Origin of the sequence: Halorussus salinisoli, assembly GCA_005239435.1 — an archaeon.
Lineage (GTDB): Archaea > Halobacteriota > Halobacteria > Halobacteriales > Haladaptataceae > Halorussus > Halorussus salinisoli.
Genome location: SZNP01000007.1, coordinates 54,361 through 111,134 on the forward strand (window position 1 = coordinate 54,361; position 56,774 = coordinate 111,134).

53 protein-coding genes and 2 tRNA genes (2 of these 55 only partly in view) are annotated in these 56,774 nt (G+C 65.2%); 29 read left to right on the forward strand and 26 right to left on the reverse strand.

The annotated features are described in order from the left end of the window. A protein-coding gene (locus tag E2484_RS18950) for a GMC family oxidoreductase (protein ID WP_137286764.1) crosses the window boundary here: on the forward strand, positions 1–704 show its end. It extends 931 nt beyond the left edge of the window; 704 of the gene's 1,635 nt are visible here — the last part of the coding sequence; its start codon lies beyond the left edge, outside the window; the stop codon is at positions 702–704. A 282-nt stretch (positions 705–986) separates the two neighbouring features. Here the strand turns inward: E2484_RS18950 and E2484_RS18955 are convergent, their stop codons facing one another. From E2484_RS18955 to E2484_RS18965, 3 genes are all read right to left on the reverse strand, one after another. After that, entirely contained in the window at positions 987–1,940 is a 954-nt protein-coding gene (locus tag E2484_RS18955; RefSeq protein ID WP_137286765.1) for a DUF4349 domain-containing protein, read from the reverse strand. 156 nt (positions 1,941–2,096) lie between these two features. Further along, positions 2,097–3,062 carry a TIGR03557 family F420-dependent LLM class oxidoreductase gene (locus E2484_RS18960; protein ID WP_137286766.1) on the reverse strand — a complete coding sequence of 322 codons (966 nt, stop codon included), beginning with the start codon at positions 3,060–3,062 and terminating at the stop codon, positions 2,097–2,099. Positions 3,063–3,187: 125 nt separating this feature from the next. After that, complete coding sequence (locus E2484_RS18965) at positions 3,188–4,867, reverse strand: NADH-quinone oxidoreductase subunit D (RefSeq protein ID WP_137286767.1); 1,680 nt, start codon at positions 4,865–4,867, stop codon at positions 3,188–3,190. Between the two features lie 182 nt (positions 4,868–5,049). Here E2484_RS18965 and E2484_RS18970 point away from each other — a divergent pair, with 182 nt between their 5' ends. From E2484_RS18970 to E2484_RS19005, 8 genes are all read left to right on the forward strand, one after another. Then, positions 5,050–6,090 (forward strand): hypothetical protein, encoded by a 1,041-nt coding sequence (locus E2484_RS18970; protein ID WP_137286768.1) that lies wholly within the window; start codon positions 5,050–5,052, stop codon positions 6,088–6,090. A gap of 204 nt (positions 6,091–6,294) precedes the next feature. Further along, the gene (gene hisC, locus E2484_RS18975) at positions 6,295–7,368 is read left to right on the forward strand and encodes a histidinol-phosphate transaminase (protein ID WP_137286769.1); all 1,074 of its coding nucleotides are present in this window, start codon (positions 6,295–6,297) and stop codon (positions 7,366–7,368) included. Next, the gene (locus E2484_RS18980) at positions 7,365–7,871 is read left to right on the forward strand and encodes an adenylate kinase family protein (RefSeq protein WP_137286770.1); all 507 of its coding nucleotides are present in this window, start codon (positions 7,365–7,367) and stop codon (positions 7,869–7,871) included. Before hisC ends, E2484_RS18980 begins: the two co-directional genes overlap by 4 nt. Further along, a complete protein-coding gene (locus tag E2484_RS18985) occupies positions 7,868–8,476 on the forward strand; it encodes a CDP-alcohol phosphatidyltransferase family protein (RefSeq protein WP_137286771.1) in 609 nt (202 codons plus the stop codon). Before E2484_RS18980 ends, E2484_RS18985 begins: the two co-directional genes overlap by 4 nt. Positions 8,477–8,579: 103 nt before the next feature. Then, entirely contained in the window at positions 8,580–8,834 is a 255-nt protein-coding gene (locus E2484_RS18990) for a hypothetical protein (RefSeq protein WP_137286772.1), read from the forward strand. A gap of 85 nt (positions 8,835–8,919) precedes the next feature. Then, positions 8,920–9,441 carry a multiprotein bridging factor aMBF1 gene (locus E2484_RS18995; protein WP_137286773.1) on the forward strand — a complete coding sequence of 174 codons (522 nt, stop codon included), beginning with the start codon at positions 8,920–8,922 and terminating at the stop codon, positions 9,439–9,441. 237 nt (positions 9,442–9,678) lie between these two features. After that, the gene (gene tpiA / locus E2484_RS19000; protein WP_137286774.1) at positions 9,679–10,323 is read left to right on the forward strand and encodes a triose-phosphate isomerase; all 645 of its coding nucleotides are present in this window, start codon (positions 9,679–9,681) and stop codon (positions 10,321–10,323) included. Between the two features lie 351 nt (positions 10,324–10,674). Beyond that, positions 10,675–12,516, forward strand: a complete 1,842-nt coding sequence (locus tag E2484_RS19005; protein ID WP_137286775.1) for a S9 family peptidase — start codon at positions 10,675–10,677, stop codon at positions 12,514–12,516. Between the two features lie 183 nt (positions 12,517–12,699). On the opposite strand, the gene E2484_RS19010 is transcribed toward E2484_RS19005, so the two are convergent. Further along, the gene (locus E2484_RS19010; RefSeq protein WP_137286776.1) at positions 12,700–12,975 is read right to left on the reverse strand and encodes a hypothetical protein; all 276 of its coding nucleotides are present in this window, start codon (positions 12,973–12,975) and stop codon (positions 12,700–12,702) included. A 95-nt stretch (positions 12,976–13,070) separates the two neighbouring features. Further along, positions 13,071–14,675 carry an ATP-binding protein gene (locus E2484_RS19015; RefSeq protein WP_137286777.1) on the reverse strand — a complete coding sequence of 535 codons (1,605 nt, stop codon included), beginning with the start codon at positions 14,673–14,675 and terminating at the stop codon, positions 13,071–13,073. Between the two features lie 178 nt (positions 14,676–14,853). Here E2484_RS19015 and E2484_RS19020 point away from each other — a divergent pair, with 178 nt between their 5' ends. Continuing rightward, entirely contained in the window at positions 14,854–15,906 is a 1,053-nt protein-coding gene (locus tag E2484_RS19020) for a pentapeptide repeat-containing protein (RefSeq protein WP_170977423.1), read from the forward strand. Between the two features lie 157 nt (positions 15,907–16,063). Further along, on the forward strand, positions 16,064–16,522 hold the full coding sequence (locus tag E2484_RS19025; RefSeq protein WP_137286779.1) for a phosphate-starvation-inducible PsiE family protein: 459 nt from the start codon (positions 16,064–16,066) through the stop codon (positions 16,520–16,522). Between the two features lie 166 nt (positions 16,523–16,688). On the opposite strand, the gene E2484_RS25185 is transcribed toward E2484_RS19025, so the two are convergent. Together E2484_RS25185 and dinB are read right to left on the reverse strand one after the other, a co-directional pair. Further along, entirely contained in the window at positions 16,689–16,829 is a 141-nt protein-coding gene (locus E2484_RS25185; protein ID WP_170977424.1) for a hypothetical protein, read from the reverse strand. Positions 16,830–17,008: 179 nt separating this feature from the next. Next, positions 17,009–18,502 (reverse strand): DNA polymerase IV, encoded by a 1,494-nt coding sequence (dinB, locus tag E2484_RS19030; protein WP_137286780.1) that lies wholly within the window; start codon positions 18,500–18,502, stop codon positions 17,009–17,011. 159 nt (positions 18,503–18,661) lie between these two features. Between dinB and E2484_RS19035 the strand changes: the two genes are divergently transcribed. From E2484_RS19035 to E2484_RS19055, 5 genes are all read left to right on the forward strand, one after another. Further along, positions 18,662–20,347 (forward strand): ABC transporter substrate-binding protein, encoded by a 1,686-nt coding sequence (locus E2484_RS19035; RefSeq protein WP_170977425.1) that lies wholly within the window; start codon positions 18,662–18,664, stop codon positions 20,345–20,347. A gap of 62 nt (positions 20,348–20,409) precedes the next feature. After that, entirely contained in the window at positions 20,410–21,363 is a 954-nt protein-coding gene (locus E2484_RS19040; protein ID WP_137286782.1) for an ABC transporter permease, read from the forward strand. Between the two features lie 8 nt (positions 21,364–21,371). Further along, entirely contained in the window at positions 21,372–22,286 is a 915-nt protein-coding gene (locus E2484_RS19045) for an ABC transporter permease (protein WP_137286783.1), read from the forward strand. Next, positions 22,286–23,461: an ABC transporter ATP-binding protein gene (locus E2484_RS19050; RefSeq protein ID WP_321112739.1), complete on the forward strand. Its 1,176-nt coding sequence runs from the start codon at positions 22,286–22,288 to the stop codon at positions 23,459–23,461. The genes E2484_RS19045 and E2484_RS19050 overlap by 1 nt, the downstream gene beginning before the upstream one ends. Then, positions 23,458–24,513, forward strand: coding sequence for an ABC transporter ATP-binding protein (locus tag E2484_RS19055; RefSeq protein ID WP_137286785.1), 1,056 nt, complete (start codon positions 23,458–23,460; stop codon positions 24,511–24,513). Before E2484_RS19050 ends, E2484_RS19055 begins: the two co-directional genes overlap by 4 nt. 79 nt (positions 24,514–24,592) lie before the next feature. Here E2484_RS19055 and E2484_RS19060 read toward each other — a convergent pair whose 3' ends face one another. Together E2484_RS19060 and E2484_RS19065 are read right to left on the reverse strand one after the other, a co-directional pair. Then, positions 24,593–25,003, reverse strand: a complete 411-nt coding sequence (locus tag E2484_RS19060; protein ID WP_137286786.1) for a hypothetical protein — start codon at positions 25,001–25,003, stop codon at positions 24,593–24,595. A 26-nt stretch (positions 25,004–25,029) separates the two neighbouring features. After that, a complete protein-coding gene (locus E2484_RS19065) occupies positions 25,030–25,668 on the reverse strand; it encodes a hypothetical protein (protein ID WP_137286787.1) in 639 nt (212 codons plus the stop codon). 238 nt (positions 25,669–25,906) lie between these two features. On the opposite strand from E2484_RS19065, the gene E2484_RS19070 reads away from it, so the two are divergent. After that, complete coding sequence (locus tag E2484_RS19070; protein ID WP_137286788.1) at positions 25,907–27,259, forward strand: right-handed parallel beta-helix repeat-containing protein; 1,353 nt, start codon at positions 25,907–25,909, stop codon at positions 27,257–27,259. Between the two features lie 182 nt (positions 27,260–27,441). Here the strand turns inward: E2484_RS19070 and E2484_RS19075 are convergent. The 3 genes from E2484_RS19075 to E2484_RS19085 all read right to left on the reverse strand — a co-directional run bounded on the left by E2484_RS19075 (position 27,442) and on the right by E2484_RS19085 (position 28,959). After that, positions 27,442–27,621, reverse strand: a tRNA-Trp gene (locus tag E2484_RS19075). A gap of 45 nt (positions 27,622–27,666) precedes the next feature. Continuing rightward, complete coding sequence (locus tag E2484_RS19080; protein ID WP_137286789.1) at positions 27,667–27,894, reverse strand: DUF5795 family protein; 228 nt, start codon at positions 27,892–27,894, stop codon at positions 27,667–27,669. Positions 27,895–28,026: 132 nt separating this feature from the next. Then, a complete protein-coding gene (locus tag E2484_RS19085; protein ID WP_137286790.1) occupies positions 28,027–28,959 on the reverse strand; it encodes a DUF5794 domain-containing protein in 933 nt (310 codons plus the stop codon). Between the two features lie 464 nt (positions 28,960–29,423). Between E2484_RS19085 and guaB the strand changes: the two genes are divergently transcribed. From guaB to E2484_RS19100, 3 genes are all read left to right on the forward strand, one after another. Next, positions 29,424–30,917: an IMP dehydrogenase gene (gene guaB / locus E2484_RS19090; RefSeq protein ID WP_137286791.1), complete on the forward strand. Its 1,494-nt coding sequence runs from the start codon at positions 29,424–29,426 to the stop codon at positions 30,915–30,917. A 416-nt stretch (positions 30,918–31,333) separates the two neighbouring features. Then, positions 31,334–31,825, forward strand: a complete 492-nt coding sequence (locus tag E2484_RS19095; RefSeq protein ID WP_137286792.1) for a GNAT family N-acetyltransferase — start codon at positions 31,334–31,336, stop codon at positions 31,823–31,825. A 33-nt stretch (positions 31,826–31,858) separates the two neighbouring features. After that, positions 31,859–32,305, forward strand: a complete 447-nt coding sequence (locus tag E2484_RS19100; RefSeq protein ID WP_137286793.1) for an ATP-binding protein — start codon at positions 31,859–31,861, stop codon at positions 32,303–32,305. 442 nt (positions 32,306–32,747) lie between these two features. Here E2484_RS19100 and E2484_RS19105 read toward each other — a convergent pair whose 3' ends face one another. Continuing rightward, the gene (locus E2484_RS19105) at positions 32,748–33,599 is read right to left on the reverse strand and encodes a helix-turn-helix transcriptional regulator (protein WP_137286794.1); all 852 of its coding nucleotides are present in this window, start codon (positions 33,597–33,599) and stop codon (positions 32,748–32,750) included. 131 nt (positions 33,600–33,730) lie between these two features. On the opposite strand from E2484_RS19105, the gene E2484_RS19110 reads away from it, so the two are divergent. After that, on the forward strand, positions 33,731–35,128 hold the full coding sequence (locus E2484_RS19110) for an FAD-binding oxidoreductase (RefSeq protein WP_137286795.1): 1,398 nt from the start codon (positions 33,731–33,733) through the stop codon (positions 35,126–35,128). A 408-nt stretch (positions 35,129–35,536) separates the two neighbouring features. On the opposite strand, the gene E2484_RS19115 is transcribed toward E2484_RS19110, so the two are convergent. Then, positions 35,537–35,610: transfer RNA gene (locus E2484_RS19115), tRNA-Lys, on the reverse strand. 516 nt (positions 35,611–36,126) lie between these two features. Here E2484_RS19115 and E2484_RS19120 point away from each other — a divergent pair. After that, entirely contained in the window at positions 36,127–37,578 is a 1,452-nt protein-coding gene (locus tag E2484_RS19120) for a DHH family phosphoesterase (RefSeq protein ID WP_137286796.1), read from the forward strand. A 132-nt stretch (positions 37,579–37,710) separates the two neighbouring features. Here the strand turns inward: E2484_RS19120 and E2484_RS19125 are convergent, their stop codons facing one another. Beyond that, positions 37,711–38,004 (reverse strand): PRC-barrel domain-containing protein, encoded by a 294-nt coding sequence (locus E2484_RS19125; RefSeq protein WP_137286797.1) that lies wholly within the window; start codon positions 38,002–38,004, stop codon positions 37,711–37,713. 475 nt (positions 38,005–38,479) lie between these two features. Beyond that, positions 38,480–39,622, reverse strand: coding sequence for a pyridoxal phosphate-dependent aminotransferase (locus E2484_RS19130; protein ID WP_137286798.1), 1,143 nt, complete (start codon positions 39,620–39,622; stop codon positions 38,480–38,482). A 119-nt stretch (positions 39,623–39,741) separates the two neighbouring features. Between E2484_RS19130 and E2484_RS19135 the strand changes: the two genes are divergently transcribed. Beyond that, the gene (locus tag E2484_RS19135; protein WP_321112745.1) at positions 39,742–40,149 is read left to right on the forward strand and encodes a DUF7344 domain-containing protein; all 408 of its coding nucleotides are present in this window, start codon (positions 39,742–39,744) and stop codon (positions 40,147–40,149) included. 37 nt (positions 40,150–40,186) lie between these two features. Here E2484_RS19135 and E2484_RS19140 read toward each other — a convergent pair whose 3' ends face one another. Next, the gene (locus E2484_RS19140; protein WP_137286799.1) at positions 40,187–40,795 is read right to left on the reverse strand and encodes an anthranilate synthase component II; all 609 of its coding nucleotides are present in this window, start codon (positions 40,793–40,795) and stop codon (positions 40,187–40,189) included. A 206-nt stretch (positions 40,796–41,001) separates the two neighbouring features. Then, entirely contained in the window at positions 41,002–42,501 is a 1,500-nt protein-coding gene (pabB, locus tag E2484_RS19145; RefSeq protein WP_321112746.1) for an aminodeoxychorismate synthase, component I, read from the reverse strand. Positions 42,502–42,530: 29 nt separating this feature from the next. On the opposite strand from pabB, the gene E2484_RS25190 reads away from it, so the two are divergent. Further along, on the forward strand, positions 42,531–42,707 hold the full coding sequence (locus E2484_RS25190; RefSeq protein ID WP_170977414.1) for a hypothetical protein: 177 nt from the start codon (positions 42,531–42,533) through the stop codon (positions 42,705–42,707). 186 nt (positions 42,708–42,893) lie between these two features. Here the strand turns inward: E2484_RS25190 and E2484_RS19150 are convergent, their stop codons facing one another. Further along, positions 42,894–43,397 (reverse strand): type IV pilin domain-containing protein, encoded by a 504-nt coding sequence (locus E2484_RS19150; protein ID WP_137286801.1) that lies wholly within the window; start codon positions 43,395–43,397, stop codon positions 42,894–42,896. 2 nt (positions 43,398–43,399) lie between these two features. Then, complete coding sequence (locus tag E2484_RS19155; protein ID WP_137286802.1) at positions 43,400–43,903, reverse strand: type IV pilin domain-containing protein; 504 nt, start codon at positions 43,901–43,903, stop codon at positions 43,400–43,402. A gap of 307 nt (positions 43,904–44,210) precedes the next feature. On the opposite strand from E2484_RS19155, the gene E2484_RS19160 reads away from it, so the two are divergent. After that, positions 44,211–44,924, forward strand: a complete 714-nt coding sequence (locus E2484_RS19160; RefSeq protein WP_137286803.1) for a homing endonuclease associated repeat-containing protein — start codon at positions 44,211–44,213, stop codon at positions 44,922–44,924. 111 nt (positions 44,925–45,035) lie between these two features. On the opposite strand, the gene E2484_RS19165 is transcribed toward E2484_RS19160, so the two are convergent. Then, complete coding sequence (locus E2484_RS19165) at positions 45,036–45,650, reverse strand: plastocyanin/azurin family copper-binding protein (RefSeq protein ID WP_137286804.1); 615 nt, start codon at positions 45,648–45,650, stop codon at positions 45,036–45,038. Between the two features lie 141 nt (positions 45,651–45,791). Between E2484_RS19165 and E2484_RS19175 the strand changes: the two genes are divergently transcribed. Beyond that, a complete protein-coding gene (locus E2484_RS19175; protein ID WP_170977426.1) occupies positions 45,792–46,805 on the forward strand; it encodes a hypothetical protein in 1,014 nt (337 codons plus the stop codon). A gap of 9 nt (positions 46,806–46,814) precedes the next feature. Here the strand turns inward: E2484_RS19175 and E2484_RS19180 are convergent, their stop codons facing one another. Continuing rightward, entirely contained in the window at positions 46,815–47,762 is a 948-nt protein-coding gene (locus tag E2484_RS19180; protein ID WP_137286807.1) for a M48 family metallopeptidase, read from the reverse strand. A gap of 133 nt (positions 47,763–47,895) precedes the next feature. On the opposite strand from E2484_RS19180, the gene leuS reads away from it, so the two are divergent. The 3 genes from leuS (at position 47,896) to E2484_RS19195 (ending at position 52,099) form a co-directional block, all read left to right on the forward strand. Next, entirely contained in the window at positions 47,896–50,595 is a 2,700-nt protein-coding gene (gene leuS / locus E2484_RS19185) for a leucine--tRNA ligase (protein ID WP_137286808.1), read from the forward strand. Positions 50,596–50,709: 114 nt separating this feature from the next. Beyond that, the gene (locus E2484_RS19190; protein ID WP_137286809.1) at positions 50,710–51,669 is read left to right on the forward strand and encodes an AAA family ATPase; all 960 of its coding nucleotides are present in this window, start codon (positions 50,710–50,712) and stop codon (positions 51,667–51,669) included. A 121-nt stretch (positions 51,670–51,790) separates the two neighbouring features. Next, complete coding sequence (locus E2484_RS19195; protein WP_137286810.1) at positions 51,791–52,099, forward strand: Htur_1727 family rSAM-partnered candidate RiPP; 309 nt, start codon at positions 51,791–51,793, stop codon at positions 52,097–52,099. Between the two features lie 544 nt (positions 52,100–52,643). On the opposite strand, the gene E2484_RS19200 is transcribed toward E2484_RS19195, so the two are convergent. The 4 genes in view from E2484_RS19200 to E2484_RS19215 are tightly spaced (at most 3 nt apart) and all read right to left on the reverse strand, a layout consistent with a single transcriptional unit that may run on beyond the window. Continuing rightward, complete coding sequence (locus E2484_RS19200) at positions 52,644–54,287, reverse strand: DUF7519 family protein (RefSeq protein WP_137286811.1); 1,644 nt, start codon at positions 54,285–54,287, stop codon at positions 52,644–52,646. Between the two features lie 3 nt (positions 54,288–54,290). Further along, complete coding sequence (locus E2484_RS19205) at positions 54,291–55,685, reverse strand: DUF58 domain-containing protein (RefSeq protein WP_137286812.1); 1,395 nt, start codon at positions 55,683–55,685, stop codon at positions 54,291–54,293. After that, the gene (locus E2484_RS19210) at positions 55,682–56,389 is read right to left on the reverse strand and encodes a DUF7269 family protein (RefSeq protein WP_137286813.1); all 708 of its coding nucleotides are present in this window, start codon (positions 56,387–56,389) and stop codon (positions 55,682–55,684) included. Before E2484_RS19210 ends, E2484_RS19205 begins: the two co-directional genes overlap by 4 nt. Further along, positions 56,389–56,774, reverse strand: partial view of a transglutaminaseTgpA domain-containing protein gene (locus E2484_RS19215; protein ID WP_137286814.1) — the end only. It continues 2,620 nt past the right edge of the window; 386 of the gene's 3,006 nt are visible here — the last part of the coding sequence; its start codon lies beyond the right edge, outside the window — the gene reads right to left on this strand; it ends in the stop codon at positions 56,389–56,391. Before E2484_RS19215 ends, E2484_RS19210 begins: the two co-directional genes overlap by 1 nt.

Below are 56,774 nucleotides of genomic sequence, written 5' to 3' on the forward strand. Positions count from 1 at the left end.
CGGGCGTCGGCGGGACCATCGACCGCGAGACCCGCCAGAACCACGTCGGGTTCATCACCAGCGAGTGCCACCAGTTCTACGACGACCCGACCCGTGGAACCGAGGGGACCGCAGGTGGGATTCCCGAGTGGTCGAGCGAGGAGGGCGAACCGGTTCCCGACAGCATCAAACTGGAGTTCCTGAACTACGCCGGCCCCTCGCCGGTCGAGATGGCGCTCTCGGGTGAAGAGTTCGGAGACGACCTACTCGAGACCCTCCGGGAGGGCTACGGCAACTCGATCGCGATGGGCGGTCTCGTCGGCCAGCGACCTCGGAAGGAGAATCGCATCACGCTCGACCACTCCACGACCGACGACCACGGGAATCCGGTGCCGGAAATCCACTGGCGCGTAGACGCCCGGACGAAGGCCGGCCTCCGGCGCGCGAACGAAATCCAGCGCGCTATCTGCTCCGAACTCGGCGTCGACGTCTCGTGGACGGTCGGCCCGGAGAACACCGGCCCGGCGTTCCACCACATGGGCACGACCCGGATGGGAACCGACCCCGACGAGAGCGTAGTGAATCCCCGACTCCGAACTCACGACCTCGGGAACTTGTCCGTGGCGTCGAGTAGCGTTTTCGTGACGGGTGGCGCGCTGAATCCGACCCTGACGATTGCGGCGCTGGCGCTGAAGGCGGCCGACCACGTCGACGAACGATTGTGATTCCGAATCGGTTTCGGCTTCCGATTGGTGAAACGGGCAGGAAACTGTGGGAAAGGGGGACCGCTACTGGGTTGTGGTCCTCTCGAAGGAGAACTAGCTACTCCGTGAGCCACTCGTACCGCCCCCGCACAGCACCGCACGGCCCCGCACCACGACCGCAGACCTCACGCCTCCCCAACCTCGGCGGCCGCGGATGCGGCCGCCGTCCCTCGCGCGGTGGGCGCGACTGCGCGTCGCGCCCGCACACGCCGAGATATTAAATTAACGAGCCGAGTTCGCCAGTCAGTCGTTCTCTTCCGAGGAATCACCGACCTCCGGCGATTCGGGAGCGTCGGGGAGGTCCGCGCCCGCAGATCCGCCCGACCGTCGCCGCCTCCAGAGCGCGACCACGCCGCCGATGGGGACGCCGAACGCGAGGAAGTAGGGCATCGCGTAGGCCAGACCCACTGCGAGACCGCGCGCGACGACCGCGACGCCGTGGGCCGACGAGACGAAGGCCGAGACGAGACCGGTGTCGTACCAGGCGTCATGGTCGTCGTCGGGGTTCTCCGATTCGGGCGGGCGCTCGTGGAGTCGGACCGTCAACGTCGAGTAGGCCACTTTCCGTTCGAGGGACTGGCGCTGGGCTTCGAGTTGCTCGATTTCGGACTGGACCTCCGAGAGTCGCTCCTGGACTTCGAGGACGTTCTCGGTGTCGTTGGCCTCCTCGTAGAGGTCCCGAAGCTTCTCGCGCTGGGCCTTCAGGTTCTCCAGTCGGGCCTCGACGTCCACGAGTTTCTCCGTCACGTCCTCGGTGCTGGTACTGGCCTCCCGGACCTCGCCGGTTCGCTTGGCCTCCGAGACGAGCGCCGTGAAGTTCTCCTTCGGAACCCGGAGGACGACTTTCCCGGTCGTCCACGACTGATTCCCGCGCGCGTGGACCTGCTCGGAGGAGTCGCTGACGAACCCGCCGAGTCGCCGCGTCTCTCGCGCGAGATTTCGCCGGGCGTCGTCGTAGTCGTCTATCTCGACCGAGACCGTCCCAGTACGTATCAGTTCGCGCTGACTCGCCTGAAACTCCGCGTTCGACTCATCCGACGCCCCCGTCTCCTTCGCGGCCTCGTCGTTCGACAACCCCGCGTCGCTACCTGCGGTTGCTCGCTCCGCGGCGTCGCCACCACTGCCGGAACATCCCGCAAGCACGAGTAGCGCGGCGAGCCCTACCGCGAGTAGCAACCGTCGAGTGTCGCGTGCCATAGTCTCCCTGTCATATCGGGCTACCGTAAAACTACGGATGGGTGAAACGACCGTTTCACCTTCGAGGCGGGCCGGTACGTCTACGCCGGACTCCCGGTCGCTGGCGTCCCGAGCGTCCGGTCGAATCGGACGCGGGAGTGGACGGATGAATGCCGATTACCTGAACTCGGGCAGGACGTTTTCGTCGTAGAACTCGAAGAAGTCCTCCTGATTCGGGCCGATTTGGTGGACGTACACGTGGTCGTAGCCCGCGTCGACGAACTCCCGGACGTTCTCGACGTGGGCCTGCGGGTCGGGGTCGGTCACGATGCTGTCGGCCTCGCGCACGTCTTCCTTCTCGACCATCTGGCAGGCCTGCTCGAAGAACGTGTGCGTCTCCAGTTCGGTGGCCAACTGGCCCGGCAGGATGCTGTTGGGCCACCACTCGTAGGCGGTCTCGACCGCTTCGTCCTCGCTGTCGGCGTAGCAGACCGTGAGTTGGCTGAATTTCGGCCCCTCGCCGCCTTCGTTCTCGAAGGCTTCGACCACGTCCTGCGGGCCGACCGACCAGAACCCGTCGCCGAAGTCGGCGGCCTTCTTCGCGGTCTGGTCGCCGTAGGCCGAGACGCAGATGGGCGGGTCCTCCGCGGGAGTGGTGAACAGCTGGGCGTTCTCGACGGTGTAGTGGTCGCCGTGGTGGCTCACCATCTCACCGGTCCAGAGCTTCCGAATCACCGAGACGGCCTCTTCGAGCATGTCGAGTCGAACGTGGTGGGTCGGCCAGTGGTCGCCGAGGACGTGTTCGTTCAGGTTCTCGCCCGTGCCGACGCCGAAGTAGAACTGCTGGCCCGACTCCTCGAACATCGCTGCGACCGTGGCGCTGGCCTGAGCGAGGACGGCCGGGTGGATTCGGATGATGGGACAGGTCACGCCGACGCCCAAGTCGAGGTCGTCGGTCGCGGCCGCGATCCCGCCGAGCGTAGACCAGACGAACGGCGCGTTACCCTGCTGGCTGATCCACGGGTGGAAGTGGTCGGAAATCGAGGCGAAGTCGAAGCCGACCTCCTCCGCTCGGACGGCGTTGTTCACGAGGTCCATCGGGCCGTGCTCCTCACTCGAGAGCGCGTAACCGAGTTCGACCATGGAGGTGGCACGACAGGTGTCGGTAAGGGGGTTGTGGCCCCCGCGAAGAAACTAAGCACGTCCCGCGAACGAACTACTCCAGCAACCATCGAGACGGTCGGGTTTCGACGGGGGCTCCCCCTATCTCACCGGTCCACCGACCCCAGAACGATATCCAGGCTCCCGAGCGCCGCCACCAAGTCCGGCACGTACTCGCCCTCGGCCATCGCCTCCAGCGAGTGGAGGTTGTTGAAACACGGACTCCGAATCTTGAACCGGGCGGGTTGGTTGGTTCCGTCCGACCGGATGTAGATACCCATCTCGCCCTTCGCGGACTCCACCGCCCTGTATATCTCCGTGTCGGGATCGGGCTTGAGCGTCCGGGGGACGTTGCTCTGGATGTTCCGTTCGTCCTCGGGCCAGTCTTCGAGCAGGTCGACGCACTGGCCGATAATCTTGGCCGACTCCTCGACCTCTTGGAGACGGACCAGCACGCGCGAGTAGTTGTCGCCGTGCGGTTCGGTGACGACGTTCCAGTCGAGTTCGTCGTAGTAGCCGTAGGGGTCGTCGCGGCGCACGTCGTAATCGACGCCCGATCCGCGCGCGACCGGGCCCGTACAGCCGTACGCCTTGGCGGTCTCGGCGTCGATGACCCCGGTACCGACCGTCCGCTTCTGGAAGATCTCGTTGTCGGTGAGGAGGTCGTGGTACTCCGCGACGTGGCGGGGGAGCGTGTCGAGAAACTCCCGGATTTTGTCGAACCACTCCTCGCGGGGTTCGGGCAGGTCCCAGACCACGCCGCCGAGTCGGAAGTAGTTGAACATCATGCGCTGGCCCGTCAGGTCTTCGAGGATGTTCTGGATGATCTCACGGTCCCGGATGGAGTACATGAAGGTGGCCGTGAAGTCGCCGTACACGTCGAGTGCGAAGGTTCCGACCGCGAGCATGTGGCCCATGATGCGGGCGAACTCGACCGCCATCGTCCGGATAATCTGGGCGTACTCGGGCACCTCGATGTCGTTGAGATCCTCCGCCACCCGGGCGTACGCCCACTCGTTGGGCATGTTGGCGGTGTAGTCCCACCGGTCGGGGTACGGCATGATCTGGTACCGGTAGTTACAGCTCTGGCACATCTGCTCCTCGCAGCGGTGGAGGTAGCCGATGTCGGGTTCCACGTCCGCGACCTGTTCTCCGTCGAGGACCGTCTTGAGATGGAGGACGCCGTGGGTCGCGGGGTGATGTGGCCCGATGTTGAGGAACATCGTGTCCGACTCCGAGTCGGTGTCCTTCTGGCTCTCGGCGATGGGGTTGACGTGTTCCTGCAGGGCGACGACCTGGGGCTTGTCCTGGTCGTAGTCCCGACTCAGCGGGTGGCCCTGCCACGTCTGGGGCAGGAGGATGCGTTTGAGGTCCGGGTGGCCCTCGTACTCGATACCGACCAGATCGTAGGCCTCGCGCTCGTGCCACTCCGCCGTCTTGTACACCGGCGCGGCGCTCTCGTTCCACGGGTCGTCCTTGTGGGTCGGTACAATGACGCTGACCTCCTGAGTCCGGTCCTCGTACTTGGTCAGGTGATAGATGCTCTCGTAGCGGTCTTCGTACTCCTGGGCGGTCAGTAGCGAGAGGTGGTCGAAGCCCGCGTCCTCCTTGAGCGTCCGAAGGACCGCCTGTACCTCGTCCGGGCGAACGACGAACCCTTCGGCGTTGAGATGGGTCTCCCGCCCGATTACCCGGTCGCCGAGCAGGGCTTCGAGTTCGTCGTTATCGACGCCCCCACGTCGCTCCGGCATCTCCACGTCGGGGTCGGTCTCCGGTGCGTCACTCATCCTGTATCACCGCGAGACTGGACCCGACTGTCGGTAGTAAGTAGTACGAGCATTCCCATTCCCTCCGAATCTCGGCCCCGGACGCCAATAGTGCTAACGTCTCTCACCATTGCTGGTTACTCTGAAAGAATTCTATTTCGTGCGCTCCGACCCGTGCTGGTGCGCTACCGGCGTTCTTCGTCGTGGCGACCGCCACCGCGCCCGGACTCGCCACTTCGGCCCTGGGACGACTGACGACCGTGCTGCTCCTGACCGCGCATCATGGTCTGCTGGACCGGGCTGAACCCGCTCTCGGAGCTACCGCCGTACTGATTTTGGCCCTCTCGGCCCTGCTGGCCGCCGTGTTGGCCGGTCTGTTGGTGTTGCCCCGACTGCTGACCGGACTGCTGGCCGCTACCGAACCGTCGGGGCTGGCCGGTCTGACGCTGGCCCGACTGTTGGTGCTGGCCCGACTGTTGCTGGTCGTGACCGGTGTACTGGCCACCGCTTCCGTCGTGTTGGCTCAGTTCGTGGACGCCGTGGTTCTGTCGGGACTGACCGCGTCCCTGATTCTGACCGACTTCGTGGCGCTGGCTACTCTGATGGCGGCCGCCCTGTTGGCGACCACTCTGTTGGTGTCCGGACTGCTGGTGCCCGGATTGTTGGCCGCCGTGCTGGCCGGATTGCTGGTGTTGCTGGCCGGACTGTCGTCGGTCGCTCCCGTACCGTTGCTGTTGGCCACCCTGGTGCCGGCCGGACTGCTGCTGGCCGGATTGCTGATGTCCGGACTGGTGCTGGCCGGACTGACGTTGCTCGGACTGGTGCTGCCCTCCCGACTGATGGCGGCCAGTCTGTCGTCCGCCGGACTGCTGGTGGCCCGACTGGTGTTGACCAGTCTGCTGGCGACCGCTACCGTATCGGTTGCCCTGCTGTTGGCCAGTTCCATGATGCTGTCCGCCAGACTGTTGGCCCATCTGATGCTGGCCGGACTGTTGGTGCTGACCGGACTGTTGATGCTGGCCCGACTGATGACCGCGTCCCGTCTGGTGTTGACCGGGCACGTTCTGTTGGCCCGACTGCTGGTGACCCGACTGCCGATGGCCGGACTCCCCTCGTCGCTCTCGGCCACCCGCGGAGTATCGGCCGCTTCGGGTGTCACCCTCGCCCTGCCCGCTTCGCTGTTGGCGGTTCGATTCGTGACTCTCTCTCCCCCGACGGTTACGGTTCTCTCTTGCCATGATTGAATCCCCCATGGTGATAGTCCGCAGGATTTTCCTTATATGTACTGGGCGGATTCTGACAAAATGCGACCCGGCGTCGGGACGCTCCGATTTCGGCCGGAGCCTCGCCCCCGGCCGCCGAGTCGTGACCCTCGACGCGCACCTCCGAACGCCGCCGCGCTACCCGAGGTAAGCACTCTTAAGGCAGGTCGTCCACACCTCTCTCACATGGAACCACGGGACCTCTCCGCGCACACCGTATATCAGGCCGGACGGGGCATCGAGGAGGTCGCCCGCGACCTCGGGTTGGACCCCGACGACCTCGTGAAACTCGCATCGAACGAGAACCCCTTCGGCCCGAGTCCGGCCGCGGTCGAGGCCATCCGAGAGTCGGCAGCGTCGGCTAGCTCCTACCCTAAGGCCTCTCACGCCGACCTCACCGAGAAGTTGGCCGACCGCTGGAGCGTCGCGCCCGAACAGGTCTGGTTAGGAAACGGCGGCGACGGGGTTCTCGACTACCTCGCCCGCGCCACGCTCGAACCCGGCGACACCGTCCTCGTCCCAGAACCGGGGTTCGCCTACTACGGGATGAGCGCCAGATTCCACCACGGCGAGGTCGAGGAGTACCACCTCTCGAAGGCCGACGACTTCGCGCTGACTGCCGAAACCGTCCTGGCCGACTACGACGACGAGCGAATCGTCTACCTCACGAGTCCGCACAATCCGACCGGGAAGCGGTTCGACCTCGACGCGGTAGAGGCAATCGCCGACCGGACCGGCGACGACACCCTCGTCGTCGTGGACGAGGCCTACGCCGAGTTCGCCGACGGGCCGAGCGCGGTCGAACTCGTCGAGTCGCGTGACGACGTGGCGGTCCTCCGGACTTTCTCGAAGGTGTACGGACTCGCGGGCGTTCGCCTCGGTTACGGTATCGTCCCCGAGGAGTGGGCCGACGCCTACGCTCGGGTGAACACGCCCTTCGCCGCGAGCGAAATCGCCTGTCGGGCCGGACTCGCCGCGCTGGACGACGACGACCACGCCGAAAAGACGGTCGAGACCGCCGCGTGGGCGCGCGAGTACGTGTACGAACACCTGAACGCGCCCACGTGGGAGAGCCACGGAAACTTCGTCCTCGCGGAGGTCGGAGACGCCAGCGAGGCGGCCGACGAACTCCAGCGCAGAGGCGTCATCGTCCGGGACTGCACGAGTTTCGGCCTCCCCAAGTGCGTCCGCATCACCTGCGGCACCGAGGCGGAGACCGAGCGAGCGGTCGCCGAACTCAACGAGGTGCTGTCGTCGTGAGAGTAATCGTCACCGGGACGCCGGGCACGGGCAAGACCTCGGCGGTGGAGGCGCTCGATACGGACCGGGAAATCGTCCACCTCAACGACCTGATTCGGGACGAGGAGCTCTGGGAGGAGCGCGACGAGGAGCGCGACAGCCTCGTGGCCGACCTCGACGCGGTGGCCGAGCGACTGGCGGGCCGCGACGACCTCCTCGTGGAGTCGCACCTCGCCCACCACCTCGACGCCGAACGGGTGGTCGTCCTGCGATGTCAGCCCGAAGAACTGGAGCGACGGCTCACCGAGCGCGGCGAGTCGGAGACCAAGGCCCGGGAAAACGCCGAGAGCGAGGCCCTCGACGTGATTCTCTCGGAGGCCGTGAATCGCCACGGCGTCGAGAACGTCTACGAAATCGAGACGACCGACCGCGCGCCCGACGAGGTCGCCGCCGAAATCGCGGCGGTGGTCGCGGGCGACCGAGAACCGAGCGCCGGAGAGGTGTCGTACATCGACTACCTATGACGCTCGACCAGTTCCGACACGTCGCCGACCGGATGCTCGACCCCTTCGTCTCGCTATCGACCAGACTCGGTTTGACGCCCGACGCGGTCAGCGTCGTCGCCTTCGCGCTGGCTGGCGGCGCTGGCGGAGCCTTCTACCTGGGCGGACAGGCGTCCGTCTGGTATCTCGCAGGGGCCGTCCTCGTCTTCCTGAACGGGTGGCTCGACCTGCTCGACGGCGCACTGGCGCGAGAACTCGGCACCGACTCGAAGGCTGGCGACCTGTTGGACCACGTACTGGACCGCTACGCCGACGTCGTGATTATCACGGGAATGGCGGCCGGAGTCGGCCGGTACGCGCTCGGTCTCGCGGCCGTGACGGGCGTGCTGATGACCTCCTACCTCGGGACGCAGGCCCAAGCGGTCGGACTCGACCGGGTGTACGGCGGACTGCTCGGCCGGGCCGACCGACTCGCCCTCGTCGGCGTTACGGGCGTCGTCGCTGCCGTGGTGTCGGCGACGCCGGTGGGGTTGTCCGTCGTGGCGTGGTTGCTCGTCGTCTTCGCGGTCGTCGGCCACTTCACGGCGCTCCAGCGATTCTACTACGCGTGGCGAGCGTTGTCGTAGACGCGACCGCTGGCCCGGTCCGGACCGGTGACGGTGCGCGTCAGACGTTTAGTCACCTTTTTCAACCCCGGTAGCGTCGAAATCAACGAGGTAGAGAAGTGTCATGACGGATGAAAGACCGGGTGAAACGGGTATCAACGTCGACTTGGACGACATACTGCCGGCGAACAGTCACATCAGCATGGACGAGTTTCTCGACGTGGCCGAGGAGGTGGACTCGCTGTTCGAGTTGAGCCGTGAAACCCGACTCTCGCGGGAAACCTGCCGGCGCGTTCTGAAGTACTTCGAGCGAAGCGAAGAAGTCAAACAGGGGTTCGGGTATCTCCGCGACCAGCAGAACGACGACCGCCTGCCGTAATAGCGGTCCCGCTCGACGCCCGGCGTCGGGGTCCGGCGGTCCTCACGGCGTGTAATTTAAGAGCGGCGACAGACTACCCACCAGTATGGTTCAGTGTGAGATGTGCGGTGCCGAGACGAGTTCCCCGAAGACTGTCAAAGTCGAGGGGGCCGAGCTAGACGTCTGCGACAACTGCTCGGACTTCGGGACCGAAGTCAAGACCCAAGACGACTCCAGTTCTACCTCTACTAAATACTCGACTTCGTCGTCGGGGAGTTCCTCCTCGTCCTCGACGAGTACGTCTTCGAGTTCGTCTCAGTCGCGGCGCTCGGACATGTTCGACGACATGGACGAGATCGCTCAAGACTACGACGACCGCATCCGAAACGCCCGCGAGAGTACCGGCATGAGTCAGGAGGACCTCGCCGACGAACTCAACGAGAAGGCCAGCCTCATCCGAAAGTTGGAACGCGGCGACATGCTTCCGAGCGACGAAGTGAAAGAAAAGCTCGAAAACGAACTCGGCGTCCAGCTCACGTCCGGTGGCTCCGCCGACGACGAAGAGTGGAACGGCGGCAGTTCGTCCGGCGAGTACACGCTCGGCGACGTGGTCAAGCGGAAGGACTGAGACGACGCGACGACCGTTTCCGGCGACCGAGCGCGTCCGAGTCTGCGACTCGGACGCTTTCTCCCGTAATCTGCTCGCTCGCAGTACATCTGATGCGCTTCGTGGGGTGTCAGGTAGCGTGGGCTCCGGTCGCGGCTTTCGAAACCGCTACTGCGTCTCCGACTTCTGCGGTACGTAGTTCCGAAGTTCTGCTCCGTTCTCGCAACCTATTAGTCGCGCCCGGCAGTCGGTTCGCGTATGAAAGTCGTCGTCAACCTGAAAGCCTACCCCTGTGATCCAGTCGAAGTCGCCACCGCCGCCCGCGAGGTCAGCGACGAGTCGGGCGTGGACATCGCCGTCGCGCCGCAGGCCGCCCACCTCGAACGGGTCGCCGAAACCGGCGTCGAGACGTGGGCGCAGCACGTCAGCGCGGTCGAACACGGCAGTCACACCGGTTCGACGCTGGCCGAGGCCGCCGCGGAGGCGGGCGCGACCGGCACGCTCCTCAACCACTCCGAGCGACGACTGAAACTCGCCGACATCGACGCCGCGCTCGAGGCGGCCGAGCGCGCGGACCTCGAAACCTGCGTCTGTGCGAACAACCCCGACCAAATCGGGGCCGTCGCAGCGCTCGGCCCGGTCGCGGTAGCGGTCGAACCGCCGGAACTCATCGGCACCGGTACGCCCGTCAGCAAGGCCGACCCCGACATCGTCACCGACGCCGTGGCGGCCGCCGAGGCCGTGGACGACTCCGTGCCGGTCTACTGCGGTGCCGGGATTTCGACCGGCGAGGACCTGACCTCCGCACAGGACCTCGGTGCCGAGGGCGTCCTTCTGGCCAGCGGCGTGGCGAAGGCCGACGACCCGAAGGCGGCGCTGGAGGACCTGGTGGCCCCGTTGTAGTCCAGGTGGTTTTATCTGTCTTTCGGAATGTTGAATAGGTTCTTGAAGTGCATTTTCATTCTTTAAACGATTGTATATATTTGCGCGAGTGAGCGAGAGTGGTACGAGGGTCCTCCTCGCTACGCACCGCAGTCCATTCCGAAGACGCGAACGAGTGGAACGTCCGCGCCGCTCGCGCGACCGGGCGGCCGCTTTCAGTCTACCCAGACGGTGGTTCTGTCGGCCAGCCGTCACTCGTGGACTGATCGGCCTGCCATCGTTCGTGGACTGGTCGATGTGCCATCGCACCTGCAAACAGCGACCTGCTTCCGCGACCCGAACTTTCAACTGTCGTCCACGTGATTCGGTCCCATGAAACGGGACGTACGACGCTACTTCACGGCTCGAAAGACGGTCGCGCCGACGCTCGCGCCCGACGGGCGACTGGCGTTCCTCGCCGACACGACCGGCACGAAACAGGTCTGGACCACCGACGAACCCGGCGCGTGGCCCCGACAGCGTACCTTCTACGACGAGCGCGTCTCGTTCGCGTCGTGGTCGCCCGCGGGCGACGCGGTCGTCTTCGGCAAGGACACCGGGGCCGACGAACACGACCAGCTATTCCGTCTCGACCCCGAGGACGGGAGTATCGACCAGTTGACCGACGACCCCGACGCGATTCACCTCTGGGGCGGGTGGCACCCCGACGGCGAGAATATCGTGTTCGCCGCCAATCGACGCGACCGGTCGCGCTTCGACGTCTACGTGATGGACGCAGACGGCGGGGACCCCCGACTCACCAGCGAGAGCGACGAGGACGGCTTCCTGAGCGTCGAAGGGTGGAGTCCGTCGGGCGACTCCCTCGTCGTCCAGAAGTCCCGCGCGAGTTCCGACGACGACCTCTTCGTCGTGGACGCCGAAACCGGCGAGCGACGCCACGTCACGCCGCACTCGGGCCACGTTCGGTATCACCATCCGGCGTTCGGTCCCGACGGCGACGCCCTCTACTGCGTGAGTGACGCCAACGCAGACACGCCGGAACTGGTCCGAATCGACCTCGACGAACTGACGACCGAGACGGTCGCGTCCGGCGGAGACCGGAGCATCGACAGTCTGGCGTTCGACGCCGGATCGCGCCGTGTCGCGCTGACCCGGAACGTCGAGGGCTACTCGGAACTCCGCGTCGGACGACTGACCGGCCCGACGGACGTCGACCTCCACGAAGTGGACCTGTCCGAGGCCGGCCTCCGTGAGGGCGTGGTCCAAGACCTCGTCGTCGGACCGGACGGCGAGCGAGTCGCCGCGGCGGTGTCCGCACCCGACTGCAACCACTCGGTGTTCGTCGCGGACGCGACGAGCACCGAGACCGGCGAATCGCCCGAGGTCGAACGCTGGACGCGGCCCTCGCCCGGCGGCATCGAACTCGACGCCTACGACTCGCCCGACCTCGTCCGCTACGAGACGTTCGATGGCCGGCAGATTCCGGCGTACTTCGCGCTACCCGACGAAGCGGTCCGCGAATCGAAGACGGAGGGTGTTCCAGTCGTCGTCGACATCCACGGCGGCCCGCACCACCAGCGTCGGCCCTGGTTCCGACCAGTTCGCCAGTTCCTCCTCGACGCTGGCTACGCCGTCTTCGAACCGAACGTCCGGGGGTCGTCGGGCTACGGTCGGGAGTACGCCGCGCTCGACGATGTAGAGAACCGGATGGACTCGGTTCAGGACGTCGCCGAGGCCGTGGACTGGCTCTGCGACCGGCCCGAAATCGACTCGGAGGGCGTCGTCGCCTACGGCCGCTCGTACGGCGGGTTCATGGTGCTCGCGGCCATCACGGAGTATCCGGACCTCTGGACCGCGGCCGTGGAGTTCGTCGGCATCGCCAACTGGGTGACGTTCCTCGAAAACACGGGCGACTGGCGGCGTTCACACCGCGAGGCCGAGTACGGGTCGCTCGCCGACGACCGCGAGTTCCTCGAATCCATCAGTCCCATCCACTCGGTCGAGGAGATTCGGTGCCCGCTGTTCGTCCAGCACGGTGCGAACGACCCCCGCGTCCCGGTCGGTGAGGCCCGCCAAATCGCCGAGGAAGTCCAGTCGCAGGGCGTCCCCGTCGAATCGCTGGTCTTCGAGGACGAGGGCCACCACACCACGAAGTTGGACAATCGAATCGAGATGTTCGAGAGAATCGCGGCGTTTCTAGACGAACACGTCTGATTTCGACGGTTTCGGTATCTGTCGGCGGTTCTGGACCGTCGGTCGTCCCATGCTCGGTCACGCGGGACGTGAACGAAGTGAGCGTCCGAGAAGTGCAGTCAGTTGCGGAGGTCGTGACTATCGCGGTGCGGTTGCGGTTCTCGTTTGCGTCGGTAGTCGATAGCTTCGCCGAACCGCCTCGCGTCACTCCTCGCCGACGATGATCCAGTGGTCGTCGTCCTGCTTCTCCAGAATCGACTCCTCGCGCATCCGGACGACGTAGCCCGTGACGGTGTTCTCCAGTTCGTGGTCGGGCTTGACCCGGACGAGATTACCGAGCACCTGCGCAGAGGGCGGTTTCTGGGCCGCGCCGCAGTCGTAGATGGTCAGCAGTTCGGTCTCGCGCTCGTCGTAGACGACGACGTAGGCGTGCTGTGGGAGTTTCCACCTGTCCTCGCCCGCCTGCGCCAGCGTGTTCATGCGCGGGACTACTCGAAGGCGCTGTAAAAGTGAGTCGGTGATCGCCTGCGGGTCTCAAAGAGCGCCAGCAGAGTTGCAGCGCCAGCGACTCGCGTTCACTCCACGTCCGGCAGTTCCTCGGCGACCGTCGCCAACGCCTCGCTCCGCGTGTCGTCGTCCATCTCGCCGTCGGTCAGCGCCGCGAGCAGACTCGGCAGGGCGGCGACGTACTCGCCGCTTCCGGCGTGCTGGACGAACCCGCGCTGGCGGAGCGTCCGGTTGTGGTTGTACGCGAGTTCGCGGTCCTCGGGGCCACCTGCGGTGACGTGGGCCTCGACCGGAGTCGCCGGTCCCTCCCGGAGGTAGTAGGCGAGCATCGCGCGCTCGACCGGTTCGAGCGCGTCGAGTTCCCGACGGATGGCGTCGAGAGGGCCGCGGTCGTCCGTAGACTCCTCGTCTGTGGCGTCGTCGGTATCGTGCTCAGTTTCCGTCGCTTCGGTGCCCTCGCCTTCGGCAGTCTTCGTCTTTGCGTCCTTCGCCTCCGCTTGCTCGAAGCCACCGAGGTCGGCCTGCTGGGCCCGCTGGTCGCTCCCTACGACTCGTCCGCCCGAGGTCTGGCCGCCGACCGGCGTCGCCTGTCCGCCGGTATCGACGTAGGGGTTCGCGCGCTGGTTTCGGGAGGTGTCGAGCATCGCCTTGGCGAACTTGTCGGCGACCTCCTCCATCTCGCGGGCCTCCTCCAGTTGGCGTTCGAGGTCGGTGATGCGCTCGTCTTTCTTTTGAACCTCCCGTTGCAACTCCTCGATTCGGTCCTCCCTGCGACTCTCCTCCTCGCTTATCTCCCGGAGGTCGCTCACGAGGTCGTCGCTGACCGACTTGAGGTCCGGTCGCTCGAAGTCGTCGAGTCCGGGCGTGGCTCCGGCGTCGAACGTCTGCTTGCGGTGGAACTGGACCCGGCGGGTCTCCTCGGACCAGTCGGTCGTCATGAACGCCTCGCCGTCGCCCATGTCCTCGATGGCGTCGGCGTACTCGTTGCCGAGGATTCGACCGACGACCTTGGTGTCGTTGTTCCACGTCAGTCGGTGCCACACCAGCCAGTCGCATTGGGTGATGAAGTCCTTCTTCACGTCGGCCGGGCGTTGGCTGATACCCGCGATGCCGAGACCGTGCTTGCGGCCGCGTTTACCGATTTTGATGAGCATCCGTCCGCACTCGTCCATCCCGCCGCCTTCGGGGATGTACTCGTGGACCTCCTCCACCACCATCAGGAAGGGTTTCTTCAGCTTCTTCTCCTTCGCGAAGAGTTGGCGCGCGACCTCGGTGAGCAGTTCCTTGCCCTCCTCCTCGTTCAGGTATCCCGACACGTCGAGGATGATGGGCACGTTATCCTCCAGCGCCAGCGAGGCCAGTCGCTCGGCGTGCTCGGGGTTGACTTGGATGTCGCACTCCTCGTCGGCCCCGGCGTGTAACAGTTCGTACTCCTCCTTGAGACCGTAGTACTCCCCGTCTGTGTCCACCAGCATTACCGGGTAGCCGCCGTCTAAGAGTTTCTCGGCGACGACGCTCATGGTGTTCGACTTGCCTGACCCGGACTTGCCGGTGATGAACGCCCGGCCGGTCAGTACCTCCACGACGGGCAGTTCCACGGGGTCGCCGGGGTCGCCGTCCTCGCCGCCTTTCCCGGCACTCACCTCGGCCACGTCGATGGTCTCCTGCGACATCTCTTGACGGCTACCTCTCGCCCGTGCCTCATAAACGGTCGGGGGTCGCGCTCCGTGGCGGAACCCTGCCCTAGGAAGAGAATCACCCCGAAAAAGGCAACTTCGCCGTAAGATATATATGGATTCTGTCCTATTCACAGGCGAACGAGATTTGAAAAGCGAAGGCGAAGAAACGGGCATGGACGCCGAAGAGTCCGACCGGTGTGGATACCAGCTCGAAATCGGAGTGACCAAGGCGGACATCGCCACTGAACCGTGCGACCGGGCCGTGTGGGAGGATCACGACCGCTGCATCTGGCACGCCTCCGTCGACGGGAAGGGGAAAGACCAGCTCGAAGACGCCGATCCGGAGTCTGAGGACGCCATCGACGGGGCGTATCTCCAGGAAGCCTCGCTTAACAGCGTCGACTGGTTCGCCGGGACGTCCATGGTCGGGGCCGACTTCACCGGCGCTGACCTGACGGGGGCCGACCTCTCCGACGCAAACTTGACATTGGCCAAGCTGACGGACGCGACCGCCTTGGGTGCCAACTTTACCGGCGCGAACCTCGAAGGGGCGATTCTCACGAACGGGGATCTACGTCGGGCGACGCTCGAACACGCCCGACTTCACGAGACGGTACTCACCAACATGCACATCGGGGCCGGGACGAAGATGGGGGGCGTCTCCATCTACGACAGGGAGAACGCACCACCCGACCTGCTCGACGAGCGACCGCTGGAGGCAGCAGCCTGGGTGTACCGGCAACTCCAAGCACTGTATCAAGAGAACGCGCTGCCCGAGTTGGCGCGCCGGAGCTACTACATGGAACGGGACGCCCGGCGGCGGCACGCGTGGGAGCGTTCCAATTACAAGGACGCGATCAAGTGGGAACTGTCTCGATGGGTGATGCGGTACGGGGAAAGCCCCTATCGGGTACTACTCACGTCGCTCGTCGTGGTCGTCGTGGCTGCACTCGTGTATCCTCTCACGGGTGGAATCCAGGAGATTCAGGCAGGTCAGCCGGTCACGTACTCGATAGAGGATCCGGAGTCCGCTTCTCCGTGGTGGCTCGGGAGAGTGCTGTTCAAGAGCCTCTACTTCAGCGTCGTCACGTTCGCCACCCTCGGATTGGGTGACATTCAGCCGATTGGCTCGTTCGCGCGGTTAGTGGCTGGCGTCGAATCGGTTCTGGGGTCGCTTCTAGCGGCGCTACTGGTGTTCGTGCTCGCTCGGATCGTGACGTGGTGAAACTCCCCGGACCCAACTCCGACCGACTGCACGGACCAACGTAGCGGACCGCGTTGCGCGGTCCGAACCTCGGAGACGACCCCGGCGTTCGGGACGTAACGAACCGTTTCGGGGACAGAACGCACTTCAGTCAGGGCGACGAGGTATCTACACTACGATGGTTCGGATAGAGGCTACGTGGGTCACGGACTGGCTGGAGAAATCGGTAACCTTCCTTCAGACCGTCATCGCCGCGTTACTGGTCGTCTTGCTCTTGCTCGGCGTACTCAATCTCGGTCTCACTATCGTCACCTCGCTGATCGCGTTCGACCTGACCGAACCGACTAACATCGTCTCGCTCATCCGGTCGGCTATCGACATCGCGCTCTACCTGTTCGTCGTCGTGGAACTCTACAAGACCATCGTGGCCTACGTCGAGGCCAAGAGCGTAGTCATCGCGGTGATACACGCGGGTCTCATTGCGGTCGTCCGGCAGGTCATCATCTTCAAGCCCGACGACTACAGTCCTACGGAGGCTATCACCATCGCGGGCGTCTACGTTCTACTACTTGCGGTGTTGCTCCTCGGCTTCTACGTGGTGCACCGTGAGAGAAACGACGAAGCGGAACCCGAGTGAGTCCGTCATCGCCAACTACACTATCGGTATCCGCAGCACCGATTGCCCAGATTGCTGTCCGATTAGGAAGGTTCCGAAAGCGCCGGTCGTAGCGATACCCCGTCTCACAGGCCAAACCGCGAATCGGCCCGGAGCGCGTTTCGCGGACCGTCGCCGACCACCGGATTTACCGCGCTCGCGCCGAGGGCGCGAGCGCAGGCGAGGAGGCGCGTCGCTGTGCGGTCGCAATGCGGACGCGGTCCGCGGTGCAGTCGCCCGTCTCGACGTGGCCGGTGTCGCTCGGCCATCGTCTCCCGACGATAACCATATCTATCTATTCTTAAGAATTAGAAGTCCGTCTAAAATAATCACTCAGCCACCCCACACCGCCCCGAGCGGACACCGAATACCTTTCCGCGAATCCGACGTAACCGGGGAGCAGTCGCATCGTCGGCGCGATGACGCCAGCGTGCGCCGAGAGCAGCAGGTTCGGACGACTCGCGCGAGTCATCCGAAATCGCCGAGCGAGACCTGCCCTTCGAGGTCCGAATCGTCCGACCGGTCGTCTCGGCGGCCGTTGCCTGGGTCCGCGTCGTCGTCTTTCGCCTCCGTATCGTCGGATACGGTGGCCGTCACGTCCCACTCGGCTTCGAGCGAGAGTTGGCCCTCGGCGTCGGTGTCGGCGTCTGACCCCGCTGTTTCGCCCGAATCGACGGGACCGGACTTCGAGGAGTCCCATCGCTGGCCGAGCGAGAGCTGTCCGCCGTCGCTGCCGGAATCGCCCGTCCGGGGGTCGGCTTCGCCTTCGCTCCTGCCGGCCCCGGGTTCGCCCGTGCCCGACTCCCACCCGTCGCCGAGACTCGCCTGTTCGCCGTCCGCGAACGAGAGGTTCGAGACCCGGACGCCGACCTTCCGGACTTCTTCGCCGTCGAACTCTTCGGACAACTCCAACGCGACCTCCTCGACCAGTTCCGGTTCGTCCACCGGTCCGGGAAGCGACTTCGCGCGGGTGTTCACGTCGTATGGCGGCGTCACGGCCTTGATACCGATTGTCCGGTACATCGCGCCCTTCCGGCGGGCGCGGTCGGCCACCGCCTCCGCGAGGGTCCGAATCCGGTCGCGTTTCTTCTCGTCGTCGTCGGTCGCCTCGGTGAACGCCGACTCCCGCGAGAGACTCTTGGGTCGTCCGGTGGGCGTCACCTCGCGGGCGTCCTCGCCGCGCGCCCGGCGATGCATTTCCGCGCCGCGCTCGCCGAATCTCGCTTCGAGTTCTCCGCGGTCGGCCTCGGCGAGGTCGGCCGCCGTCTCGATACCCATCTCGCGCAGTTCGCGGGCCGTCACCGGGCCGACGCCGTGAATCTCGCCCACGTCGAGAGGTTCGAGGAAGCCCCGAACCTCGCCGGGTTCGACCACCACGAGACCGTCGGGCTTGTCGTGGTCGCTGGCGATTTTGGCCGCCGACATGTTCGGCGCGACCCCGACGCTCGCGGTGACGCCGACCTCGCGGTCGATGCGGTGCTTGACGTGGCGGGCGAACCCCTCCGCGACCTCCCATCCGGTCCGGTCGGTCACGTCGAGGTACGCCTCGTCGATGCTGACCTCCCGGACCACGTCGGCCGACTCGTGGAGGATTTCCTTGACCTCCGAACTCACCTGCTCGTAGTAGTCCATGTCCACCGGCCGGTAGTAGCCCGCCGCTTGTTCGTCGTCTGCTGTCTCGTCGTCTTCCGCCTCGGCTTTTCGGGGAAGTCGCTCCAGCGCGGTACTGATCGCCTGGGCGCTCTCGACGCCGTACTCCCGGGCTTCGTAGCTCGCGGTGGCGACCGCGCCGTGGGTCTGGCCGCCCTCGTAGCCCATCCCGACGACGACGGGTTCGCCCTCCAGTTTCGGCTCTCGCCGTCGCTCGCAGGCCGCGTAGAAGCAGTCCATGTCTACGTGGAGGACGATTGGGTCGTCGCTCTCCTCGTCGGGCGTCCCCGGCAGGCGCGACCCACCACTCATGGTCGAGGTTGGTTTCCGAGGTGGGTTAAAAGTTCAGTTCAGACTCCGACGGTCGGCAGATTTGGAACGTCCCTCGCGTATTTATAACAAACTTTTATGATTTTAGCACCCGTCGGGGGTAGCACCGACCGCCGTGAGGCGGATTTCGGGGTGGGAGAAATGGAATCAGACACACACGCAGAGAGTGGGGAATCGACTGCAGGGGGCGGACGGTCCCAGGGGGACCGAACAGAGAAGAACCGAGTCGAGAAGGACAGATCCGAGAAGGGCCAAATCGAGGGAGGTCGACCCGACGCCGGACGACGACAGTTTCTGAAGTTCGCCGGGGCGGCGGGCGTCGCCAGCGTGGTCCCGACGACGGGACGGGCGAGCGCCCGGCAGGCCGACCGAGGTGGGAGCCTACGGGTCGCTCAGCAGTCCGACGTTGGGAACCTCGACCCGCACAAGACCCAAGACGCACCGACCCTCCGGATTCTCAACAACGTCTACGAGACGCTGACGAGAATCGACGGCGATCTCAGGCCGGTCGGAAGACTCGCCAATGAGTGGCAGGTCGGCGACGACGGCACGACGTGGACGTTCACCCTGCGAGAGGGAGTCCGGTTCCACCCACCGGAGGACCGGGCGATGACCGCCAACGACGTGAAAGCCTCCATCGAGCGCGTTCTGGCGGACGAGACTAACTCTCCGTGGGCCTCGAACTTCGAACCGGTCGAAACCATCCGGGCCGAAGACGACCGGACCGTCGTCTTCGAGTTGAGTCAGCCTTTCGCGCCGTTCCTCGTGAAACTGAGCAACGGCTTCGTCGTTCCCGAGGGTGTGGACGACGCCGACTACGACATCGCCAATCAGCCGGTCGGAACCGGCCCCTTCGTCTTCGAAGAGACCGTGACGCAGACCCGGACCACGCTCTCGCGGTTCGGCGACTACTGGGGGACCGACGGCGACGGCGATCAGCTACCGTATCTCGACGAACTGGAGTTCCGTCCGATTCCGGAAGGACAGGCACGCGTGACGGCGCTCCAGACCGGCGAGGTCGATTACGTCACCGAGGTGCCACAGACGCAGGCCCAGAGCCTCCAGAATGCTTCGGGCATCACCTTCTCGGCGATTCCGGGCACGTTCTACGACTACATCGGACAGAACACCGAGGCCGCGCCCTTGGACGACGTGAATCTCCGACAGGCCATCTCGTGGGCCATCGACCGCGAGTCGATGGTGCAGGGTGCTCGCTTCGGCTTCGCCGAACCGACCCAGGACCCCATCTCTCCGGCCAGCGAGTGGGACGACCTGATTCAGGTCGACGAACCGTACTCGCAGGACCGAGAGCGAGCCCGCCAGTTGGTCGAGGAGTCGACGTACGACGGCGAGCAGTTGACGATTCAGGTCGGCCAAGAGTTCGAGGGGCAGGTCAACGAGGCCGAAATCGCGCAGGCCCAGTTGAGCGAGGTGGGTCTGAACGTAACCATCCAGCCCACCGAGTTCAGCACGCTCATCAACAACCTCAACGAGGGCAACTTCCAGTTGACCGTTCTCGGGTGGGCCACGCTCGTGGACCCCGACGACCTGTTCTTCCTTCAGTTCCACACGGGCGAGACGTTCAACCAGACGAATTACTCGAACGAGGAGGTCGATAGACTGCTCGAACAGGGCCGACAGGCAACCGGGTCGATAGAGGAGCGTGCACAGTTCTACGACGACGCTATCGACATCATCGCTCGCGAAGCGCCCTACACATTCCTCGTGTACAACGACGAAATAGACGCGTGGCGCGATTCCGTGCAGGGCGTCGAACACGTCCCCACGGGCGTCCCGTTCTTCGCGGACGTGTCTAAGCAAGGATGACTAGCAAGCGCGCGGAAGAACGACGATGACCAACGAGACTGCAGGAACCGAGGCGTAGCACGATGGGGTTCAAGGAGTACGTCCTCAAGCGCGTCCTCCTCATCGTACCCATCCTGCTCGGCGTGAGTCTCATCTCGTTCGGTCTCGTCCACTTACTGCCGGGCGGTCCCGTGGAAGCCGCTCTCGGAACGCGAGCCAACCCGGAACTCGTCCAGCGGTTGCGCGCCGAGTACGGCTTCGACCGGCCGATCTGGGTGCAGTACCTCGACTGGCTCTCGGACATCGTGTTGCGAGGCGACTTCGGTACCGCGGTAGGGACCGACCGCGACGTGACCGAACTCGTCCGAGCGACTCTCCCGCCGACCCTCTGGCTGGCGACCAGCGGTGCGGTGGTCTCCATCGCTATCGGCATCCCTGCTGGCATCGTGAGCGCGGTCAACCACTACTCGGCTCGGGACTACGTTGCGACCTTCTTCGCGTTCCTCGGCCTCTCCGTCCCGAACTTCTTCCTCGGCCTCGTCCTCATCCTCGCGTTCGGACTCTATCTCAGGTGGTTCCCGACCAGTGGGTTCGTCAGCCCCCTCGAAAATCCAATCGAGGGCCTGCGTCACCTCGTGCTTCCGGCTCTCACCATCGGCACAGCTATCAGCGCGGTCGTGATGCGGATGATGCGCTCGTCGCTGTTGGAGGTGTTCTCCGAGGAGTACATCCGGACCGCCCGCGCGAAGGGACTCACGAAGGCGCTGGTCACGAACAAGCACGCAGTGAAGAACGCGCTCATCCCGACCGTGACCGTCATCGGTCTCAACTTCGGCTACCTGCTCGGTGGGGTCGTCATCGTGGAGGAGGTGTTCGCCATGCCGGGGCTGGGTCGACTGACGCTCATCGCCATCACGCGCCGGGAGTACGCGGTTCTGCAGGCTTCGCTGCTCATCATCGCGTTCCTGTTCTCGGTGGTCAACCTCGCCACCGACCTGCTGTACGCTTACCTCGACCCGCGAATCAAGTACGACTGACCGAATCCATGACCGACGGAACCACCCAAGTCGCCGAAAGCGAGCGAGACCGCGACAGACCCTCGAAGCTACGCCGAACGGTGCGCGAGATATTCGCTCAGAACCGACTCGCACTGGTCGGACTCTTCATCACGGTCGGGGTCGTCGTCGCCGCGATTCTCGCGCCGGTGGTCGCGCCCTACGACCCGAGCGCCCAGAACATCGCCGAGGCGCAGTTGGAAGCGCCGAGTGCCGCCCATCCCTTCGGGACCGACCAGTTCGGCAGGGACGTGTTCTCGCGGGTTCTGTTCGGTGCGCAGTTGAGTTTGCAGGTCGGCATCATCGCGGTCGGCGTGGCGATGGCGGTCGGGGTGCCGCTGGGCCTACTCGCAGGGTACTACCGGGGGTACGTCGACGAGTTCGTCATGCGCTCGATGGACGTGCTGTTCTCGTTCCCGGCCATCCTGCTCGCCATCGGGATGATAGCCGTCTTGGGCCAGTCGCTGATCAACGTCATGCTCGCCATCGGCATCGTCTACACGCCCATCTTCGCCCGGGTCACGCGCTCGGGCGTCCTCTCGGTCCGCGAGGAGGCCTACGTCACTGCCGCGAAGGCCATTGGCGACACCGACCGGTCCATCATCCTCCGGGACGTGTTGCCCAACGTGGTCGCACCAATCATCGTGCAGGCTACCGTGAGCCTCGCGTTCGCCATCCTCGCCGAGAGCGCACTCTCCTTTCTGGGGCTCGGAACCCCGCCACCAGACCCCTCGTGGGGCCGGATGCTGTCGGACTCCCGGAGTTTCATGCAGACCGCGCCGTGGACCGTCGTCTTTCCGGGCGGAGCCATCATGGTGACGATTCTGGGATTCAACTTTCTCGGCGACGGACTCCGGGACGCGCTGGACCCTAAGCACGACACCGAGACGGGAGGTGGATTTTAGTGGCGCTTCTCGAAGTCGAGGACCTTCACACCGAGTTCAGAACCGACGAGGGCGTCGTGGAAGCGGTCAACGGTGTGGACCTCGAGGTCGCTGCGGGCGAGACCGTGGGTCTCGTCGGGGAGTCGGGGTCAGGCAAGAGCGTGACCGCCCTCTCGATACTGGGACTGGTGGACCGCCCGGGACGAATCACGGAGGGACGCGTCGAGTTCCACGGCGAAGACCTCCGGGCGGCCTCCGAGCGCCGTCTCCGAGAGTTGCGAGGCGACGAACTGAGCATGATATTTCAGGACCCGATGGAGAGTCTGAACCCGGTCCTCCGAATCGGCGACCAGATAGCCGAGACCCTGCGCGCCCATCGGAAAGTGCCGGGCGAGGACGTCGGGTGGCTCGAATCGAACCTACTCGGCAACTTCGTGCCCCGCCGGAGCGCGAGGGCGCGCTACCCGGAGTCGTGGACGCAAGCGGTCGAACTCATGGATCGGGTCGGGATTCCCGAACCGGAACAACGCGCGACCGAGTACCCCCACCAGTTCTCGGGCGGCATGGCCCAGCGCGCGATGATTGCGATGGCACTCTCCTGTGAACCCGACCTACTGATCGCGGACGAACCCACGACCGCACTCGACGTGACCATCGAGGCCCAGATTCTCGACACGCTCGGGCAGTTGCAGGACGACTACGGGATGGGCGTCCTGCTAATCACCCACGACCTCGGTGTCGTGATGGAGACTTGCGACCGCGTAGCAGTGATGTATGCGGGCGAAATCGTCGAGACCGGGAGCGTCGAGAGCGTGTTCGCCGACCCGGCCCACCCCTATACTCGCGCCCTGCTCGACTCGATTCCTCGCGGACGAAAGGGCGAGGAGAATCTCGAGGCGATTCCGGGGCAGGTCCCGGACCTCGTGGACCCGCCGGAAGCCTGCTTCTTCGAACCCCGATGTCCCTACGCTCACGAATCGTGTCGAACCGGTCGACCCGTCATGTACGAGGTCGGACCGAACCACGAGGCTCGGTGCGTTCTCTACGACTCTACCGACCCCTACGGCCCGGGCGTGCTGGAGTCCGAGGGATTGTCCGTCGGCGGAGACACCGAGGCCACCGACGCCACGACCGACGGCGGGGAGCGCGACCAGACGACCGACGGGCACGACCCACCTGAAGGAGGCGGCTCGTGAACGAACCCTTGGTCGAACTTCGGGGCCTGAAACAGCACTTTCCGGTCGAGACGGGCCTGTTGGAGCGACTGCTCGCCAGCGAGACTCAAACGGTCAAAGCGGTGGACGGCGTGGACCTGACCATCGACCGTGGGGAGACCCTCGGACTGGTCGGCGAGTCTGGATGCGGGAAGTCCACGCTCGGCAAGACCGTCCTCCAACTGCTCCGACCGACCGCGGGCGAGGTCTGGTTCGACGGCGGTCGCATCGATACCCTCTCCGACGACGACCTCCGGCCCCTCCGCGAGCGGATGCAGTTCGTCTTCCAGGACCCTGCGGGCAGTCTCAACCCGCGGCGACGGGTTCGCGCCATCGTGCGACGTCCCCTCGAGGTCCATGGCATCGGCGACTCCCGGCGGGAGCGCGACGAGCGCACCGCCGACCTCGTGGAGCGCGTCGGTCTGAGCAGGAATCACCTCGACAGATACCCTCACGAGTTCTCCGGCGGTCAGCAACAGCGCATCGCCATCGCGCGGGCCTTGTCGGTGAACCCGGAGTTCGTCGTCCTCGACGAACCGACGAGCGCACTCGACGTGTCCGTGCAGGCCAACATCATCTCGCTGCTGGAGGACCTCCAGCGCGACTTCGAGTTGACGTACCTGTTCATCACTCACGACCTCTCCGTCGTTCGCCACATCTCCGACCGCGTGGCGGTGATGTACCTCGGGGAACTCATGGAGCGCGGAACGGTCGAAGAGGTGTTCGGGGCCTACCAGCACCCATACACCTACTCCCTGCTGGAGTCGATCCCGGCGACAGACCTCGAAGACCGGGGCCAACGCGTCGTCCTCCGCGGGGAGGTTCCCTCGCCAATCGATCCGCCCTCGGGGTGCAAGTTCCGGACGCGCTGTCCCATCGCCATCGAGGAGTGCGCCGAAGCCTTCGAGGACCGGAAGTTCTCCGAGACACACACGGTCCACTGCATCAGACGCTCGCCCGAGGAACACGGCGGGAGCGCCACGCCAGTCGAGGAGCCACCGGTCGAAGCCGAGAGCGAAGGCATTTCGGACTGAGCATGGCCTTCGCAGGCGCTCAGAGTGTCACTGGATATCCCGCCATTCGAATCGCTTTCCGGCCAGAGCCGGCCGGAAATCAGGCGATTTTGCCGTCCCGAACGAGGTCGGCGACGACGTGGACGTAGAGAACGCCCGCGGTGAAGAGCGCGTAGACCGAAGAGAACAGCGCGAGCGCCGCGACCAGTAGGCCGCCGCCGAGCAAGTGAGTGAGCAAGCGATGGGTCTCGAGCGTCCGGGTGTCGACGCCCTCGAAGACCTGTTCCTGCTCGGTGAACGCGAACACGGGGTCGGTCACGCACCGCCGGAGGTGTGACCAGTCGCCCGCGTGGTACCGAGCGAGGACGAAGTGGTCGAGGTCTACGAACACCGAAAGGAGGACGCCGTAGCCGAACAGAACGCCGGCTTCGAGGGGGACGGAAACCGGGAGCACCGTGACGAGGATACCAGACGCTATCGCGCCGAGCGTGGCGTGTTCGGGGGACTTCATCGGACGAGAGTTCGGAGGCGGGGTAATTAGTTCGTCGGGGTCCGGTCGTCCTCGCCCACTCCACTCCGTCGACCGCCGTCACGAACCGGAATCTCGACGGCTTCGGATTCCTCGGTGGCGTCCGCGTCGGAACCGAGGGTCGGCGTGGGTACGGCGTCTTTCGTCTCGGCGACCGTTCCTTTCGCCTTGGCCACTGCTCCTCTCACGTCGGTTACGGCCCCCTTCGCGTCGGTCACTGCTCCCCGCGCGTCGGTCATCGTTCCCCTGATGCCAGTCAGAAATCCGCTCTGGTCCGCGAGGTCCGGCGTATCGCGGTCCACCGCCCGGAGTCGCCGGTAGAACTCGGCGAAGGTCGTCGCCTCCTCCTCGCTCCCCTCGAACGCCTCGTCGAGCGCCTCGACGTTCTCCCCGAGGTACTCGGTCAGCGGGTGGTCGTCGCCGTATCGCTCGGACGATTTGTTGTGCAGGAACTGCCCGGCGTGGACGCCGCCCCTGTCGGCGTACTTGACGATCGTCTCCTGATTCTCGTAGACGAGTTGCCCCGCGAACAGCGCCGCGCCGAGGTGGTTGGTCGAGACGCCGATTTTGGTGGCGACGGGCTTGAGGACGGTCAGTGGCACGTCGCTCTGTTTCGACAGCCAAGAGGCGATGTGGTGGGTGGTCATTCTACGTTGGATAGTGGGTTCGGACGGGTGACTGTTGTGGCGGGTGGGTCGGGGTGCCGTATCTGATTCCGGACTCCGCTACCAACTCCGACCGGAGGAGTCAGAAATCGACGATGCAGAGGAGTCAGTCGATTTATAGCCCTATTTAACCTGTATTTCTTCGTTTCGTAAATTTCATATATATTTATACACCGAATAGCAATGTTTCTAATGTTTGTCGTCCTTCTTGTAGTTCATCATGAAACTGACTACAACGTACGCGATAGCGATTGCGGGACTGGTCGTCGCCGCAGGTATCGTCGGAGCTGCTGGCCCCGCGCTTGGGGCCGAGGACGCGAACACCATCGACGCCTGTCGGACGATTAGCGAACCGGGCGTGTACGAACTCCAGACCAATCTCACAGACGACGTGGATTCCCCCGATGCCTGCATCGACGTCGAATCGGACGACGTCGCCATTGACGGTAACGGGCATCGCATCACGATGGCTGAGCCCGAGGGTTACTTGGACGACGGCTCGCCGACTCCGTACGCAGTCCAAGCCGACGGCGTCGAGAACGTGACCGTCACGACCCTGACTGCCGACGACTGGGGCTTCCGAGGCAACGCGGGCGCTGCAGGGTTACTGTTCGAGAACGCGAGTGACGTCACTGTTACAGACATCACGGCAGTGTCCTCCCGGGACGGCATCGTTGTGAAGAACAGCAGTGACGTAACCGTGCGCGACGTCGACCTGAATGGCGGGGGAATCTCCCCGATGTACCAGCAGAGCGGAAGTGGTGTTCTCCTGTCGAACGTCGACAACGCTGCCGTCCGCGGCGGCGTCGTCGAGGAGTGGAATATCGGTATCGCCGTCGAGGAATCTGCGAACGTGGCTATCGCGGACCTGATCGTCGGCAAGCCGGGCGACACCGGTTCCCCGGATACGCGGACCGGCGTGGACGTGCGGACGACCGACAACGCGACGATTCGAAACAGTACGATCAGTAGCGCGAAAAGGACAGGTATCAGCCTCGCCCGTGGTGTCAGCGACGTAGTCGTGGCTGACAACCGTATCTCGCGACATCCGGGCGCAGCCATCGATGTCGCCGTCTTCGACGCCGACGGCGGCGCGAACGTGATACGGAACAACACCATCACGAAGAGCGAGGACGGCATCGAGGTGCGGTCCACGACGAGCGAACTCCGTATCGAAGGCAACCGTCTCACCGACAACGGCGACGGCGTCGGCGTGGAATCGCCGAACGTCTGTAAGCCGAGCCGCGCTGACAGCGAGTTCGTCGTCGTCCACGAGAACGTCATCGAGAACAACGACGTCGGCATCAGAAACGAGGGCGGTGACGCCGTCAACGCGACACGTAACTACTGGGGCGCGGCCGACGGCCCGTCGAGCGTCGCCGACTCCGACGCGCCGTTCGGTGAGACAGACCCCGAGGTTCCGCTCGAAGACCCGGTGACGGGGACTCTCGCCGACGGTTCGGGTGATTCCGTCTCGGAGTTCCCGGACGAGAACGAGTCGGGCATCGCCAACGTGCGCTTCGACCCGTGGCTGGAGATGCCACCGACTGGAACGACGAACGAGACGGCCTGAACGGTCGAACGACGCCGACTTCCGAAGTCGGTTCGGTAGGCCACGGAGAGACTGTGAACTCCGTCAGGAGGCAACCTCGTCGAAGGCGAGGTTGCCTCTTGCCTCGTTCAAATCCACGTCTCGGATGGGATTCGTGCGGCGCAGACTCCTCGCTTCGCTCGTCGTCGTTGCGCCGCGAAAAGTGGGGTCGGAGGGATTTGAACCCCCGATCGACTGATATCTCCGGTGTGTGCGCCTCGGAACTCCAGAGGGTCGTCAACGCGAACCGATGATCAGTCGGCCGCTCGGTATATCAGCTGGAGTTTCGTCCCGGGCGCGTAGCCTCTGGAGTCAGTCGCCATCCCTGACTTGGCCACGACCCCGCAGGATTTCGTTGGTCCATACGCCGTAAAGGGGTTTCGATTTTCTTATTCGCGATCGGTGTCTGACCAATCGCACTCCTGGCACTTCCAGCCAGTGACGAACTCGGTCACGCTCGGCATGTAGCCCACTTCGAGTACGTCACCACCGCACTCAGGACACTCGCGGTCGGCGTCCTCGATGGATTCGGCGTCCATCACGCCCTCGCCCTCTATCATCTCGGCGAGACTCTCGGCCGTTACCATGCGACCCTGCACGACGCGATTGGCGGTCATGTCCGAACGATGCAGGTCGGGGCGGGTAAGCCTTCCCGTCGCTGTTCGGCTTCCCGTCACCGTTCGATTTCGAGAAGAATCTCGAAGCCGTTACCGAGCGCAGTCACCGAGCGACCGGTTCCGTGCGTGGGATTACAGCCACGGTTCGCGCTCGTCGTCGTCTTCCTCGCCGGGGTAGCCGTAGCCCGCGTCGTCGGAATCCGACCCGCCCGAGCCATCGGTGGCGACCGCCTGCGAATCGGCGAGGTCCGAGGAACCCCGATTCGCCGTAGGCGACGTCTCGGCGTTCATCGCCTCCGTGGCCGCAGTCTCCTCGGTCGTCTCGTCGGTCTCGTCCTCGGCCGAACTGGGGTCGAACGCGAGCAGACTCGTGACCGCGAGGACCGCCAGCGGCGCGTTGCCGGGCGCGAGGCCGAGCAGGCTCAGCGGGAGAACGCCCAGTGCGACCGCACTCCCGAACCGGAAGCGGTCGATGTCCACGACGCCGCGGAGCCACGGCGAGGTCAGTGCGACCGCCAGCGCGAACGCGACGCCCGTGCCCGCCGCCGCAGTCGCCTTCAAGATGAGTGCGTAGTCGGGCACCGTCACCAACTCGAAGCCACCGGGCTGGAAACTGGCGACCATGCCCAAGCCGACGATGACCGCCGGACGGGGCAGGTACTCGCCGACCCGCGAACTCGCGGTCTTGGCGGCGATGGCCAGCATGACGAGCGCGGCGAACCGCTCGAACGTCGCGGTATGAAGCACGCTCTTGATGGTCGGCGCGAACGCGGCCTCGACCGCGGCGAGCGTGACGATTCCGACGCCGACCGCCAGCACCGTTCCCGCCTGCTCGCGCGGCGTGCCGTCCATCTCGGCGAGGATGACCGCGACGGTCGCACTCCCGCCGAAGACGAGCAGTCCGACCTGTAGCACGCCGGTGAGGGTTTCGACTCCGCCTGCGAGGACCAGCGCCGGAAAGATACCGTCGACCAGCGGGAGGCCCATGACGGTGGCGAGCAACTTCGTCGCGCCACCTACCTGTCGCTCCAGGCGAAGGGCGATTGGGTGTTGTGAGCTACTCATGGCGCACTAACTGGCCTGGCCGTGTCCATCGGCCGAACGGTAGTGATAGTCGCGGTACCTGCGGTGACCGCCGAGGTCCCACCGTCGTCCCGCGAATGTATTCTCTACCAGTGTAAGAAATGCCAGCGCAAAAATCGGTTTGCAGGAGCTACCGGAAGCAACCTTCGTCTGACCTGCAGTACGCGCGGCAGTGGGACTGGTAGAGTCCATACTCGTAACAAATCGGGTTTTGAGTATAAATGTTGCGTGAGAGACAACCCCATTCAACAACTAATCGTAGATTTGGTACATAAAGGAACCTAAGTAAGAGGTAATAACGTCGATTTATTCCTACGATATTCTACCGGTTTGATAGCAGGGGGCTTCGACGTGTTCTTACACGACCATGCACATGAAAGTTCGATGCAGGGCCAAAACCTACAATATCTCGCAACGTTTTTGGTTGGGGAACGCATTCGGCTTACATGGATAAACGTTCTCAGCGGAAAGGTCAGTTCACCGATAAGCTCGACGTACCGGAGGCGTTGACGTTCGACGACGTACTTTTGCGACCGAAGGAGAGCCGCGTCGAACCCGACGAGGCCGACGTCTCGACTCGCGTCTCGACCAACGTCGACCTCAACGTTCCGATTCTGTCGGCCGCGATGGACACCGTGACCGAGAGCGACATGGCGATTGCGATGGCCCGACAGGGCGGTCTCGGCGTCCTCCACCGGAGTCTGGACGTGGAGGACGCCGTGGCGGAAGTCGAGCGCGTCAAGCGCGCCGACGAACTCGTCATCCGGGACGTCGTGACGGCCGCGCCCGACCAGACGGTCCGCGACGTGGACGCGATGATGGAGCGCGAAGGCGTCTCGGGTGCGCCCGTTACCGGCGACGACGGCGACGTGTTGGGCATCATCTCGGGTACCGACATCCGGCCGTACCTCGAAGTCGGCGAGAGCGACGAGGTGCGCGAGGCGATGACCGACGAGGTCGTCACCGCGGGCGAGGACGTAACCGCTCGGGAGGCGCTCGAACTCATGTACGAACACAAAATCGAGCGGGTCCCCATCGTCGACGAGGATGGCCATCTGACCGGTCTCGTGACGATGCAGGGCATCCTCCAGCGCCGCGAGTATCAAGACGCCGTCCGCGACGAGAACGACCATCTCCGGGTCGGCGTCGCCGTGGGTCCGTTCGAGGAAGAGCGTGCTGTCGCTACCGACGAAGCGGGCGCGGACGTTCTGTTCATCGACTGTGCGCACGCCCACAACATGAACGTGATCGAGGGCGCGCGTGCCATCAAAGCGCAGGTCGAGGCCGACGTGGTCGTCGGCAACGTCGGCACCCGCGAGGCCGCCGAGGACATCGTGGACTTCGCCGACGGCATCAAGGTCGGTATCGGCCCCGGTTCGATCTGCACGACGCGCGTGGTCAGCGGTGCGGGCATGCCTCAAATCACGGCCATCGCCGAAGTCGCAGACGTGGCGGCCGACCACGACGTGCCGGTCATCGCCGACGGTGGCATCCGGTACTCCGGCGACGCGATCAAGGCTATCGCGGCGGGCGCAGACGCCGTGATGCTCGGGTCCTACTTCGCGGGCACCGACGAAGCGCCGGGTCGAGTCATCACCGTGGACGGCAAGAAGTACAAGCAGTACCGCGGCATGGGGTCGGTCGGCGCGATGCAGTCGGGCGACGGCGACCGCTATCTCAAGGACGAACCCGAGGACGACGAGGAGTACGTCCCCGAGGGCGTCGAGGCCGCCGAACCATACAAGGGGAGCCTCGAAAGCGAACTCTTCCAACTCGTCGGCGGGATGCAGTCGGGCATGGGCTACGTCGGCGCGCCGACGATTCCGGAGTTCAAGCAGCGAAGCGAGTTCGTCCGGGTCTCCTCGGCGGGCCAGACCGAGGGCCACCCCCACGACGTGATGATCACCGACGAAGCGCCCAACTACAGCCCTACCGAGTAACGACTCGGTCGAAAATCGAGCGACGAAACCAGCGGCGGCGATTAGCTCGCCGCCGTCTCGCAGTTCGGACTACAGTACTCGGTTTCGGCAGCGTTCGAACTCTCGAGCGCTTCGAACTCGTCACCGCAGTTCTCGCAGGTGTAGGTCTCGAAGTCCGACATCGTTTGCAACGCCTCCAACGAGGGGTTTGGGCGTTGATTTCGTTATATCCTGTGATTTTCGGCGGTCCTCGGTTCGATGCCGGACGAGTGGCCGCGTTCCGGTTCCGGAGAGTCCCTCTACGCTCGAAACGCTCCTCGAAGAGGCTTCGACGCACTCGAAGCGGTACGTACCAGCACCGACCAAATCGACGCCGACCGGGTCGGTGGCCGTCCTCCTCCGAAACGTTCAGAACCGTAGAACTGGAACTCCCACCGATGACTGTCGGAGTCCGCGTGGCCGAGACCGAGTCCGAACGAGAGGACGCCCTCTCGGTCCGTTTCGAGGTGTTCGTCGAGGAACAGGGCGTCCCCGAAGACCTCGAAGTCGACGGCGAGGACGACGAGGCCATCCACTTCGTGGGTTACGAGTCGGCCGAATCGAACGCCGAAGCGACCGAGTCGAACGAGGAACCGGCCGACGTCAGCAGTCGTCGGCCGGTCGCCGCGGGTCGTCTCCGAGAAGTCGGCGACGACGCCGGCAAAGTCGAACGAATTGCAGTCGTGGAAGACCGCCGTGGCGAAGGGGTGGGTCGAGCGATTATGGACGAACTCGAAGCGACCGCCGCGGAACGCGGCCTGTCGACGCTCGTCATGCACGCCCAGAGACCGGTCGAGGAGTTCTACCGGAAACTCGGCTACGAGACCACCAGCGACGTGTTCGAGGAGGCGGGGATTCCCCACGTCGAGATGGAGAAGTCGCTCGACTGAACGCTTTTCACCGGTTCTCTCGTCGGTTCGGACGTGAAACTCGTCCTCTGTGGCCCGCCCGGCGTGGGCAAGACCACCGTCGCCCAGCGTCTCCAGAGCCGACTCGGTGCTGCGGGCCGCGATTTCCGACTCCTCCACTCCGACGACTTCTCCCGAAACACCTACCGGCAGATGTACGAGCACGTGATCGACGCCGACCCGGACACCGACTGGATTCTCGACGGAACGTTCTATCAGCGGGAGTGGCAGGACCGCTTCCGGGCGCTCCCCGACGCGCATCTCGTCTATCTGACCGCGAGTCTGGAGACCGCGCTGGAGCGAAATCGTGAACGAGAGGACGCCATCGAGGAACGAGGCGTCCGCGTCATGCACGGGAAGTTCGAGACGCCGACGAACCCGGACCTGACGCTCGACACCGAGCGGTCGTCGGTGGGCGAGACGGTGGATGCGCTGGAGCGATATGTGCAGACGTGGATTTAATAAATATATGATTTCAATAAGAATGTGAAGACGGTAAAGACACGTATTTTTATTTCTCTCGAAAGTAACAGTTCGTGTGTTCGTTTTGGTAATTACGGTCTCGGAATCTTAGTCGTCTGCTGGAGCGCGAGCAGCGGGGCCACTACCGACGGAGGTCGGTTGCGTCACGGTCTGTAGAACACGATTGGCACGGAGTGGGAGGGCAAATCCCCAGAGGAGGGCCCTGGGAAATAGGAAGGGTAAACTGGAGACCTTCTCCGAGCCAGACGACGCCCGGGATGCCCCCACCGACCGGCGATGAAGAGGACGGTCACTGCAGTACGGAGTGAGCCAGTCACGTCGAGCGCGGGCACGGCGAACCCCTACGATTGCAAGAATGAAGAGGACGCCGAGATGGGCGTGGCCGCCGATCATACAGCCGGGGACGCCTTGGCCACCGGAGTCAATGCGGATCCACTAATTCGTTTAGAGAAACCCGATCAAAATCACTAGCGCCTAGCGGCTTGGCGGCCCGCTTGTACTCCCGAATTACGTCCAAAGCCCACGACCGAACGGTCTCGTTCGTACTTTCGATTCCCACTAGCGGTTCACCGATGTCGGATTGGCTGTTAGCGATGATCAGGGTATCATCGAAGATAAACAGGTTACAGGGAACCGACCCGTCGTGGAGAAACACGTTCCCGCCGGCCTCGATGTACTCTCGCCAACGGGGCAACCGGTCAGTACGCTCGAGCAGATAGTAGTATTCCTCGGCCGAGATTACGTGTTCAGTTTCGAGGTCACCGTTCACGACGCTGTCGCGCATTACTCTCTCGAATGCTAATGGGGGCGCTACGCCCACGAGGCAGTGAAACGCGGAAGCATCACCGAGGAGTTCGGTCAGATACGACGTCGTCGATGTTGGTTCAGCAGGGGCTGGGCGTCTGATGGTTACGTCCTTGAAGTGAGCGAGGTCGATATCGACGACGTCCCTCGGGAGCCATGCGACTAGATCTCCGAGTTTTCTGATCGCTGCCATCGACTCGACGAACGGCCCTAGTTCGGCCATCACCTGTTCTCCCGTCGGAGTCGCTCTGTATCCCCCATCTGCTGACCGATGTACCCAACCCCGCTGCTCGAACTCCTTGATGATCCGATCGATGGACGTCCGAGCAATTTCCGTCGTTTCCTCCACCTCCTTACGCGTGTACGACTCACTGGTGAGGGTGTCCAGTATCCGAACTCGGCTCTCCGACCGGGCGAGATACGCGACGTCGTCTAACGCTCCCGTCGCAAATTGGTTTGAACCCCCCATCTCGTTAGCCACTACCTTGTTATCACTTAACAAGGTTTCTACAGTGGGGATGCACCCCACGCCTCGAGCAATTCCCCACGGGATAATGGATTATAGCTCCTCACCGAACGGTTCCCCGGAGGGGCAGTCCGATGGCGACCACAGATTCGCTCGAAGAAACGACAGTCGAAGTGTTCAACGAACAGATACACGGGGGAGTGACCCTGCCCGACGACGAGGGTTACGACGAGGCGCGAACGGTCTGGAACGCGATGATCGACCGCGAACCAGCGCTCATTGTCCGCTGTTCCGGAACTGCCGATGTCATCACGGCCATCAACTTCGCACGTGAATTCGATTTACGACTCGCAGTCAGAGGCGGAGGCCACAACGTCGCTGGGACGGCCGTCTGTGACGACGGACTGGTGATCGATCTTTCCCCCATGAACAGCGTGCGAGTCGATCCCGACAGTAAGACAGCATACGTGGAGGGTGGCGCTACTTGGGGGGACTTCGATCACGAAGCTCAGGCGTTCGGCCTCGCCACGACCGGCGGAATCGTCTCGACCACGGGCGTAGCCGGAGTCACGCTCGGCGGCGGGTTGGGTTATCTCGCTCGGACGTACGGCCTCGCACACGATAACCTTCGGTCGATGAACGTGGTCACTGCCGATGGGGAGTTGGTGAAGGCCAGTGAGAACGAGAACGCCGACCTATTCTGGGGAATGCGCGGTGGAGGCGGAAACTTCGGTGTCGCGACCTCCTTCGAGTTCGAACTCCACGAAGTCGGCCCTGAGGTGCTCGCGGGGCGGGTTCTTCATCCCTACGAGGCTGCCTCGGATTTCCTCCGGCAGTATCGCGACTTCATGCACGACGCCCCTGACGAGGTACAAGCGTACGCGGCGTTCGTTCGGGGCAATCCGGCGATGGGACTACCAGAACCACTACACGGGGAGACCCTCGTCGGGGCGGCCGTTCTCTATTCAGGGGACGTCGAAGCCGGAAAGGAGGCTCTCAGGCCGCTTCGAGAGTTTGGCGACCCGTTGGCCGATACGATACAGCCGGTTCCCTACACCGCCCATCAACAGAGTTCCGACGAACTCTATCAGGAGGGGCACCGGAACTATTGGAAGTCCCACTTTCTCGATGAACTCTCGGACAACGCCATCGACACGATAGTCGAGCACGCGGATCCCCTCCCGACGGCCTTCACGACCGTGTTCTTCGAGTGGATGGGCGGAGCGATTGCTCGAGCGGATCCGGACGCGACGGCCTTCCCACACCGGGACGCTACGGTATCGTTCACGGTCGCTCCGAAGTGGACTGATCCAGCCATGGACGAGGAACTCACCGACTGGGCTCGTGAGTTCTTCGAGGCCACAGCCCCCTACGCGACTGATGACGTGTACGTGAATTACCTCAGTGACGACGAACAGGAGCGAGCAAAGGCTGCGTACGGCGACCACTACGATCGGTTGATCGAACTCAAGAGGAAGTACGACCCCGAAAACGTATTCCGGACGAATCAAAATCTCGATCCGGGCGTCTGAGGTCGTCCGGCGAGTGCGGGGCCGAGGTTCGCTCGGCCATCGTGTCCGTGCCACCTGCGGACGCAATCCCCGACGCCGCCGTCGTAGAGGTCGAGGAGATCGCCTTCCGGCGGCGTTGGCAGACCTCCAAGCAACGCTCGTCGCCGATCTGCCGGGCTACGTCAGCGAGTACGGCGTTCACGAGTCCGACGACGACAACGTCGTGATCTACGCCGACGACTGTCCGGACGAACTGCAGGCCCGACCGTTGGCGGACCGCCTTTTAACTCCGAGGACGTCGACACTCGACTCGTTACGGGAGGGCGGACACCCCCGACCTTTGGAAGGTCGCATTCACGTCACTGATATCCGACATGATCTAAAAGGGATGCCACGCCGTCTCGAACACTGGAACGACCGCCAGAAGTACGGGCCGGAAGGGATTTGAACCCCTGACCGTCTGATTAAGAGTCAGACGCTCTCCCTAACTGAGCTACCGGCCCAACGCATTCCGAAGTAACCGGGTGCGACGTAAATACGTTTCCGTTTCGTCGGACTGTTACCCCTTTCGATATGGGTCGAAAACCAGACGACGGCCCGCCGATTTCCCATCGAATCCCGACTCGAACGCCACGGTTCGACCGCCTGATTTCGCCGTTTTCCCGCGATTTTCGCAACAGAGGCCGACAGTTCAGTCGTTTCGGCCGTACTCTACTCGTTCGAACTGTAGTTGGGCGCTTCGTCGGTGAGCATCACGTCGTGGGGGTGACTCTCCTGTTGGCCCGCCGAGGAGACCCGGACGAACTCGCTTCGCTGCTTGAACTCCGGAATCGTCGTCGTGGTCGTCGGTTACGTCACCCCTGAAATTCTGTTCGTATCGAGTACGTTGGATTATTTCTCTAACGCAGAATACATAGGGGAGTGAGCTTCCGTCGGGAGAAAACTCGCCGTTGGAGGGCCACGGACTACGAACTGCTCCCGGGAGTGTTAAGTGTAGTCCGAAGCTACGCCACAGTATCATGAGCGCCGGGATTACCATCTCCTCTATGTCCGACTACGCTATCCTGGGCTGTGGTAGCGTCGGCCACGCAGTCGCGGAGGAACTGGTGGAGCAGGGCAAAGACGTACTCATCATTGACCGGGACGCCGACCGAGTCGAAGCCCTGCGCGACCAGGACCTCAACGCCCAGACCGCCGACATCCGCGAAGACGACATTCACGAGACCATCGCGGACAACGAAGTCGTCCTCATCATGGCCTCGGACGTGGAAGCCAACAAGGAGGCCGTGCGGAACATCCGAGAGAACGGCGGCAACCAGTTCATCGTCGTGCGCGCGAGCGACCCCGTCTCCGAGGACGAACTGACCGAGTTGGGTGCGGACGTGGTCATCAACCCCTCGGAGGTCATCGCCGACTCGGCGCTTCGCGCGCTCGAAACCGGCGAACTGGAGTACAAGGCCCAACAGCTCGCGGAGGTCATCGAGTCGACGGACGACCGACTCGGCATCGTCACCCACGACAACCCCGACCCCGACTCCATCGCCAGTGCAGTCGCACTCCAGGCCATCGCCGACACGCTCGGCGTGGAGGCCGACATCCTCTACATCGGCGACATCGGCCACCAAGAGAACCGGGCGTTCGTCAACCTCCTCGGCATCGAACTCCTCCCCTACGCCGACGCCGACGAGGACGACTACGACACCATCGCGCTGGTGGACCACGCGAAGGCGACAGAGACGACGTTCGACCGACCGGTGGACATCTTCATCGACCACTTCGAACCCGACGAGGAGTACGAGGCCGACTTCGTGGACATCCGGCCGAGTGTGAGTTCGACCTCCACCATCATGACGAAGTACGTCCAGGAGTTCGACCTCAACGTCAGCGAAGAGGTCGCAACCGCGCTCCTCTACGGGATTCGTGCGGAGACGCTGGACTTCAAGCGCGACACCACTCCGGCGGACCTGACCGCCGCGGCGTACCTCTACCCCTTCGCCAACCACGACACCCTCGAACAGGTCGAGTCGCCGTCGATGTCGCCCGAGACGCTGGACGTGCTGGCGGAGGCCATCACCAACCGCGAGGTCCAGGGGAGCCACCTGGTGAGCAACGCGGGGTTCATCCGCGACCGTGACGCCCTGACGCAGGCCGCCTCCCACTTGCTGAATCTGGAAGGTATCACGACTACCGCCGTCTTCGGCATCGCCGAGGAGACCATCTATCTGGCGGCGCGCTCGAAGGACATCCGGATGAACATCGGCAAGATGCTACAGGACGCTTTCGGCGAAATCGGCGAGGCCGCGGGCCACTCGACGCAGGCCAGCGTCGAGATTCCGCTCGGCATCTTCACCGGTATCGAGACGACCGACGACAACCGCGACACCCTGCTCTCGCTGACCGAGGAAGCCGTCAAGCGAAAACTGTTCGACGCGATGGGCGTCGAGAGCGGCGAAGGGTCGAACGGGAGCTAACACCCGGACTCTGGCGTTCCGGCACGCTCGCCGCAAATACGTCTACGGTGCGACTCGGTGTTTCCGACCACGGACGGCTCCCGAGAAGTAGAGTGCCTCGAAAAATCCCCCGAACGAGGCCCGAACCGACGTTCAGACGGCGACTTCCTCGTCGTCGGCTTCGGGTTGCTGGAGTCGTTCGATGGTGTCGTTGATGAGAACCACGTCGCCGACGGAGCGTACCCACCGGTACGGAATCATCACGCCGTTCTCGTTGCCGACCACGTCCGAGAACAGTTCGCGGTTGAGTTCGCCGAGGGCGAGTCCCGTGACGGCGCACGCGTCCACGTTCAATCGCACGTCCTCGACTTCGCCGACGAAGACGCCGTTGTTGGAGTACACCTCCCGACCGACTAGATTCGTAATCTCCTGCGGTGTTCCGTCCATGTAGACAACGATTGTCTGGGTGGGTCTTAACTTTTGGCAGAAGACGCCGAAATCACCGCCATAGTCAGCGACTCGAAAGTATCCTCGCCGCCGAAGCTGAGAGCCGCCCTCAGACGCATTACCGGCCGCGAACCCGACCTTCTCGTTTCGTCTTCTTCCCCGATTCTCGACGTGTCCGACGCTATTGACAGCAGTCGAAGCAGTCGAGACGAGAACCCGACCCCGCTTCCTTCGAGCGAGTCGGAGGTCGCTTTCGAGGAGTCCCAAGTCGTCGCGCGAGTCGTGTCGTGATTACTGGAGAATAGATAACTGTTTCTGAGAATCTTCTTTCTTTCTCTTAGTATTCTATAGTCGTGTCTAGAAATCAGGTCTGATTCCGGTGACCAGTGTTGGCCGACCAGTGTTCGCCGACCACCGCCCGTCTCCCGCCGAACACGACACACCGATTACCACCCATCGACCACCGCGAGCGGCGTCACGCGGTGAGTGAGTCCAGCACGTCGGCGAAGCGGTCGAGACCTGTCCGGACCGTCGCGAGGTCCTGGCACGCGCTGATGCGGAACGAGTCGGAGTCGTCGAAGAACCGACCGGGGACGACCAGCACGCCGTTCTCCCACGCTGCATCGACGACGTCGTCGCCGTCGGCCGATTCGTGGCGGAGGAATGCGTAGGGGCAACCGGGTTCGACCCGGCCGGAGAGGTCCTCGCGCGAGGCGACGAACGTCGCGAGCGCTTCGTGGTTCGCCCGGATGCGCTCGCGGGACTCGTCGGCGAGTCGGTCCGCGTCCGCGAGAGCGCGCCGGGCCAGTCGCCTGCTCGGTTCTGCGACCGGAACGAAGTGGTGGTCTATCGACCGGGCGCGAGCCACGAACTCCGCGTCGGCGATCAGCCACCCGATTCGCAGGTCGCCGAAGCCGAGGAACTTGGTCAGCGAACTCGTGACGACCGTGTTCGGAAGTCCGACCGCGGAGGGGCCGCCGAAGGGTCCGTCTCCGGACTCCGTGTCGAACGGTGCGTACACCTCGTCCACGAGCAACTTCGCGCTCTCCTCGCCGACGTAACGAGCGACCGTGGCGAAGGTCTCACGACTGGTCCGGCGACCGCTCGGATTGTGGCGGTTCGTCACCGTGACGAGCGCGGAGTTTTCGACCGTCGCGCCCGAGACGCGCTCGGGGTCGAGCGAGTACTCCTCCTCGTCGGGTCGGCGGAACCGGTCGATGGTCGCGCCCATGCCCTCCGGCGTCGCCAGCAGCGGTTCGTACCCCGGTTTCTCGACCAGTACGCGGTTCGTCTCGGTCGCCTCGGACTCGTCGTCGGCCGTGGCGGAGTCGTCGGCGGTCGTCGCACGGTCCTCGGCCTGCGAGAGCGCAGTCGCGGCCGCGAGGAGGTTGGCGTGGGTCGCACCTGCGGTCACGAGCACGTTCTCGGGTTCGACGCCGTATATCGCCGCGAGTTGAACCTCCACGGTGGTCTCGGGCGTCCGCGTCGCAGTGAGCGCCTGCGGAATCACCGCACTGTTTTCGGGCGGCGCGCGACGGAGATCCGACGAACCGAGGTCGAACTCGGCTTTGGCGGGTCTCCCGGTAATCCAGTTGAGGTACGCGATGTCGGAGAACACGTCTCCGTGTTTGGGCACCGGGGAGTTAACGTTCGGGATACGATGACGACCATGACAATGCATGCAGTCGCCTTATCTACCGACGAACCCAGTCTGTTAGTACGACTCCTCCGAGAACTATGTCTGAAAACCCAAGCGAGGCCAAGTCCGAGACGGGAGGAAACGCGACCGGAGTCCCAACGCCGGAACCCGCACCGACCGCGGACCTGCACACCGGGGAGGAACCCTCGGAGAAGCTCGACGCCGCTTTCGAACTGCTCGCCGAACCGCTCCGTCGAGACGCGCTCTACCACCTCGCCGACGAGGAGAGCGTCGGACTCGACTCGCTCGCCGAGGACATCGCCGCGAAGTTGGACGACGAGACCGACGCCCAGTCGCTGACGGTCGAACTCCACCACGTTCACCTGCCGAAACTGGAGTCACACGGCGTCGTGGCCTACGACCCCGAGCGCGGTACTGTCCGCTATCGCAGTCGCGCGTGGCTGGACGAGTGGCTCGAACACGTCCGGCGCGAAGAGTCCGACTAACTGTTTCCCTCCTACGTTCGACCCCGTCGCGGACTCGCTACGTGTCACATGTCCTACCTATCCGGCAGAACTCGCAGAAGTTCTCGACCAGTCGCTTGCCCGCGTCGGTCAGGATGCTCTCGGGATGGAACTGCACCCCGACGTGCGGTCGCTCGCGGTGGCGAACCCCCATGACGACGCTTCGCCGGTCGGCGTCTCGGTCGCTGACCGTCCGGGCCGCGATTTCGAGGCTGTCGGGCACGTCCTCGCTCTCGACCGCCAGCGAGTGGTAGCGCCCCACCTCGAAGGTCTCGGGCAGGCCCGCGTAGATGCCCTCGCCGTCGTGAGTCACGACCGAGGGCTTGCCGTGGACCACCTCGGGCGCGTGGCCGACCGCCGCGCCCTCGGCGGCACAGAGGGCCTGATGGCCGAGACAGACGCCGAGGATGGGGTAGTCGGTGCGCTCGAACAGCGGGATGGAGATGCCCGCGTCCTCTGGAGTTCCCGGTCCTGGCGAGACGACGATGCCGTCGGGGTCGAGTTCTCGAACCTCGGAGACGGTGACGGCGTCGTTGCGCCGGACCGTCACCTCGGGGTCGAACTCGCCGACGTACTGGACGAGATTGTAGACGAACGAGTCGTAGTTGTCGATGACGAGAACGGACATTGCTTGGGAGTTCGGAAATTCGGGTTCGTGGTCGTTGGTTGGTCGTGAAGCGGCTAATCCCCTTCGGAACTCCGTGCCGGTCTTTGTCGGAGTGTTAGGTCGTGAGTTCGTGAAGCAGTCGCTCACGTCCGTTCCCGACGCCCAGGCGCAGTTGGCGCGGAACAAAGCCGCTCCAGTGCGCGCCGACGGCGTTCGGTTGCGAAAGTTCAGTCCTCGACTCGGAGTTCCGCCTCGTCGTCCAGCGCGTCGTCCATCGCGCGGACGAGCGCCCGGCCCTTGTCCAGCGTCTCCTCGTACTCGGCGTCGGGGTCCGAGTCGTGGACGATGCCCGCGCCGACCCGGAGGTAATAGCGCTCGCCCGCCCGGACCATCGTCCGGATGGTCATGTTCAAAGTCGCGCGCTGGTCGAAACCGACCACGCCGATAGCTCCGGTGTAGGGGCCGCGCCGGGTCGATTCGAGTTCGTCGATTATCTCCATCGTCCGGGGCTTGGGCGCGCCCGTGATGGTCCCGCCGGGGAACACCGCGGCGATGGCGTCAGCGAGGGAGGCGTCGGGTCGGCGTCGACCCTCGACTTTCGAGACGGTGTGCATCACCTCCGAATAGCGGTCGATGCGGCGATACTCCGAGACCTCGACCGACCCGAACTCGCAGACCTTCCCGAGGTCGTTGCGTTCGAGGTCCACCAGCATCGCGTGCTCGGCGTGTTCCTTCTCGCTGTCGAGGAGTTCGCGTTCGAGGGCGCGGTCCTCGGCCGGGGTCTCCCCTCGTGGGCGCGTTCCGGCGATGGGTTCGGTCACGAGTCGGTCGCCCTCGCAGTCTATCAGGAGTTCCGGACTCGCGCTGACCAAGTCCACGCCCGGAAACTCCACCAGCGCCGAGTAGGGCGCGGGGTTGACCCGCCGGAGGGCGGCGTAGGCCGAGACCGGGTGAACTCCCGCGGGCGCGACGAGTCGCTGGGAGACGTTGGCCTGAAACGTCTCGCCGTCCCGGACGTACGCCTTGACTCGGCGCACTCGGTCGGCGTACTCCTCGTGGCCGACCTCGTTGCGGAACGTCGCCGCCTCGGCGTCGGCCGGAGGGTCCCCTGCGGTCGGGTCGCCCTCGCGCGCTCGGCGGGCGAGTTCGCGGGCGCGGGAGAGCGCCCGGTCGTACGCGTCCGCGACGGCCGAATCCGCGGTGGCCGAGGCCGTGCCGGGTTCGACCCGCGGACAGCAGATGATTCGGAGTTCGGTCGGCCCGTCGTCGCGGGGTTCGCGCCACGCCGCCACGCGGTCGTAGACGCCCAACTGGAGGCGCGGGAGTCCCCGGTCGTCGTCGGTCGTATCCGGGAGGTCCTCCAACTCGCGGGCGAGGTCGTAGGAGAACCACCCGAACGCGCCGCAGGGGTACGGCACCTCGCAGTCGCCGCGGACGAGTCGCTCGTCGGCGAGCAGGCCGTCGAGCGCGTCGAAGCCTCCGGGCGTGTCCGGCGTGGCGTCGGTCCTCACCCACCGCTCGGGGTCGGTGGCGAAGTAGCCCCAACCGTCCTGCCCGCCCGTGGTTTCGAGGTACACCCCGCCCTCGTCGTCGCGCGCCCGCCGGTAGGCGTCGTACGGGTCCCCGACCTCTACCCGGAGTTCGACCGGGATTCGGGCCTGAGCGTCGAGTTCGGCCGCGAGTCGTTCGAACTCCCCGCGGGGCGTGACTGCTCGCGTCTCGCTCACACCGATACGTACTGAACCGGGAGTTATCTGTGAATCGGTTTTCGGGTCGGCGACGCTACACTGCCATCGACTCGGACGAATCGCTCGACCCATTTCGGCACCGTGTCGATGGCATGCGTCCCGTGCTGGCCGACAATCTCAGAGAGTTGGTCTCGACGCCGCGACGGACGCTGGAGTGGGTGCTGACGACCACCTGCTGTTCCTGAACGTGAGCAATATTTTAGTTTATTTAGAACATATAAGAGAGTTCTTAACTCGTATATGTAGATGTAGTAGAATAGAATATATTTCTCCATGCCCGCTGTCGAAATGCGTCACTCCGATTCGGAGTCGGGACTATCTGGAGACTGGTCGTCGGTATCGACGCGAAAAATCGGAAAGTCGCGCGGCGGTTAGAAGTTGACTTCGGACTCGCCGATGACCGCGGTCTTGTCGCTTCCGGATGCGCTCCAGATGACTTTGACAGTCATTCCATCCTTAATTTTGGAATCGTCGCTGTCCTCAGCGATGGAAACGCTATCACCAGCGGTGATTTTGTCGCTCCAACTACTTCCGCCACTTTTGAAGTTGTTGTCGCCATCTGCACCGGTTTCAGCGCCCCATGCGTTCGTACCGTCGATACTGACGTTCACCTGCGACGACTCTACACCGTCACCACCGTCGTGGGTGATGTTGACGGCATCGTTACTGCCGACTGCATCCTGAGAATACTTGAACGTGAACTGCGCGTTCGGACTTGCCTGACTTACTCGGTCGCCGAGACCGAGGACGAACGTCCCGATGACGGCAGCGAGGATGACCGTAATCGCCACCATCAGGATGACGCCGATGACGGGACTGACCGCTCGTTCTTCGTCACCGCCGACGAACGACTTGAGTGCGTTTTTCAGTTCCATCGTCAGAGCGAGACCTCGGATTCGCCGATGACTGCGGTCTTGTCGCTCCCTGAGGCCGTCCAGATGACCTTCACGGTGTCACCGTCTTCGATAGGGTCTCCGGAGGCTGAACTGCCTTCTGCAATGGAGAGTTCATCACCGGCAGTTATTTTATCGGTCCAACCGTTGCTGACATCCGCAAATAGAGCATTAGTGTACCCCGGTCCTGGCGTACTGTTGATACTGCTATCGTTGTACGCGTTCATGCCGTCAATAGTCACTGTCAACTGCTCTGCTTCGACACCGTCTCCACCATCGTGGGAGATATTCACGGCATCATCGCTACCGTGTTGGGTGTATTCAAATGTGAACTGCGCGTTCGGACTCGCTTGACTCACTCGGTCGCCGAGACCGAGAACGAACGTTCCAATCACCGCCGCCAGAATCACCGTGATCGCCACCATCAGGATGACGCCGATGACCGGCGAGACCGCGCCGTCGTCTTCGAAGAGTGCTTTGATGTTCATGTTTCGTATGTCTCCGTTTTCCCGCACGTTATCACGTTTGAGAAGTGGCCACACCCTTTATCTGAGGTGGCGAGCAACGCATACTCGTCGGCGGGGGACCGCTAAGTCCGCCCCAGCCCGGCACTTCTCTGTCGGTGACACGTGCTTATTTCCTCCGTTCTCAGGCCCCATATATAAATACTTCTTTACTTGAAAATACGATTATAGAACTTGATACGCTCGTGAAAGTTACGACCGACTGCACCTTACTAAACCGATGATCGGGAGAACGCGCAAATTTAAGATAGGGGATACGTATCTACAGCCAATGAGCCAGCAAGTCTCTCCAGAGACGCTTCGGTCCGCGCTTCAGTCGCTGGCCGCCCGCCTCGGAAAGACTCCTACTGTGGTCGACATGTACGAGAAGGGCAAGTACGCACCGAAGCGCTACCAAGAGGTCTTCGGGGGGTGGAACGAGGCGCTGGAGGCCGCCGGACTCGACCCCGAGGAAATGGGGAGCAAGCGCATCCCCGACCGAGAACTGCTGGCGGAACTCCAGCGACTCTACACGGAACTCGGCAAGCCCCCGACCCAACGCGACATGACCGAGCGCGGCGAGTACTCGAATCGCACCTACCAACTCCGATTCGGCAGTTGGTCGAAGGCGCTACAGGAGGCGATGCTCGACACCAACGACGGCATCTCGGAGGCCGAACTCCTCCGAGAGATAGAGCGCCTCGCCGACGAACTCGGCCGCGCACCGAAGGCGGCGGAGATGGACGAGCGCGGGGAGTACGCGCCCGTGACCTACCACCGTCGGTTCGGGTCGTGGCGACAGGCGCTCACGGAGGCCGACCTCGACGGCGACCGCCAGTGCGTCTCGAACGACGAGTTGCTCGCGGCCCTCCGAGAACTCGCGGACGAACTCGGCGAACCGCCGACGACCGAGGACGTGCGCGAGCGGGGCACCTACTCGCTCCGAATCTACTACGACCGCTTCGATTCCTTCTCCGCCGCGCGCGAGCAGGCGCTGAACGAGTGAGTTAGCCGCCGATTCCTCCGTCGTCCGGACGACGCGACAGACGCAATAGCTGTGCCGCCCGCGATAACCGCGCTACGGCCTCCCCGCGCTATCCGCCTCCCCGCACTACCCTCAACCGGAGAACTCCTCGTAGGAAATCGCGCCCTGGTCCACGATGGCCTGACTCTCGGGCACGTCGCCGTCCGGCGGCATGCTCCCCTCTGCGGGACCGCCGGGTTCCCCGCAGACGACTCGGCCCACCATCCCGAGCGTCTTGTGCGGGATACAGAAGTAGTCGTACGTCCCTTCGACCTCGAAGGTGTAGCTGAACGTCCCGCCCTCCTCCGAGATGATTTCGCTGTTCCAGGGGTCGGCGTCCTCCGGAATCCGGGTCACGCTCGCGCCACCGGTCCCCTCGGCGTACGCGGTCGAGGAGTGTGCGCCCGACTCGTTGACCCACTCCACGGTGGTTCCGGGTTGGACGAACAGGCCGATTGGGTCGAAGTAGTACTCGCTCCCATCCGTAATCATCGCAATCGGCCCGCTGCCCTGCGCCCCCTGCTCGTCCGCCGTCGTCCCGCCTTCCGTCCCCTCACCTTCCGTCGTTCCGGCCTCCGTGGTAGTCTCGGTCGTGGTGTCGCCACCGGCCGTCGTCTCGGTCTCGTTACCTCCGGTCGGGGCACCGCACCCTGCGAGTCCGCCCACCCCGACGGCGCTCACGCCACTCAGGAACGTTCGCCGTCTCATGACTCGTTCTAGCGCGCCGAGGCGGAATAAGCGCACGGCCGACCGAATCGTTCCTCGACCGTCCGGCGACCCACCGCTGGTGGGGGCGAGGAGGACCCGATTGCCCAACGGCTTTTCCGGACCGCGAACGTACCGAACGGCGTGTCCGAGCAGACCGGACGGGACGCTACCGCGACGTTCGATGCCGAGAGCGAGGATCGACGCCAGACCGGCGGCGCGGCGAACTGGCTCCTCGTGGAGGGCAACCGCCTGGTCGTCGCGGGCGGCGTTCTCGCGAGCGTCCTGGTGGCCCTGCTCGCGCTCGTGTGGTCGTTCGGCTTCACCGCCCTCCGGCCCGCGAGTCCGATGTACTTCTTGTTCAGTTCGCTCGTCACGGGCGACCTGACGCTCGTCACCGTCGTTCTCTCCATCAACCAACTCGTCCTCTCCCGGGAACTCGGCGCGCCGGGTACCCTGAGCGAACGCATTCAGGGGGCGGCCCAGTACCGGGCCGACGTGGAGGAGACCACCGACGTCGCGGCCAGTCCGAAGTCGCCCGCGCAGTTCCTTCGCTTTCTCCACGAACACGTCGAGTCCCAGACCCATCGAGTCGGGGAGGCCACGGCCACCGTCACCGACGAGGAGTTGCGCGAACGCCTCGACGACCTCACCTCGTCGCTGTTCGCCGACGCGTCGCTCGTAGGTCGAGCGCTCGAAGCGGACGACGGCATCTTCAGCGTGGTCTCGGCCACCATAGCGACGAACCACGCGGGCCAACTCCAGGATATCGCCGCTATCCGAGACGAGTACGCTGACTCTCTGCCCGACGACCTCGGCGACCGACTCGACGAACTCGAAACACACCTGCTCCAGATAGACGTGGCGCGAAACTACTTCAAGACGGTGTACGTCCAGAAGGAACTCGCCTACCTCTCCCGAATTTTGCTGTATGTCGGCGTCCCGGCGATCGTCGTCAGCGGTCTCGCGCTCGTGTTCTACAATGCGCTCGGCCCGTCGGCGGTCCCGACGCTGGCGGTCTACGTCGTCGTGGCCCTCGCGTTCACCGTCGGATTCGCGCCGCTGGCCATCCTGTTCGCGTTCGTCCTCCGACTCGCGTGGGTCGCCCAGCAGACCGCGAGCGTCGCGCCGTTCTCTGCCGGGCAGTATCGGCCCTGACGCCCGCGGTTATCGAACCTCGATGGACGCCGCGCCGCGCTCGTGGTCGGCGCGCTCGACCAGTCGGTCGATGCGGTTGTCCATCTCGGGATGGGTCGAGAGGAGTCGCGTCAGCGCGCCCTCCTCGTCCCCGCGGACGTAGAGCGGCGACCGCATCTTCAGGCGAGGCTTCGTCGCGCGCTCTATCTTTCGGAGGGCGCGAGCGAGCGCGAGGGGGTCGGTGACCCCGGCCGCGCGCTCGTCGGCCGCGTACTCGCGTTTGCGCGAGTGCGCGAGCAGGACGAGCGTGAGCGCGACGAATCCGACCATCACGGCCCGTCCGACGCCGCGCCGGAGCGCCGCGACCGGCGCGAGAGCGTCGGCCGGCGGGCGACCCCGAAGCCAGTCGAACGCCCGGCGCAGGCCCGTCCCGACGAGGACGAACGGGAGCGCGAGCGCGACGACGACCCAGACGAGCGACTGGCCGGTGCTGTAGGCCAGCGTTTGGACGAGGCTGTCCCGGCTTTCGAGGTGGGCGAGTTCGTGGGCCAGTAGCGCTTCGAGTTCGTCGGCCGTCAGAAGGTAGAACAGCGACCGGTCGAGGACGACCACGCCGCCGCGCGCCCCGGCGAGCGCCATCGCGTTGGGTGCGCCGATTCGCCCGACGAGCAGGCGCGGCCGGGTCGCGTCCATCCGGTCGGCGAGTCGGTCGAGTCGCGCGTGGACCTCGGGCGCGCGACCCCGCGGGAGGTCGGCCGCGTCCACGCGCGAGAGGAGCTGAATCGTCCCGAACCGGTAGCTGAGGTAGCTCAGCGCGACCGTGAGTCCGGCGGTCAAGAGGACGATTTCGAGCAGGTCGGCGCGCGCGAGCCAAACTACCGCGAGCAGCCGATACCCGAGGTACGCGACGCCCGCGTAGACGACGAGGAGCGAGAGACCCACGAGGACCATCAGGGCGCGGAGGCCGACTCGGCGCATGCGTGACGGTTAGGGCGGGGTAAGCAAGGCGATGACGGTCGGGGCGGAGGGCGGAAGATAGCGGTCTCGGCGGTCTGACGCCGTCTGGCAGAAGGGAAAGCTATAGTATCGTCGTCACCCGAACTTCGGTATAATGACTATCGGTTCTGGAGAGCAGCGCGAGCGAGGCTTCGACCATACCGAGGTCGAGCCGAAGTGGCAACGAGAGTGGGACGAGGCCGACGTGTTCCGCATCGACGACTCCGCCGAGGACCCCGAGTACGTCCTCGCCATGTTCCCCTACACCTCCGGGAACCTCCACATGGGTCACGTCCGGAACTACACCATCACCGACGCCTACGCCCGGTTCGAGCGACTCCGCGGCGAGAACGTCCTCCACCCGATGGGGTGGGACTCGTTCGGCCTGCCCGCCGAGAACGCCGCCGAGGAGCGCGACACCAACCCGCGCGACTGGACCATGGAGTGCATCGACTCCATGACCGAGCAGATGAAGGCGATGGGATTCGGTTACGACTGGGAGCGCGAAATCACGACCTGCGACCCCGACTACTACCAGTGGAACCAGTGGCTGTTCAAGCGATTCCGCGACGAGGGCCTCGTGGAGCGCCAGAGCGCCGAACTCAACTGGTGTCCGTCCTGCGAGACCGTCCTCGCCGACGAGCAGGTCGAGGGCGAGGCGGAACTCTGCTGGCGGTGTGACACACCCATCGAACAGCGCGAGATGGACCAGTGGTTCTTCACCATCACCGACTACGCCGACGAACTGCTGGAGGCGCTGGACGACCTCGACGGGTGGCCCGCCAACGTCCGGGAGATGCAGCGCAACTGGATCGGCCGTCAGGAGGGCGACAGCGTTTCGTTCGAGATTCCGGGCTACGGCGACGTGGACATCTTCACGACGCGACTCGACACGATTCACGGCGCGACGTTCTTCTCGCTGGCACCCGGCCACCCGGTCGCGCAGGAGATCGCCGAGGAGAACGACGAGGTGGCCGAGTACATCCACGAGGCCGAACACGCCGACGAGGACGAACTCGACGTGACCTCCGGCGTCTTCACCGGCGAGTACGCCGTCAACCCCGCGACCGGCGAGGAGATTCCGGTCTACGTCGCCGACTACGTGCTGACCGACGTGGGGACCGGCGCGCTGTACGCCGTCCCGGCCCACGACGACCGCGACCACGAGTTCGCCGAGGCCCACGATATCCCCATCGAGCAGGTCGTGGAACCGGCCCCGGACGCAGAGACCGACCCCGAGGACGTGGACGTGCAGGAGGAGGCCTACACCCCAGACGGCGTGCTGGTCAACAGCGGTGAGTTCGACGGTCTGACCAGCGAGGAGGCCCGCGAGCGGTTCGTCGAGGAGTTCGACGGCGAACACCGCACCGAGTACAACCTCCGGGACTGGGGCATCTCGCGCCAGCGCTACTGGGGGACGCCCATCCCGATGATTCGCTGCGACGAGTGTGGCTACGTGCCGGTTCCCGACGAGAATCTGCCCGTCGAACTGCCCGAATTCGTCCACACCACGGGTAACCCGCTGGACGCCGCCGACGAGTGGAAGCACGTCGAGTGCCCCGACTGCGGCGGCGACGCAGTCCGGGAGACCGACACGATGGACACGTTCGTCGACTCGTCGTGGTACTTCCTGCGCTACGTCTCGCCGGACCTCGACTCGGCCCCCTTCGACGCCGAGCAGGCCACCGACTGGATGCCCGTCGACCAGTACGTCGGCGGCATCGAACACGCCGTGATGCACCTGCTCTACGCCCGGTTCTTCACGAAGGTCCTGGACGACATCGACCTCCTCTCGGGCGTGCGCGAGCCGTTCACCGAACTGACCAATCAGGGGATGGTGCTGGGCGAGGACGGCAACAAGATGTCCAAGAGTCGCGGAAACGGCGTCTCTCCACAGCGCATCATCGACGAGTACGGTGCAGACACCGCCCGCCTGTTCATCATGGAGGCGGCCCAGCCGGAGAAGGAGTTCGCGTGGAGCGCCGAGGGCGTCCAGTCGGCCTACAAGTTCCTCCAGAACGTCTACAGGCTGGCCGACGAGTACGCCGACGGTGAGGTTACGGCGAACGACGCGTCCGCGAGTGACGAGTCTGCCGAGGCCGTCGCAGAGTACGTCGGTCGGGAAATCGACGCGACCATCGCTACCGCGACCGAGGAGTACGAGGCGTTCCGGTTCAACCACGCGCTCCAGGCCGTCCGCGAGATGATTTCGCTGCTGCGGCGCTACCGGGAGTACACCACGCCCGACGCCGACACCTTCGAGCGCGGACTGGTGACGACGGTGAAAATCGTCTCGCCTGTCGCGCCGCACCTCACCGAAGAGGTCTGGGCGCGACTGGGCAACGAGGGACTCCTCGCGGAGGCCGACTGGCCCGACGCCGACGCGCCCGACGACTACGACGTGGAGCGCCGCCTCGTGGAGAACACCCGCGAGGACGTGCGCGACATCGTGGACACCGTGGGCATCGAGGACCCCGAGACCGTCACGCTCGCGGTCGCGCCCGAGTGGAAGCACCGCGCTCACGAAATCGCCATGGACGCCGACGGAAACGTGGTCGGCACCATCATGGGCGACGAGCAACTCCGCCAGCAGGGCGAGGACGCCGCCGACTTCGCCAAGGACCTCGCGGCCCAGTCCGAGGCGCTGGACGAGCAACTCTCTCCCGAGCGCGAGCGCGCGGCCCTCGAACGCGCGGCGTGGCTCCTCGAACGCGAGTTCGGGGCCGACGTGGTGGTCCAGAGCGCCGACGAAGCCGACCCGGACCTCGCCCGGAAGGCAGAACCCGGCCGCCCCGCAATCGACATCGCGGAGTAGTCCGGGGGCTTTCTCCACCGTCTTCTCTCCGGTTGTTCCGTCGCCGCTATCGACTACTCCGAACCACCACACGAAGGCCGAACCTTCTTTATCTCTCACTTCGACGCCAGTTCCATGGACCAACCCACGGCGACACAGCGTTGCGAGCGCGTTCTCGACGCCGTAAGCTCCGCGGTCATCGCCGACGAGGAGTTCCTCGAAACCGTCATGACCGGCATCTTGGCCCGCGGGCACGTCCTGCTCGAAGACGTGCCGGGCACGGGCAAGACCCTGACCGCGCGGAGTTTCGCCGACGCGCTCGGCCTGTCGTTCTCGCGCATCCAGTTCACGCCCGACCTGCTCCCCGCCGACATCACGGGGTCGAACGTCTACGACGAGGGCACCGGCGAGTTCGAGTTCTCCCCCGGTCCCGTCTTCGCCAACGTGGTGCTGGCCGACGAGATAAATCGGGCCCCACCCAAAACGCAGGCCGCCCTGCTCGAAGCGATGGGCGAGGGGCAGGTCACGGTGGACGGGACGACTCACGAACTCCCCGACCCCTTCTTCGTCCTCGCCACGCAGAATCCCGTCGAGCAGGAGGGCACCTTCGGACTCCCCGAGGCCCAGCGCGACCGCTTCATCGTCAAGACCACGATGGGCTACCCCGACTTCGGCGGTGAGCGCGAACTCGTAGACCGACGGGCCGACCGGACCGCGAAGGCTCCGAGCGTCGAGTCGGTCGTGGACGGCCGTGAGGTCGCGGCCATCCAGCGCGTCCTCGAATCCGTCCGCGTGGACGACAAACTCCGGGATTACGTGGTCGCGCTCGGCCGGACGACCAGAGAGGACGACCGCGTGGACGTGGGGGTCTCGCCGCGTGGCATCCAGCGCCTGTTCGAGGCCGCCCGGGCCCGCGCCGTCATCGCGGGCCGAGAGTACGTCGTCCCGGACGACGTGAAGCGGGTCGCGGAACCCACCTTCGCCCACCGACTCGTCCTGACCGACGAGGCGACGGTCCGCGGAACCGACCGGAGCGAAGTCGTCGCGGACGTGCTGGATAGAGTGGAGGTTCCGGCCGTGAAGTCCTCCGTGTAGTTTCGACGACTCCCTCCGCGCTGTTCCGGCCCCTTGAGTCGCTGGCCGAACGTCATCGGGAGCGTTCTCACCCACCGAAAATCGCCCGAGGAGACTTTCCCCGGCGGACCAATCGCCGCACATGGTCGAGAAGGCACGCCGCGCGAAGGTCGAGGAGTCGCGGCCGGACGCCGACCCGGCGTGGGAGATACTGGCCCGCGACGAGTCGGACGACCCGCCGCGCTACGTCGGAACCGTCCGGGCCGAGGACGCAGAGGCGGCCCACGAGGAGGCGACCCGACTGTTCTGCTGGTACGCCCACGAGGTCTGGGTCTGCCCGGCCGGGGAGATTCGGCGGTTCTCGGCGGAAGCGGTAGAGAACGGGGACCTTTCGGAGGCGGACCTGTCAGTTCCGGAGTCGGGGACCGAAGGACGGACGCACGAACTTTGATATTGTTCGGAGGCTGGTTTTTGTTTCCGATAGGCGTTTTTAGCCTTCCTTTACATTCTTATTTAATATTCCAACTAGTATATTTATTTGTTAATTCCTCTCGGTGTTCGTCCCTCTTGAGCCACGGAGTCCACCGCCACCGCACGGCACCGCACCGCGACGGCCTCACACCTCCCCAACCTCGTCGGCCGCGCAAGGCGGCCGACTCCCTCGCGCGGTTGGCGCGGCATAAAGCCGCGCCAGCGCGCGCCGGGGTGAAACAGTCCACCGAGCGACGACCGGCGGACCAAACCACCGTCGGGTGGATAAAGGGGCCGCCGGGTCGCGTTTACATGGTCGTCTCAGCGACCCCTATCCGAGTGAGCGAAGCGAACGAGGATATGTCGCTGAGCGACCGCGACCGGGCGGGGGCTTTCGAAACCAAAATTCCCTCACTCGCTGTCGTGCTGTCACTACGCGGGTCGAAGCGGCCAGACGAGGGCTTTCAAGAACGAACTAGCCACTCCGACAACGACCCCTTCCTCTCGGAAACCGCCGCCGAATCTCATCGAAGCGCCATCACGAGCAGGACCACGCCCGCGACGGCACCCAACAGCGCGACCGAGAGACCGTCCAACTCCCCGCCGGAGGCCGTCCCCGTGGGAATCACCCGGACCAGTCCCGTCGCCGCGAGCGCCGCGACCCCGCCGAGCGAGAGCGCCGCGAGACCGTGGAGCAGTTCGACGCGCCGGGTCTCGGCCCGTCGCCCGACCTCCGACCCGAGCGTCGTGGCGAACTCCCCGGCGTCCCAGACCACCAGCGCGACGACCACGCCGCCGAGGACGACCCACAGCGACGTGTCGAGCGTCCCGGCGAACGACGCCGCGAGGAACAGACCGCCACCGGCCAGCGCCGGGCCTGCCACCCGATCGGAGGCGAACCGGAGCGCGAACGACAGGTAGAGCGCGAGAATCGCGCCCGCGGCCAGAACCAGCACGCCCGCCGTCAGACCGAGGACCACCGTCTCCGCGCCGTAGAACTCCGCGACGCCGCCCGCGAGGTCGCGGAACCGGCCCGAGAGAGGCGAGTCGAGTCGCCCGGCGACGAACCCGACGAGAGCGTCGAGAACCGGCCGGTGGACGACGCCGACGCCAGCGACGACCGTCATCCCCGCGACGAAGGGCGCGTAGCCGACCAGCAGGTCCTGCGTCGAGGCGCGCGAGGACCGCCGGACGAGCGCGGCGACTCCCGCGAGCGCGCTCGCGACGAGCGCGAGCCACCAGAGCAGGGTCCGGAGCCCCGGCGAAGAGGTGACCGCCACGAGCAGGTCGTGGACCGCGCCGGGGAGGACGCTCGGGACCACCTCGGCAGGGAGCGAGAACTCGACGAGGAACGCGGGCGGAACCGCCAGCGCGGCGAGACCGACGAACCTGCCGAGGTTGCGCCGGAGCGTGGCTATCGCGTCGGCGACCCGGACCTCGCCGACCGACGCATCGCCGGCGAGTTCGCTGGTCGGCAGGTTGTGGAGCGCCCGATAGCTGGCGAAACCCGCGGCCACGACCAGGAGGCCGAACTGGACCAGGTGGACCTGACCCGGTTCGGGCGCGAGCAGCCAGTCGGTCGCCGCCGAGACGAGTTCGCCCACGGCCCCGAGAACGCCGAGTTCGAGGTTCGTGACCAGCGCGTGTCCGGCGAGTGCGAGGAACAGACCGACCGGGAGGAGCGCGACCCGAGTCACGAGACCCAGACACCGCGAGACCGACCGGGAGGTGGCGACCCCGCGAACCGACGCGGCCGCTCCGAAGACCCCGACCGTACAGCCCCAGAGGACCGACATCACGCCGAGGATTCGAAGTATCTGGCCCACGACGCGCGTCGGCGAGGCCGCCGGGAACGACGCCGCGAACGCCACCAGCGACTCGTAGCCGATTCCGGCCGCGACGCCCGCGCCCGCCGGAACGAGCAGGAGACTCGCCGCGAACGCCGCGGGCACGCGCCACCGCTCGAACGTCAGCAACCAGAGCGCGACCGCGAGACAGATCGCCCCGGCCGCGGCGACGACTGCGCCCGTCGTGACGCCCGCCGCGGCACTCAGCGCCACCGCCCCGCCAGCAGTGCCGAGCAGTGCGACTGCGGTACTCGCGCGGGTCGGTGCCCAGTTCGTCTCCGAGAGGTCGGTCGCGGCGTCGTCGAGTTGGGATTCTGTCATGTGTCAGAGCAGGGTTCTCAGCGAGCGTTCGAGTGCGATTCCGAGCGGATCGTTCACGTCCCAGTCCACCACGGTCGCGCCGGTCGTCCGGAGGTCCCAGAGCCGGACTTCCCGGCGGGTTCCGGCGACCGCTCGGCCGGGTGAACGCTCTCCTTCGGGAACGCGGCCGCCGGTCACGTCGGGACTCAGCACCGCGAGGTCGTGGCCCCGGAGCGAGAGCGACCGGGCCAGCGACTCCGGCCAGTCGTCCAGTACGGGCGAGACCAGCACGACCTGCGCGTCGGCGGACAGTCGGGCGAGCAGTCGCCGGACCGCCGAGTCGGTCGGCGCTCCGCCGTCCGCGGTCGCAGTGGTCGCGCCGGGACTCGCGACCGGGGTCGGTCCGTCGCCCGATTCGGTCCCGTCGCCGGGGACGTAGGTCGGCGAATCGCGGTCGGCCGCGCTGCCGACCGCCTCGAAGACGAGTCGGGCGCTCGCGCCGTCGGCGTCGGAGGCCGCCCACGGCAGGTCGTCGGCCGGAAGCCCGCCCGTCACGTCGCCGTCGCCGAGACCGACCGCGGTGACGCTGGTCGCCACGTTGGCCGCGGTCAGGGAATCGTACAGTCGTTCGCCCGCGTACGCGCAGAGTTCCGCGCCGTTGGGGTAGCCCGCGCTCGGAGTCGTCCGGGCGACGGGCCGGGCGTCCACCACGACGACGGTCCGGGCCGCCCGCTCCTCGCGGAACTCGACCGTGGTGAGGTCGCCGGTCTTGGCGAACCGCCGCCAATCGACCCGGCCGATTGGGTCGCCGGGCCGGTACTCGCGGGTGGAGTGGAACTCCACGCCCTCGCCGCCCGAATCGGTCGTGTGGGTCCCGGCCCGGCGCGGCGAGGCCCGACCGAACGGCGGGTCCGACACCGACCGCGTGCAGGAGAGGGTCGTCTCGCCCGCGGCCGGAATCGCCGTCGTCGCGCGGTCGGTCCCGCTGGCGGTCCGGACCCGAACCGCGGGGTCGCCGAACTCGTGGTCGCCGCGCTTGGCGACGACCGAGTAGGAGACGGTCGCCTCCTCGCCCGCCCTGAGCGCGACCGCGGCCCGCGGCGACCCCGAGACGACTGCCAACTCGTCGGGCACGCCGTCCACGACTCGAACGTCCGAGAGCGCCGACTCGCCCGGATTCCGGACCGTGAGGGTGACTTCGACTTCGGAACCCGGCGGCGGACTCGCGGCGTCGAACTCGCGCTCGATTTCGGGTTCGGTCGCGCCCGCCAGCGACGAGAGCGCGCCGAAGGCTACGTAGGCCAGCGGGACGACCGCGACAGCGAACAGTCGCGGTTCGGCGTACAGCAGGCCGAGCGTCGTCAGCAGGAGCGTCCCGGCGAGCGCGCCGCGGAAGCGCGGGATTCTGTCGCGGTTCATGGCTCTCCTCCCGCGTCGGTTTCGCTCGCGTCGGTCTCGGTCGCGTCGGTATCGACTGACCCGCCTTCTTGCTCGTCTAACGCCTGCTCGTCCATCTCCTCGCCGTCCAGCACTCGGCCCACCGCCTCGACGGTTCGCTCGACGCGCCGCCGTCGCTCGGCCGAGGGGTCGAGCCACGCCCGGAGGCGGGCCAGCACCGAGAACTGCGGTCCGGAGGCTCCGGCGAGGAACGCCGCGGCGATCGGGTCGTCTGTCCACGCGCCGGTCTCGACTGCTCGCCGGGCCTGCTCGGGCGCGCAGTCGGCGGCGCGGGCGTGCGCGCTCGCGGCGGCGTCGGCGAGGGTCGAACGGACCGTCCGGAGCGCGCGGTCGTCGCCCGCGCAGGCCGCCGCGACCCGGTCGTCGAACGCCTCGCCGGTCAGGGTGTGGTCGGCCGCACTCACCGACTCTGGGCGAGCGTCCGCGTCGGCGAATCTGGCCGCCGGGCCGTCTGTCGGGAGTCGGGCGGGCGAACTCGTGCGGGCCGCCCACGCGGCGTAGAGCCCGACGGCAGACCCGAGGACGAGCAGGAGTCGCTTCGGGTCTCGGGATTCGAGGACGCCGACGACCGCCGAGAACGAGTCGGCGAGGCCCGGCGAGACGACGACTGCGGCCGCCGCGAGGGTCACGAGCGCGCCGAGTGCGCCGAGGACGCGGGCGCGCATCAGTCGTCACCTCCCGACTCCGCGTCCTCGTCCTCGGTCCGGGTCGCGCGTTCGATGGCCTCGATGGCGTCTTCGACCTGCGGGAGTCGGTCGCCGGGTGAGCGTGCGCCGTACTCCACGTCGCGGAAGGCGTCCCGGAGCGTCACGACCGGGCCGGGCGGCAGGTCGTCCTCGTGGACCGCGTGGTCGGCGAGTTCGCCGGGCGTCGAGGCCGCGGGCCGCCGGACCGAGACGACGCGGAGGAACGACTCCCAGGCCTCTCGGAGCGTGCGGTAGGAGCCGTCGTCCTCGGACGCGGGCGCACCCGCCTCGGAACCGCCAGCGAGGGTACTGCCAGCGAGGGCGTCGAGGGACGCGCGCTCGCGGGCCGCCAGAGCACGCTCGC

Excerpts from the sequence above, each read along its gene's own strand:
- E2484_RS19205 (WP_137286812.1), bottom strand. The coding sequence starts at position 55,685 with ATGAACCGCGACAGAATCCCGCGCTTCCGCGGCGCGCTCGCCGGGACG.
- E2484_RS19040 (WP_137286782.1), top strand. The coding sequence starts at position 20,410 with ATGGGGTTCAAGGAGTACGTCCTCAAGCGCGTCCTCCTCATCGTACCC.
- E2484_RS19080 (WP_137286789.1), bottom strand. The coding sequence starts at position 27,894 with ATGACCGCCAATCGCGTCGTGCAGGGTCGCATGGTAACGGCCGAGAGT.
- E2484_RS19125 (WP_137286797.1), bottom strand. The coding sequence starts at position 38,004 with ATGGACGGAACACCGCAGGAGATTACGAATCTAGTCGGTCGGGAGGTG.
- E2484_RS19140 (WP_137286799.1), bottom strand. The coding sequence starts at position 40,795 with ATGTCCGTTCTCGTCATCGACAACTACGACTCGTTCGTCTACAATCTC.
- E2484_RS19165 (WP_137286804.1), bottom strand. The coding sequence starts at position 45,650 with ATGAGACGGCGAACGTTCCTGAGTGGCGTGAGCGCCGTCGGGGTGGGC.
- E2484_RS19035 (WP_170977425.1), top strand. The coding sequence starts at position 18,662 with ATGGAATCAGACACACACGCAGAGAGTGGGGAATCGACTGCAGGGGGC.
- E2484_RS19110 (WP_137286795.1), top strand. The coding sequence starts at position 33,731 with ATGGCGACCACAGATTCGCTCGAAGAAACGACAGTCGAAGTGTTCAAC.
- E2484_RS19210 (WP_137286813.1), bottom strand. The coding sequence starts at position 56,389 with ATGCGCGCCCGCGTCCTCGGCGCACTCGGCGCGCTCGTGACCCTCGCG.
- E2484_RS18955 (WP_137286765.1), bottom strand. The coding sequence starts at position 1,940 with ATGGCACGCGACACTCGACGGTTGCTACTCGCGGTAGGGCTCGCCGCG.
- E2484_RS19005 (WP_137286775.1), top strand. The coding sequence starts at position 10,675 with ATGAAACGGGACGTACGACGCTACTTCACGGCTCGAAAGACGGTCGCG.
- E2484_RS18965 (WP_137286767.1), bottom strand. The coding sequence starts at position 4,867 with ATGAGTGACGCACCGGAGACCGACCCCGACGTGGAGATGCCGGAGCGA.
- guaB (WP_137286791.1), top strand. The coding sequence starts at position 29,424 with ATGGATAAACGTTCTCAGCGGAAAGGTCAGTTCACCGATAAGCTCGAC.
- E2484_RS19135 (WP_321112745.1), top strand. The coding sequence starts at position 39,742 with ATGTCTGAAAACCCAAGCGAGGCCAAGTCCGAGACGGGAGGAAACGCG.
- E2484_RS19070 (WP_137286788.1), top strand. The coding sequence starts at position 25,907 with ATGAAACTGACTACAACGTACGCGATAGCGATTGCGGGACTGGTCGTC.
- E2484_RS19160 (WP_137286803.1), top strand. The coding sequence starts at position 44,211 with ATGAGCCAGCAAGTCTCTCCAGAGACGCTTCGGTCCGCGCTTCAGTCG.
- E2484_RS18960 (WP_137286766.1), bottom strand. The coding sequence starts at position 3,062 with ATGGTCGAACTCGGTTACGCGCTCTCGAGTGAGGAGCACGGCCCGATG.
- E2484_RS19105 (WP_137286794.1), bottom strand. The coding sequence starts at position 33,599 with ATGGGGGGTTCAAACCAATTTGCGACGGGAGCGTTAGACGACGTCGCG.
- E2484_RS19060 (WP_137286786.1), bottom strand. The coding sequence starts at position 25,003 with ATGAAGTCCCCCGAACACGCCACGCTCGGCGCGATAGCGTCTGGTATC.
- E2484_RS19065 (WP_137286787.1), bottom strand. The coding sequence starts at position 25,668 with ATGACCACCCACCACATCGCCTCTTGGCTGTCGAAACAGAGCGACGTG.
- leuS (WP_137286808.1), top strand. The coding sequence starts at position 47,896 with ATGACTATCGGTTCTGGAGAGCAGCGCGAGCGAGGCTTCGACCATACC.
- E2484_RS19025 (WP_137286779.1), top strand. The coding sequence starts at position 16,064 with ATGGTTCGGATAGAGGCTACGTGGGTCACGGACTGGCTGGAGAAATCG.
- E2484_RS19095 (WP_137286792.1), top strand. The coding sequence starts at position 31,334 with ATGACTGTCGGAGTCCGCGTGGCCGAGACCGAGTCCGAACGAGAGGAC.
- dinB (WP_137286780.1), bottom strand. The coding sequence starts at position 18,502 with ATGAGTGGTGGGTCGCGCCTGCCGGGGACGCCCGACGAGGAGAGCGAC.
- E2484_RS19200 (WP_137286811.1), bottom strand. The coding sequence starts at position 54,287 with ATGACAGAATCCCAACTCGACGACGCCGCGACCGACCTCTCGGAGACG.
- E2484_RS19190 (WP_137286809.1), top strand. The coding sequence starts at position 50,710 with ATGGACCAACCCACGGCGACACAGCGTTGCGAGCGCGTTCTCGACGCC.
- hisC (WP_137286769.1), top strand. The coding sequence starts at position 6,295 with ATGGAACCACGGGACCTCTCCGCGCACACCGTATATCAGGCCGGACGG.
- E2484_RS19010 (WP_137286776.1), bottom strand. The coding sequence starts at position 12,975 with ATGAACACGCTGGCGCAGGCGGGCGAGGACAGGTGGAAACTCCCACAG.
- E2484_RS19150 (WP_137286801.1), bottom strand. The coding sequence starts at position 43,397 with ATGGAACTGAAAAACGCACTCAAGTCGTTCGTCGGCGGTGACGAAGAA.
- E2484_RS19120 (WP_137286796.1), top strand. The coding sequence starts at position 36,127 with ATGAGCGCCGGGATTACCATCTCCTCTATGTCCGACTACGCTATCCTG.
- E2484_RS25185 (WP_170977424.1), bottom strand. The coding sequence starts at position 16,829 with ATGGTTATCGTCGGGAGACGATGGCCGAGCGACACCGGCCACGTCGAG.
- E2484_RS19085 (WP_137286790.1), bottom strand. The coding sequence starts at position 28,959 with ATGAGTAGCTCACAACACCCAATCGCCCTTCGCCTGGAGCGACAGGTA.
- E2484_RS19155 (WP_137286802.1), bottom strand. The coding sequence starts at position 43,903 with ATGAACATCAAAGCACTCTTCGAAGACGACGGCGCGGTCTCGCCGGTC.
- E2484_RS19045 (WP_137286783.1), top strand. The coding sequence starts at position 21,372 with ATGACCGACGGAACCACCCAAGTCGCCGAAAGCGAGCGAGACCGCGAC.
- tpiA (WP_137286774.1), top strand. The coding sequence starts at position 9,679 with ATGAAAGTCGTCGTCAACCTGAAAGCCTACCCCTGTGATCCAGTCGAA.
- E2484_RS19180 (WP_137286807.1), bottom strand. The coding sequence starts at position 47,762 with ATGCGCCGAGTCGGCCTCCGCGCCCTGATGGTCCTCGTGGGTCTCTCG.
- E2484_RS18990 (WP_137286772.1), top strand. The coding sequence starts at position 8,580 with ATGACGGATGAAAGACCGGGTGAAACGGGTATCAACGTCGACTTGGAC.
- E2484_RS18995 (WP_137286773.1), top strand. The coding sequence starts at position 8,920 with ATGGTTCAGTGTGAGATGTGCGGTGCCGAGACGAGTTCCCCGAAGACT.
- E2484_RS19015 (WP_137286777.1), bottom strand. The coding sequence starts at position 14,675 with ATGTCGCAGGAGACCATCGACGTGGCCGAGGTGAGTGCCGGGAAAGGC.
- E2484_RS18985 (WP_137286771.1), top strand. The coding sequence starts at position 7,868 with ATGACGCTCGACCAGTTCCGACACGTCGCCGACCGGATGCTCGACCCC.
- E2484_RS19195 (WP_137286810.1), top strand. The coding sequence starts at position 51,791 with ATGGTCGAGAAGGCACGCCGCGCGAAGGTCGAGGAGTCGCGGCCGGAC.
- E2484_RS19020 (WP_170977423.1), top strand. The coding sequence starts at position 14,854 with ATGGACGCCGAAGAGTCCGACCGGTGTGGATACCAGCTCGAAATCGGA.